Here is a 40,627-nt window from a genome sequence, read left to right as displayed (position 1 = left end):
GTAGCATAAGCCAGCATCCACATAGCACCATAATCAGAGTTTTTCATTGCGTCTTTATCTGAGCCCACAACTCCACCCAGGTAAGACTGTGCACCTATCTTAAGATTCATATAATCTTCCACATTCCACATCGAAGTGATGGGATCAGTGAGATAATGATGCATCTTTTCAATTCGTGCAGTGAGGGATTGCCTGTTTTCGCGCATGTTGACTGATTCCTTAAACTTGTATACATCATAAACAGCATGTGTAAGCGCTTTATACCAATCCCCGCTACTAAGGCTGTAGCGAAAGTTGTAGGAGATTTCTTCACCCGCCTTCAACGAAGAGCGAGGTTCGCCCAGCACCGGGTAATAAATAGTGGGGGTTAATTCCGATCTGCGGTTTTTGTGCGATAATCCAAGATACCAGTTAGCATGGGTGTTGGTATCTTTCGCCCAGGGATCCCGTGCCAGACCCGGCTCTGGTATCACTGAATAAGTGATGCCATTTTTTGAAGTGATGATGGGACATAATGTACTTGCAGATCTTTCCCGATATATAACCGGCAGTGTTGGTATTCCATGCCCATAAGCATAAGCCAGCGCAAAGTTCTTCTGCATTTTATTCCCCTGGAAATAACCAGGCACGGTAGCCCATGATAAATTGTTCTCACTGACCGACGCCAGGGTTGGACTAGCCAATGAAAAATAACCAGGACTTTTAACTGCTAATGTTTGTTTAACGATGATATCAGTTGGAAAGTCAGGATCAATGCTCCACTCAGTAGTCACCATACCGACCTCGGTACTATGCTTAAATTGAATGCTGTTATTGGCCAGCTTTGTTCCTTCAGAAGGGAAAAAATAATAAGCCTTTCCGGCAGTGTTCAACGAAACGGGGTTGGTGCTCTCGGCCCATTGCCTGATCTGATACTTATATAATGGCTCAGGAAAATCAATACCCGTAATGGTTTGAAACGCCGTATCAGGTGTTTTCTTCGGCATCTCCGCAGAATACAGCAAGGTATTTTCTCCGGTTGGATTTGCAGCCTCAATCCATTGTTGTCCTTTGCGAACCGAAAGCTGGTTGATCTCCCATCCTTTTGAAGTTTTCTTCCACCCTATCCGTATATGATCATTGCTCAGGCTTAAACCAGATTTTGATTGTGCATCCAGCGTTGTCCAAAAGAACAAGTTTGCACAAGCAAACATCAATAGAACCGGTAGGTAATTTATTTTTGCCATCAGCACTTTTATTTTTTTCAAAAACAACGTAATCGAGTTATGAGTGATGAGTGATGAGTTAGTGATGAGTGAGTGATGAGTGAGTGATGAATTAGCGAGTGATGAGTGATATCTGACGAGTGCAATAAGATCGATATTACAAAACATCTCTCAGTCTTCATCTAAAACCAAAATCCGTAACTCATCATTCATCACCTATAACTCACCACTAACTCATAACTCATAACTCATAATTCATAACTCTGTTGACCTATTTCCAGTCCGGGTTCTGTTCAAGTAAGTCATTCGCATTAAGCTCATCCTGTGGTATAGGAAAATACCTATGTTTTGCAAGCGGTGTGCGTGTCGGGAAAACATTATTGACTGCTTTCGGAATCTCGGTCAGAAATTTATTGGTGCGGGTAAGATCATACCAGCGATCACCTTCGGCAAACAGTTCCCATGAACGTTCCTGTAATACTGCGTCAATGAAAGCATCTTTACTTAAACCTGTGGTTAAGTTAGCAAGGCCGGCCCGGCTTCTAACCGCATTGATAAATCCATAAGCAGCACTGCTTCCTCCGTTTAACCTTGCTTCTGCTTCGGCAGCAATCAGGTAGATATCGGCGAGTCGCAGCAGGGGAATATTCGTGGAGGTTGCACCACCCACTGAATTTGCATCCTGGTATTTTTTTATCAGCACGCCTTTTGGAGTAATAGGTGTGATGTCTTTCTGTGCAATGATGGCTCCTGTACGGGTTGTATAGTTTGTATCAAGCAACAAACGGCGTTTATCGGCAGGATTAAAAGAATCGAAGAAAGTCTGATAAGCAAACATCGATCCGAAAGTCGTCTTACCATAATCAGGAGCAGTGCTACCGACTGGACCCATCAAACTCATCAGCTGGTGTTGGCGACCGGGAGTATAGCTCTCCGCTTCAAAGGCCCAGATATTTTCTACCCTGGCCAGATCTTCCTTATCATAACGATATACGTCGCGTACATCAGGCATCAAAAGATATTTGCCCGAACTGATTACTTCCTGCGCTTTCGACAATGCCTTTGCCCAATCTTCATTGTATAAGGCAGCCTTTGCATACAAAGCATTAACCGCTTCTTTGGAAGGGCGGCCCCTTTCAACTGCCGGGTATGAAACCAAACCTGCAGCCAGGGCGAGATCCAGGTCAGCATAGATCTGTTTGTACACATCTGCCTTCGGACTTTTAGCTACATAAGCTTCGGCTTCTGTTACGCTGGCTTTTATCTTAACAGGCACATCTCCAAAGTTTTTTGTTAGCGTCCAGTGATAAAATGCACGCAAAAAATATGCTTCTCCAATGATCTGCTTTTTACGTGTTTCATCCATGGTTGCATCAGGCACTTTCTCAATAATCCAGTTGGATTTTTCTATGCCATCGTAACATGATTGCCAGGTTTGCTGGGGAGATTCAAATAAACGTCCGTTAGATTTCTGAACGGTATAGTTTGCATCATAGGTAAATAAAGTCAAAGTATTTCTTCCAACCACCGGGCGGGGATAAGTCTGATCATTACTGAAGTCAGACAATACGGTGAGCGAAGGTCCATTCGCCATATCGCCCAATGGGCCATAAGCTGCAATCAGGCCTTTTTCTGCATCAGAGGCAGTTTTATAAAATGCTTCGGTATAAATTGATGAATAGATGGTTTCGTCGAGTTTTGAACAGGAGTAAAATACCAGAGACGAAGCCGCGATGAGTATGGGGAATTTTAATGATTTCATTGTTTTTGTTTTTGAAGATTACAAAACAGGATTAGAACGTTACCTGGATACCACCGAGGAATGAACGCGCCTGTGGATACACCAGGTTGTCGATACCGATCTGTGTATTTGAACCGGCAAAGGTGTTCACTTCCGGATCGAAGCCACTATAGTTTGTAATCGTAAACAGGTTATTAGCACTCACATATATGCGAATATTATTAACTCCCTTGATTGGTGGAAAACGATAACCAAGCGTGATGTTTTTGCAACGCACATAAGATCCGTCTTCAAGAAATACATCACTCAATGGTAATCGACCACCTTGAGAGGCACTTGCATATTGATTGTTCGGATTTGTTGGAGTCCAACGATTCACCATTCCACCAAATTGATTGCGTAAACCGAGCGGGTTCTCAAAAGCAAGGCGGCTCAGGTTATAAATATCGTTGCCTTGTGAGCCTGAAATGAAGGCAGAGAAATCAAATCTTTTATAAGATAAGGAAGTGGTAAATCCAAAAATGAAATCAGGATTTGGATTACCGGTGATAACCTGGTCATCGGAAGTAATCACCTTATCACCATTTATATCCGCCACGCGATGACCGCCCAGCCTTCCATCATAACCTGGTAAGATGGCCTGGCCGGTTTGGTTTATTCCTTCGAATTTGAAAGTTTTGAACATTCCAAGTGGCTGACCAACTTTCAATATAGTGTAGTTAGTTACGAATCTTTCCTGGGTAACACCGCCATCAAGATCCAATACTTTGTTCCGGTTGATGGTCATGTTGCCGGCTACGTTCCATTTCAAATCGCCGTCGAGCACCAGGGCATTGACTGAAAACTCAATACCCTTGTTTTCAAGTGAGGCGAAGTTGCCCGTGATGCTGGTATAACCAGATGACAGCGGCAGTGTTTTTATATAGAGTAGATCTTCTGTAGTTTTCTTATAAGCATCAACCACGATATTCAACCGGTTTTTAAAGAAGCTGAGATCCAAACCAATATTTACCTGTGGTGATCTTTCCCATCTCAGGTCAGGATTTGCGATACCGGTTGGATTGATACCTGTTGCATAGATATGATTGAACTGGTAGTTGCTACCGGTTGAAGCCACTGTACTTAAAGACTGGTATGGCGAGATGCCACCGGCATTACCAGTGATACCATAGCTGGCGCGCAATTTCAGATCTGAAATAAAGGGCAGGCTTTCCATAAATGATTCATCGATAATTCTCCAGGCTGCAGATATAGCCGGGAAAAATCCACGTTTGTGATTTGCTCCGAATTTGCTGGATCCATCATAACGTGCTGTAACATCAACAAGATATTTGCCTTTGAAACCATAGTTGATACGACCCATGAATGATTCCAGTTCCTGCTTGTTGCGGCCGCTGCTCACGGTACGATTAAGTGCAAGTTGTACCGCTTCGTTTTGAGTTGCATCATTTGGAAAACCGGAAGCAGAGATATTGTTGAATTTGAATTGTTCTTTCTGGAAAGCATAAACACCGGTGAATTTCAGGCTGTGGTCTTCCGAAAAATCACTGGTATAGGTGAGGATAGATTCGTGCAGCAGGTTATTTCCGTAAGAACTGTTTTTTGCACCGGAGCCGGAGTTATCGTTCAGATCTGTTTTGCTGATAATATAGCGTGGTGAATATTGATCGTTCAGGCTGCTTTGTATGTCTGCATTAAATGAAGCGCGATAGGTAAGTCCTTTTACGATAGACCATTCGCCATAAAGGTTGGCGAGGGTTCTGAAAATTGATGTACGGTTCAGGATTTCTGCGAGCCCGAGTGGGTTGGTGACTTCGCGGTATTGTCCGTTGGCCTGTTCGCCGAAAGGAAATAAAGTGCCATCGGCTTTATAAGGTTGAAGTGTTGGTGGGGCACCTATTGCAGCACCAAGCACGCTACCGGTAACTGCAGCACCATCACCCTGGCTTTGTGAACCTGTAAGAATACCTGAGTTTATTGAATTTGATCCAAGTATACTTGTTCCTATCTTGATTTTGTTGCTGAGGCGGTGATCGAGGTTCAAACGAATTGAATAACGTTTGAAATTTGATTTGATGATGATACCATCCTGGTCAAAATAATTTAGTGAAAGTGCAAGCTGGGTTTTTTCGTTGCCACCTGTAATAGAGAGCTGGTGATTCATGATTGGTGCTTCCTGGAAAATCAGGTCCTGCCAGTTAACTCCTTCGCCCAATGATTTTGGATCGGGGTAGAAGTTATTGCGGAAGACTTCATTATCAAGCGTTGCAAAATCAGCGGCGTTTAAAACAGGTAGTGTTTTGTTTACTTTCTGCATACCGAAATAGCTGTCGAATGTGACCCTGGTAGCACCGCTTTTGCCGCGTTTGGTTGTTATCAGCACCACCCCGTTTGCAGCACGTGCGCCGTAGATAGCGGAAGCAGAAGCATCTTTCAACACTTCTACCGATTCGATATCATTTGGATTGATGGTTGAAAGCGGGCTCACATCTGTTATACCACCACCGTTGGAAATCTGGATACCGTCTACAACGTATAATGGTTCAGAAGTACCGGTGATGGAGTTGGTACCGCGGATGCGTACACTCACGTTACCACCCGGGGCGCCGGAGTTCTGGTTGATCTGCACACCTGAAACCCGCGCCTGCAAACCCTGGGCAACGTTGGCTATCGGTGTTTGTGTAAGTTCGGTGGCTTTTATTGATGCGATAGCGCCGGTGGTTTCTCTCCGGCGTTGCGTACCATAACCTACAACCACTACTTCACCCAGCGAGCCATCTACCGGTTTCAGGCTGGCATCTATAAATGTTTCATCTTTTAATTTTATTTCGAAGGGGCTGTGGCCGGTAGCAGTTATCGCCAGTTCATCACCGGGGGAAGCCGAGATACTGAATTCTCCGGCGGCGTTGGTAGCGGTACCTTTCGTGGTAGTTTTGTTGACTACACTGGCAGCTTCGATGGGGCTGCCGTTTGCTGTTGTGACCTTGCCTTTAATAACCGTTGCCTGCACCTGGGCGGAGAGAATAGTTGGGGCGCATAGGGCAAGTACCCAAATTGCGATCAGAAAGACTCGTTTAATCATATAGCAATCGTTTGAGGTTTTACAATCGTTTGAGGTTTTGCAATCATTTGTTATCCTGGAAAGAACCGGGGATAAAACTATCAATTCTTTGCATCCAACGTATACCGGGAAGAATCCGTATCTTGTATTTATCTATCGGTTTCGTTTGCACAAACGTTTGCGATAGCTAATATTTTTTTGTCACAAACCTTCGTTTTTGCCATATGCCAAGAGTAAAATGCAATAAGTGTGATAAAGCCGAAACCGTGCTTAGGTCGGGATTTGTAAGAGGTAAACAGCGGTTTTACTGCAAGGAATGTAACTATCATTTCACCCTCCATCATGAGGGTAGAAAACCGCAAGGCAGACAGATAGTTCATCAAACTACTATTATAGATATAGCAAAAGCAATCGGGGTTTCAAACTCAACTGTTTCACGTGCCCTTCGTAACCATGCTGATATCAGTTTTGAGACCAAGGAAGCCATCAAGGCGCTGGCAGTAAAGATGGATTACCAGCCGAATCTTTTTGCACAGAGCTTTGCAAAAAAGCAGACCAATATCATTGGTGTGATTATACCTAACCTGGAGACTACTTTTTTTTCAATCATGTTATCGGGCATTCAACATGTTGCAAATCGATATGGATATAAGGTGATGATCTGCCAGTCTAATGAATCGCATAAAACGGAGGTCGATAATATCCAGGCCCTTATGCGTAACTGGATCGATGGCTTATTGATTTGTCATTCCCTTGAAACTGCATCATATGAGCATATCAAGGTGCATATGAATAAAGGGATTCCCATCGTACATTTTCACCGGGTTTGTATGGAGACCGAGACTTCCAAGGTGATGGCAGAAGACGTGAAAGGTGCCGAAGAGATGACTGATCATCTGGTGGCTCAGGGATGCAAAAGAATTGCGCTTATCATTGGTCCGCATCACCTGGGGATCACGGTTAAACGTTTATATGGTTATCAGAAAAGTCTGAAAAAACATGGGCTTCGTTTTGACGAGGACTTGATAGCTTATACTGATTTTACGCATCAGTCGGTGATCATGCATGTTGATCGCTGGCTGGCAATGCCGGAACGACCCGACGCAGTATTTTCTATCTCAGATAAATGTGCGATCCACACATTGCGTTATTTGAAGCAGCTGCGGATACCTGTACCTGCCGCGATCTGCGTGGCCGGTTTTGGGAATGATCCCATGGGAGAAGTGATTGAGCCCGGACTTACGACATACAATTCAAATACACTGCAGGTGGGCGAAACTGCAGCTCAATTGTTTTTCGACCAGATTCTGAGCGGCGAAAACTTCAAACCAAAAACCAAGATTATAAAAGGCAATATTATTATAAGAGGATCGACAATAAGACATGGGAATGTCCAGGACCTGTAACATGAAATTGCGCTACTCGTCATAAGCTCTGCAAGTCACCGTGAAAGCCTTGTCAGTCCCCGCGAAAATCTCTGCGAGTCCAAGCGAAAAAGCTCTGCGAGTCCAAGCGAAAAGCTCTGCAGGTCCACGCGATATATGTTTAAATCCGGTTTTTAAAAATGACCGCTATCTCAGTCAAAGTGCGGATGGTTTGACTGAAATAGCGGTCATTTTAAAAAATCAGTAAAAAAGAGTTCCTGCGGCTTAGTGTGCGAGAAAGTCAATTCCATACCTTTTCAATTAGTGGATCCCGGGGAGTTAGTGGATCCCGTAGTGGATTCCGGGGAGTTAGTGGACCCCGGGGAGTCGAACAGCAGATCCCCGGGAATCAGTTCATTGATCCCGCAAGGGAGAACCCTATTTTGTTCCTGTTGTTGAATTTGGAAGCTTGTCTTTTACCCTTATTTCTTGTATTTTGATCGGGCCAGTGTCGGCATTTGTCTGAAACTGGAATATTCAGCAGATACAAATGTAATGACCATCTGTGCCAACGCGCTTAAAAACTATGCATAAGCTTCTCATTCAGACCACTCTTTTAGGCTTCCTTTCGATGTACGCATTAACAGCGTTTGGCCAGGATAGGGTTCTGCTTTGTACCGGCAAGAGTAGCCATAGCTATCATAAAAAGATTTGCACTGGTCTTAAGCAGTGCGGGGCCAAAATAATAGAAGTAACAATCAAAAGTGCAATAGAAATAGGCAAGGATCCTTGCGACTTTTGCTATGGTCATAATAGCAATAGCCGAAATATAACTGTATCTGCTCCCAACAAATTGTTTGACGACCGAAAAAGCTCTTCTTCTGCAGCATCATTGCAATGTCAGGCAACCACGCAGAAAGGATCAAGGTGTTCGCGGAAAGCAGGCACCAGTGGCTACTGTTGGCAACATGACTAATTCCCCGGCCAGTCTTAAAAACAAAACGCTGCCTCAATCTCTGAGACAGCGTCTGCCCGATCTCTGGAACAACGTCTGATTAGATTACATTTTATTATAGGAGATGAGAATCATATTATAACCACTCCTCATCAACGACAAAAATCCTTTATCTAATAATAACTATCGCCGCTCATCAACAATGAAAATCATGGTTCTCCTGTAAAATTCCTCTATAAAATTCTTCTATAAAATTCTTCTATAAAATAACGGTTCCTCAAATGTTGACTATGCCTGCTTGATGATCCATCTCTGCGTATCATTATTTTGTTCCGGTCTTGTTACTACTGTAAAATCCTGGGCTTCTACTTCATGCGCATCCAGGTAACGCCGGGTATTTAACCGTTGAAGGGAATAGGTATTGCCACCTTTCGAAAGTATGATCCATTTTTGCGAACTGTCGTTTTGTGCCGGTCTTGTTACCGCTTTGAAATCATTCGCTGCCTGGTCATGCGCGTCGAGGAATCTGCCATTACTCGTCTGCTGAATTGTATAAACACCACCGATCGCCGTAAGCGCCCAGCGTTGAGAATCATTTGCCTGGCTTGGCCTTGTAACTGCGGCGAAATCCTGGCCTTCAATTTCATGCGCATCCAGGAACCTGTTATTGACCCGCTGTTGAATTCTGAAACCATTTCCATCTGTCGTTAATTTCCATTGCTGTGAACTATTATTTTGCACCGGTCGGGTCACTGCCTTGAAATCATTTGCCGCTTCCTCGTGAGCATCAAGAAATCTAAGATTACTCAACTGCTGGATTGTATAAGTTGAAGCCACTCCTGAAACCGGGATCGCAACCCAACGTTGTGTATCATTGTGCTGGGCAGGACGAGTGACGGCAATATGCCCATTCAACTCATGTGCATCCAGGAATCGATTGTTACTTTTTTGCTGGATCTCGTAGATCGTTCCAACCGGTTTTAGATGCCAGACCTGTGTAGGATTATTCTGCGCGGGACGGGTTACTACTATATGATCACCAATTTCATGCGCATCTACAAACCTGTTGTTGGATTTTTGCTGAATGGTAAAGTTACCCTCGACAAGCGGAAGAATTCCCTGCGGAAATAAACTTTCATCCCAACCAATTTGCTTTTTACTCCAGGCGCAAAGTGTAAGGGTATTGGTGTCCATCAAACATGGAACCTTAGCACCAACACAGTTTGTACAATTATTATTCGGAACACCAAGATGACCGTGACTGCCGCCACATGTGCAAGAGCCATATTCATCTGCAGCACCAAAAATATGGCAGCTTTCATGTGCAAACACTTTATTGATCTGATCTGTACCCCATCCATCATTATCGAAATGCATAACCGTTTTTTCTGTAACCGCGTATGCAAAATGATGAAGCGGATATTTTGTAAAATAACCAACATATGCCCATGCGGTATTCCTGATGGCCCTGAGATCGTTGACATAATCGATGGAACTTTGTCTTACAGGCGGATAACCCATTGCCTGAAGCGCAGCATTTCTCCAGGGCGCCTCGGCAGATTCGTATGAACCAGTTGAACCGGGAGCAGCAGACACGGTGATTATCCTGATGTCATACACAAATGTAATCTTAGCTCTGGGCTCAGCGTTGGCTAAAAACCCCAGACCTTCCTGTACTTCCTGGATCACTTTAATATTATCCGCGTTTGAAAATCCGAGGCCCGCACCTGTACCTCCTACTATTATTATCCCCACGGCAATCGAACCATTCATATGCAGGCTTGTAGGAGTACCTGTAGATCGATCTGTGGCTTCCGGTGCCTGGCTTTCGAGGTCATCGTGACCCTTGTTGGGAGGCTCAAAACCTGGTGTATCCCATTTTATACCCTCTTCCGAATCCGCTGATCTGTCTGTTGCTTTCTTTTGAAGATTTTTCCAGGCCTCTGCCGCGATTTTTGAAATTTCATCAAGATCATTTGGCTGTTTCGTGGATGAGGCCTTCAGCTTAGTTTCCTTTACTTCGTCGGGGAGATTAGCCACAAAAACCTGGTCGGTAAATTGTTGAGTGATCTGCGCGCCAAGATTGTCAAGTTCTTCGCGGGCAGCGTTGATGTCTTTGGTAAACAGAAGAATGTTTTTTTTCATGTTGCAAGATTTATCGTTAAGAAATGTTTGTGTGGTTGTCTTTGATATTATCTGAAGAGCAGTGATTTGATATTATCTAAAGAGCAGTCAAGAATACTGGTCAATATTCAAATGATTTTTATAACCTGGGCATCGTTCGTTAATCTCCATGATATATTCCATTATATACTTTCAATTTTATACTTTCAATTTTATACTTTCAAAAGACATAAATATTATCATAAGACATTGGAGTTTCCGGTCATTGAAATATGTTCAACCCGACCAGGTAATCGAAGTGCAGGTAATCAAGCGAAATGCAGATAGTCAGGCACTAAATCTTTTCAGGATTACGGAAAAATTGTTAAGAATTATTTCGCTTTAAGATCGCGGACATGCTCATTGAAAAATACTTGAATTCAGAAAGGCAGGACCAGATTGTCAATAGCAGATATCAAATTATCAATAGCAGTTATCAGATTATCAATAGCAGTTATCAGATATGATTATTTAAAAAAATGTGCCAATGCCTGACGATTCTCCCCTGACAGTGATGTTATTTAAATAACAAATGATATTAGTTAAACCAAACAGTTAAGTTGGTTACACAACAAATGGTGTTAATTAAACAACAAGTGCCGCTTTGCTTAAGCAACTAACGGTGTTGGTTCAAATAACCATTGCCGCTTGGTTTAAATATCAAAAGGTGTTGATTTAAACAGCCAGTGCCGTTTGGTTTAAACAAAAGTACCGCATAGTTTAAACAACAAATGGTGTTAGTTTAAATAACCAGCGACGTTGACTTAAATAACCAGTCGTAAATGAGTCTTTTCAACCAGGAACCTTAAGAATTTATAGATTTTTATTAAATAGAAATGGACGAAATTAATTCATCTATTGCTATATTTCGATAGCCTGTTAGTGGTATTTTCATTGGATAGATAAATACCCTGTTAGAAGTATTTACATTGACAGATAAATATGCTGTTGGTGGTATTTACATTGATAGATAAATACCTGGTTTAAACATCAACCTTACCAAAAACAATGAAAAACCCGAAGGATTCTGACAAGGAAATTTGTCAGAAATACAATAGAGTCCAAAAACTACAATACAGTTCACGAAACTGCAATACAATCCCGATGCTACGATAAAGTCCAGATACTGCAATACAGTCTTAATTCCTTCTATTAAATTAGTCGTAACGATTGCATTTGAGGTAACATTCTCAGAATAAAATTATTCGGCTGGAAAATCAGCAAATACTCATCGTGAAGCGATAATCAAGCTAGGACTTAATAAGCAATTGAGCTTCAGTTACCAGTCATTCATTGCTTTGCGATTACCTGGTTGTGGAAAATTCAGAACTTCGATCAACTACTTTATTTTTTATTGATAGTCGATCAATTAATTTTATATTTTGATTGATTGATTAATTAACAACCAGGATCAATGTTAAAAAATCATTTTATTTTTTTCAATTCGTGGTCTTTTTCTTCGTGTGAAATAAATTTGACGACCTCTCCTTTTGCGTTTTTTACAAAATCAATTTCGACCCCGGCAACTTTCAAAAAGAAAGTGGTATTTGATTGAGCGTACATTGGAGATTTTGGCAGATTGTTATTGGGTCCGTAAGCATGAAGCCGGCCGTTTTCTAACGTAATGAAGATATGATGCGCAGCATCCAATTCATATTCACCGGTATATTGTTGTAAAATAGCGTTGCTGACCGCCACTTCCGGACGATTTTTCCATTTAACCCATTTAATCGAGTCTATGGCGCTTGACCTGTCTGCACAGTCATCATCGAGAAGAGTGAGATATAAAACATCATTTACGATTCTAATCCGGTATTTGCCTGGCGTACTGTTGTCACAATCGCTGATACCGTCAATTTTATGGAGGGTAAGCACCAAATCCTTAACAGAATATGTCATTGTTTCAACAATGGAACTATCGGATAAAGTATAAACCACGGCCGTATCCTTTTTGAAATCAAAGATCACGTTCTGCGGATTGTCTCCCCGGAGTGTGCCCTTCCACCTTGAATTGCTTATTTGCGCTAAAAGAAAGGCCGATGTCATTACAAAAAGCAACGTAACAATTGTTTTTTTCATATCAAACTGGTTTGCGGTGATAGTGAAGATTTCTGTACGATGATCTGATCACAAACATCCTTTCAAAACGTAGAAAAACACAAAAAATAATTGCTCAAATCAGGTAAATGGGTGCTTAAATCCGAATTTGAGAAGTATCCACTGCAACGGAGCCACAGGCCACGCTGATTTAATACAACAGGCTGCGCTGAGATAATACAGATGATTCTTAAAAATTATGCCTGAATCGCAGCAAGCTACTAATCCAGGCTACTAATCATTGCTTCGCAAGCTATTAATCATTACTTCGCAAGTTGCTAATCATTGCTTCGCAAGCTATTAATCATTGCTTCGTAAGCTACTAATTATTGCCTGGCAAGCTATTTATCATTGCTTTACCTTCTGCTCTTTCCCATCAACCAGTAATTGCCGCATCGCGCTTATCAAAGCATCGGAAGTATTCGAATTGGTGAATATCACATACCCCGATTTCAGATCCTTGTACACTTCAAACTGGCATTTGAAATCGCCGTTATTGCCGCCATGCCCAAATGATTTTCCAAATGGAGTTTCCCTGATCTCAAGACTCATACCCATATAAGTCGGAATAGACGGTTTCTCATCTCCCGGATCGTAAATATATTCCGATTGTTTACTGAACATACTGTCATAGGTTTTTGCACTCAACCCTTTTTGTTCAAGCATGTAAATCATGAATTTCGTAAATATAATTGCCTCCGTATGCATGGAATATGCCATGCCCGGCGATTCAGGCAGATCATCAAAACTGGGCATCATATCAAAATGCCCGTTAGCAACCATTTGCCTTAAAGAATCATTCCTGGAAAAAAAAGTATGATAAAGTCCGATGGGTTCAATCACTTCTTCTTTTAGTACCTGTTCTACCTTTTTGCCCGTAATCTTTTCGACTACCAGCTTCAGGTATTCAAAACCTTCACCAGAATAATTATAGCTTGTTCCGGGAGTGAATCTCAGGTTCAATTTTCCATCGGCATTCATTGAGCGCCAGTTTGGAAAGCCGGTACGATGGGTCAAAACGTGTTTTGCCGTTATCAGTTTATATCTTTCGTCCTGCGCAATATCGGGATAAGGAAGATAGAGATACAATGGTTTGTCGAGTTCAATAATACCACGTTCTGCAAGTTTCTGCACTGCAAAAGAAAACACCGGCTTTGTTACCGAAGCAGCTTCAAAAAGGGTGTTGTCATCAACCTTCTCGCCGGTCATGGTATTTTTAACGCCATAAGTTTTATGGTAAACCAGTTTTCCGTCTTTGATTAGTGCCAGTGAAACCCCGGGGATGCTAAAATACTTTTGATATGTTTCAACAAACTCGTCAACCTGCTTTGCAGCGGCTGAATCAAATTGATGCAAAATGCCCTTCGCTGGTAGCAGGTCAGGAACCGGGTCACCTTTTACGATAAGTTGCTCAACAGCGAGCTTTTGCCCCGCCTTCGCAACAACTGTTACGGGCTTTTGCCCGATGGCAGAAAAAGTTTTATAGTCCCTGTGAAAATAGGCATTGGGGAATGTGATATCGTATTTACCAGGTGGCATTAATACGGAATAATTGCCCAGGCTATCGGTTTCTGTAGTCAGCCAAAACCTATTGTCCTGAACAGATGTAATCCTGATTGTTTCGGGCAATTTTTCTTTCATTACCCTGTCCCATTTTACAATGCCTGAAACGGTTGACATGTTTTGTTTACCGGGCAACAGCACCACATCCCCAAGACTGCCAGGAATACGAATTTTCGATTGGCCTTTACCCCATGAATTAATGGTGAAGCTTCCATCAGCGTCCTTATCGAAGAACTGGAAGTCGAGCCCGACAGATTTTCCAACGATCAGCTGTTCGCCGAGGCTGATTCGCCACTCATAATATCTTTTATTACCCTTACGTTCTACTGCTACTTCCATGATATTCCAGTTTGCGGATTTGGCAAATGGATCGAAATTAGCAAGGTTTAAATTGCGGAGTTTTTTGCTATACATAAATGCCGCCACTCCGGAGCCGAAGGGTAGATGTCTTGCATCAAGGCAAAGCTCGAAACAATCCTGGGTATTAAAGCGCACATTTTCAGAAGTATCTTCTATAAAATCGTCATCAGTAATAGTAAACGCAACATATAGGGAGCGGTTTTCCAGCCGGTAACCAAGCTGGAAAAATCCAGAGAAGTCGGAATCGTTTTTGGGTTTTGTATCTGATATTGTTGTTCCCAGGTAGAATTTTGTGGCATCTTTCGGCCAATCATTTAGATTCCCATCTACCTTGATATCGCCTAACGGATATGCATAAGCGATTTTACCATTATGTGCATTCGAAGGTGTGCAAAACAGGAAACTCAATACAAGGATGCAAACTGTTCTGCCCGAATTTTTGAAGATTTTCATTGCGACAGTTATTTATGGTGGAGTATAAATGACGTTTAAAAGTATAGAAATGTTACACTTTTTCGGATATGAATGCGATGGTGCCCCAAAATCGGTGAATGATCGACCCGTCCGGAAGCTTGTATAAAGCTGATCCTTCCGTTAGATGCCGGTGCTGCCCTCATGCCAAACAGGGAGAATCGTCGTCACGACCGTCGGAAGGCAGGAACAAGCGGCGGCAGGAACAAGCGGAAGGCTGGGACCAAGCAGAATGCAGAGAACAAACGGAAGACTGGGACCAGCGGAAGGCAGAGAACGACCAGAAGACTGAGACCAGGCAGAAGGCCGACAACGACCGGAAGGCTGGGACCAAACGGAATGCAGAGAACAAGCGGAAGGCTGGGAAGTCTCTTAAAATCAGATTTTTTATTTTGACTGATACACCGGTCAAACCTGCCTTTCTTTGACCGATGTACCGGTCATTTTTAAAATTCCTTCAAAAGCGATGTCCCTAAGCGATAGGTTTGGGATAGATAATAAGGGTTGGGATAAATAATTATTATTACGAAGTTCAATATGCGGTAGCTGAGAAGTTCAATATACGGTAGCTGAAATGTTCAATCCTTATCTGATCATTCGCGATATAAAATCCGATCATCCGCGATATAAACAGGTACGATTCTGAGAACGACGATAAAATGATAATACTGCAGACCGAAATGCCTTATGCTAATCAAGCGAAAGGAAAAAAGCAAATAATTAAGCTGGCGCTGATATCCAGAACCTGATATCCATGACCTGATATCCAGAGCCTGATACCAGAGACTGATACCCAGGCCATGGTGCTCATGACCCGGTACCCAGTACCAGATACCGCTGTTCGACGGTTATTTGTACATTTGACTGCAACACTTGACCGCAACGCTTGACTGCAACGCTTGACTGCAACACTTGATTGCAACGTTTGATTGCAACGTTTGATTGCAACATTTGATTGCAACATTTGAAACGGCCTGTGATTTTATGAAACACGATTATCAAAAACCGGCTCCAACATTAACAAATTATATCCAGACTGTTTTGGTGGTGAATGGGACCTCTGCGGGCCTGGGATCTGATCTGCCATTATTTACAAATGGTATGCCCGCATTATTATATCAAACTGATAATGCCGCTTTACATCAATTAACTATATATGGTGAATCTACTCCTGATGATGCATGGAATATTGACGACAATATAATACTGATTGCATTTTTATTCAAGCCATTCTCAGTGGCACCTTTATTTAAAGTTTCAGCAAAAAAATTAAAGGAGAAGCCAATCGGGTTAGAACTTTGGAACGCTCAAAAGTCGATGGCGCTGCATCTGCAACTTATTCATTCGCATACAACTGAGGAAAGAATCGAAATACTCAATCATTTTCTTACCACTCAACTCGAAACAAATAAAAGAGAATGCGAAATCATACAATTTGCAACCGATCAGATGATACAAAATTCAGACCCGGAAGTGTTGGGCGATATTCTGAAAACATTGAACCTGACAGAAAGAACCTTCCAAAGGATTTTTAAACAATATACTGGAATTACTGCCAATCAATACAGGCGCATCTGCCAATTCTATTTTGCATTTTCTCAATTAAAAGGCAGACATTTTGATAAGCAGACTGATGTTGCCTATACCAATAATTACTTTGATCAAAGCCATTATATCCGGTCCTTCAAAGAATTTACTGATACAACTCCAAACGACTATCTTCAATTCGGTCTTGCAAAAAAATAATAAGTCGGTTGTAAATGATGATTTCAATTTGCAGATGATGATTTCAATTATTAACGGCTCCGGCTCACCAAAAAATTAAGGCCATTTTCTGATGGTAAGCTAGCTCTCAAAAAACAATAATGTCGGTTTTATACAATGGGGTATTTTTGTTGATGAGTAGCTTGCATATATAAAACTTAAAAAAATGAAACAACAAATCACTCCATGTCTCTGGTTCAATAACCAGGCAAAAGAAGCAGCAACATTTTATTCGTCCCATTTTAAGAATGCGAGGATTGTATCTCAATCACCGATTGTGAGCGAGATTGAAGTCTCCGGCCAAACTATCACGCTACTCGATGGTGGACCTATGTACCAGCCCAACGCCTCCATTTCATTTTTTTACATCTGCGAAACACCCGAAGAGCTTAATAGCATATGGGAAGCGTTCTCTAAAGAAGGTTCCGTTTTAATGCCATTAGATAAATATGACTGGAGCGAAAAGTATGGTTGGCTGAACGACAAATTTGGCATCTCCTGGCAGTTTTCGCTTGGCAAGATTGAAGACGTGGGACAGATAGTTACCCCCAGCCTGCTTTTCGTCGGCAAACAATACGGTCGCGCCGAGGAAGCAATCAATTTCTATTCTTCCATCTTCAAAAATCCATTGCTGGATGGAATACTTCGTTATGGCAAAAATGAAGCACCAGAAGTTGAAGGGAAAGTAAAACATGCACAGCTTGGATTGAATGGTCAGAAGTTTATGTTTATGGAATCTGCACAGACTCATAAATTCTCCTTTACCGAAGGCGTTTCTTTGACGATTCATTGCAATACACAGGACGAAATAGATTACTACTGGAATAAACTCACCGAGGGCGGAGAAGAAAGTATGTGCGGATGGCTGAAGGATAAATTCGGTGTATCGTGGCAGGTTATTCCAAGCATTCTAAGCAAGGTAATGGCTGATCCCAATAAGGCCGGAAAGGCAGCCAAAGCGTTTATGCAAATGCGGAAGTTTGATATTGAGAAAATTGTGCAGGCAACGATTGCCTGAGGCCTTTTGCAATATTCTTGTGAATTTTTTGTCAGCTTGAGTATGCAACATTTTTTGATTGCTTCTTCGCTCCGTTTGGCACAGGGGGCACCTTTTTTTGGGCTGTGTCCCGTGGTTAATACCTTGCGTTATGCCGCTATCTGCTGTTGTCTCCGGTGGGCTTTTTTGCCCTGATCGGCTTTATTAGGTATGCTTGTAGCGCCGGCTTTCTGTTTAGCCCTGATCGGCTTTGGTAACTCAGACCACGGTACGAAGGCCCAAAAAAAGGTGCCCCCTGTGCCAAACTCACTCATCCACTTTGGGGGGATATGCAACTAGTCATAACAAATCTTACTAATCCTGTATTGCTTAGATAGAAAAGGAACATTTTTTCAGCTAAATTTCAACGACAAACTCCGTACAAGCATTTCCGATAAATGCATTTCAATAATAGCGATGCCAGTAACTGTGATACCAATTATTGCAATACCGATACATGCAATACAATGCTGATTCATGCAATGCTAATAACTCCAATGCTGATACTTGTAATAATTGAATATTGATCTTGATAGTGCTAGTCGCATATCCCCTAAGTGAGTGAGGTTAGAACGTGCAGGATGGGCCTTTCGGATGGTTTGATTGCCACAGTACCTTCGATTCCTGCCCGGAGTTACCCAAGCCGATCAGGGCCTAACAGAACCTGGCGCTACAAGCATAACTAAAAAAGCCGATCAGGGAACAAAAAGCTGATCGGAGACAAGAACCACCAGCTGCATGAACAATGGTATTAACCAGGAATCACAGTGGCAAATCAAACCAACCGAAAGGCCCATCCGGCGGAGTGAAGAACCGAGGGAACGCCATGCACGCGCAAAATCGAAGTTTCACTAAGCAGGAATCGTTCATCAACGTAAACACCGGTAGTTTCAGCAGAAAAGCAATGAGCTTTATAACAAACCATCTTTGAGCCGTTCAACAAAGCAGGCAGAACAGTTGTAGAATAACTTTGCTCTGAACAAAAAAAATAACAATGAAAAAAGTATGGTTCATTACTGGCAGTTCCCGTGGATTGGGAAGAAATCTTACAGCAGCAGTTTTAAAATCCGGCGACTCTGTTGCAGCCACCGCAAGAAACATTTCACAGTTAGATGATCTTGTTGCTCTTTATCCTGGACAGATACTACCACTGGCACTTGATGTCACTGATTATGAAATGGTACACCAGGCAGTTGAGCAATCAATAAAACATTTTGGAAGAATCGACGTGCTTGTGAATAACGCTGGCTTTGGCATCATCGGTGCAGCAGAGGCTTATTCAGACGAACAGGTTCACAGCCAGCTCGACACCAACCTATATGCCCCGATAGTGATAACACGTGCGGTGTTGCCACATATGCGCAGGCAGGGAGCCGGACGTATTATGCAGATCAGTTCTATTGGGGGAAGGGTTGGCAATCCCGGCCTCACCATGTACCAGGCCGCGAAATTTGGTTTATCAGGATTTACCGAAGCTCTTGCAAAGGAAGTAGCTCCCCTGGGTATTTATGTCACCAGCATCGAACCAGGTGGATTTCGTACAGACTGGGCAGGAGCCTCCATGACCTATGCAAAGGAAATTGAAGGATATGAGATGGTGAAGCAGCGCACGGATTTTTTCAAAAGCGGTGATTTCGTGCCGGTTGGCGATCCGGAGAAAGCTGCACAGGTGATGATAGCTCTTGCGGTAAACCCGGCTCCCCCGGTACACCTTGTGCTTGGATCTGAGGCCATTGGCATGTTAAAAGCCGCCAACGAAAGAAGAGACTCAGAAATGCAGGAATGGATGGATGTTAGTTTGTCGACCGACCATAGTGACTCCGGTAATTTTCTCGCTACACCACAGGGCCAATGGTATACCGGTGACGTCACAAGAAAAAACTAATTTGTATCTTATTAACTTATGGCACAGTTATCACCCATAGCATACTCCTGTTATTTTACACGCAATCGTGAAGGTGAGCAGTTTGCACCTGAACATGTTTTCAGCTACCAGGTCGCTGGTACGCTCACAGTGTATAACGGTGAAAAGGAGTATGTATTTAATGAAGGCGATTTTCGTTTTATCAGGCGAAACCAGCTGCTGAAATTTGTAAAGCAACCGCCCGCCGATGGTGCCTTCAAATCTGTGTCCATCTATCTCGACCAGGAGATGTTGAAAAATGCGGGTGTTGAGTTTGGATATGTATCAAATCCTGTCAAGACCAGGGAGGCAGCATCTATTATTCCTCTTAAGGAGAACCTGTTGTTTAAAAGCTTCATGGATTCCCTAATGCCTTATGTTCAAAATGAAGGACTAATCAATGATCAGTTACAGTTACTCAAACAGCGGGAAGCTTTACTCATCCTGTTGCAATCAGCCCCGGACTTAAAAAATATTTTGTTTGATTTTAGTGAACCGGGCAAGATTGATCTCGAATCCTTCATGCAAAAAAACTTTCATTTCAATGTGCAGTTGAATCGCTTTGCTTATCTCACCGGGCGAAGCCTTGCAACATTTAAGCGCGATTTCGAACATATATTTCAGACTTCGCCCAGCAAGTGGTTATTGCAACGCCGCCTGAAAGAAGCGCATTACCTGATTAAGGAAAAAGGGAAAGCTCCCTCCGACATCTATCTTGAGATCGGTTTTGAAGATCTTTCCCATTTTTCGTTTGCATTTAAAAAAATGTTTGGCATGGCGCCCTCGAGACTTGCAGGATAATTTTAAGGTCGCAACAATTGCAACAATCGGAACAGCTATTTATCGATGATTAAACATAGGATGATTAATGTCACACCAGATAACTGCTCACGGAATAATTGCACAAGGAATATTGGACAAGGAATATTGTATAACCGATATTGTACACGAAATATTTGTGTCCGGAATATTGTATACCTAATAATGTAGCCAGAATATTTGCACCCGGAACATTTGTACTCGGAATATTGTATACCCAATATGTAGCCGGAATATTTGTATCCTGAATATTTGTACTCGGAATATTGTGCACGGAATACTGCACACAAAATTTTGCTCACGACCCGGATAGGGTTTTCTAATCGCTTTTTAAAATGACCGATATTTCAGTCAATCAAAGGCGGGAATGACCGGAATAGCGGTCATTTTAAAAAATCGCCAAAACATCATATCCAAGTGCAGTTCAGGAATATTGAAAGATACATCCCAGGCATCACAACAAGGATATTGTCCCGTGTGCAGAAAGAAATAGAAACCAACCACCAGATTATTCGCCGGACGGTTAAACCTACCATCCGGATGACAGTGGAGTCACCTCAACAGAAATTTGGTATTTATTTGGCGACATTATCCTGGAAATGATCAAATGAAATAAATAGTAAAAGAAAAGGGCGACAAATAAAAAACAGAATTGTTCAACCTAATAGAATTGTTCAACCTAATAGCAATATTCAACCCAATAGAAATACTCAACCCTTAGAATGGCTGCTTCAGGGTTTGATTTGACTGGCTTAGGTTAAACAGGTTTGATACTCTACCTTGCTTTGATAGTTTTGTAGCACTAAAGACATCATTCACATAGTTAATAAGATATCAATAGCTCGCATAAAATTCAGGTAATACTAATAGGACATTAATGGATCCAATAAAATATTAGGTAGTATTAATAAGATATCAATAGACCCTATAAAATATCGGGTAATGCTAATAAGACATCAATAGATCCAATAAATTATAAATAGTCCAATAAAATATCGGGTAATATGGAAAATATTCAGAACCTTAATCGTCGCAAATTTCTTGGCCTTTCTACCATGTCTATTGTAGCTGCACAATTCAGCGCCATCGACCTGGCCCATGCACAATCTTCTTCCAATATATTCAATAAAGACACAAAACAAGATTTAGCTCCACATTCATTCAAGCAAATCAAACAAATTAATGCTGGCTTGCTCAATGTCGGCTATGCGGAAGAAGGGCCATCAAATGGTAAGCCTGTCATTCTGTTGCATGGATGGCCATACGACATCCATACTTACGCTGAAGCATCATCCTCCCTTGCAACAAAAGGTTATCGTGTTATCATCCCTTACCTGAGAGGACATGGAACAACCCGTTTTCTTTCCGAAAAAACCATTCGAAATGGCCAGCAGGCTGCCTTAGCTGTTGACATCATTGCGCTGATGGATGCACTTAAAATAGACAAAGCCATCATTGGCGGATGCGATTGGGGTGCAAGAACTGCAAATATCATTGCCGCACTGTGGCCGCAACGCTGTATAGCTCATGTTTCAGTAAGTGGATATCTGATCGGCAGCCAGGAAAAAAACAAAGCCCCGCTCCCACCAAAAGCTGAACAGTCCTGGTGGTACCAATTTTATTTTGCTACTGAACGAGGACGCCTGGGTTATAAAGCCAACCGAAAAGATTTTGCAAAACTGATCTGGGAAACGGCATCACCAAAATGGAAATTCAATGACCAGGTTTTTGAACAATCTGCGGCAGCATTTGACAATCCCGACCATGTTGATATCGTGATTCATAACTACCGCTGGCGCCTCGGACTCGCTGATGGTGAAAAACGATATGATGACCTGGAGAAAAAACTGGCCACAGCTCCCCCAATCTTAATACCAACTGTTACCCTTGAGGGAGATGCCAATGGCGCACCGCATCCCGCACCATCAGATTATGTGAGTAAATTTCAAGGCAGCTATAAACATCATACAATCAGCGGAGGCATTGGTCATAATCTTCCGCAGGAAGCACCTGCAGCTTTCACAGATGCGATTATTGAAGCCGTAGGTTTTGCAGGATAAGGATGTTATTGTTTTGATTAGCACGTTTTGATTGGCATGTTTTGATTGGCAAGTTTTGCTTAGCATGTTTTGCTTAGCATGTTTTGATTAGTATGTTGTGATTAGCAAATTGTGCTTAGCATGTTTTGATTAGTATGTTGTGGTTAGCAAATTGTGATTAGCATGTTTTGATTAGCAGCGTTTTGATTAGTATGTTGTGGTTAGCAAATTGTGATTAGCATGTTTTGATTAGCAACGTTTTGATTAGCAGCGTTTGGTTCGGTTAAGTTATTTTTGTTGGAAATGAACTTATCATATGTATTTCCATCATATAGTTTTCCGTCCCATGCATTTCCGTCCCATGCATTTCCGTCAAATGCATTTCCGCGTCATACCTTTCCGCATCATAAGTTTCCGCGACATGCGTTTCAACCAAAAAATGATTTCGATAATCGCTATTTCAATAACTTTATTTTGTATTGCAAATCCATCTCAAGGCCAGCCTCTCAAACCAAATGACAAGGCTGTCAAACCCAATGATAACGCTATCAAATCCAATGATAACGCTATCAAATCCAATGACAAGGTTACCAAACCGAATGTTATTTTTATTTTATCTGATGACCAGGGCGTTTCAGATCTCAATTGTTATGGATCTAAAGATTTGATCACTCCCAACCTGGATAAGCTCGCTTCAAACGGTGTCCGTTTCTCACAGTTCTATGCCGCCGCACCGGTTTGCTCTCCTTCACGCGCCGCATTGTTAACAGGAAGGTTTCCACAAAGGGCAGGCCTTGCAAGCAATGCATCATCCAACGAAGGGATAGCTGGTATGCCAGGCGAACAGGAAACGCTGGGCGAACTTTTCAAATCAGGTGGATATAAAACTGCGCATATTGGTAAATGGCATGTCGGGTATTCGAAAGAGACTATGCCTAATCAACAGGGATTCGATCATTCTTTTGGATTCATGGGTGGATGCATAGACAACTACTCGCATTTTTTTTATTGGGATGGGCCTAACCGACATGACCTCTGGCGAAATGGCCAGGAGGTTTATGAGCCAGGCAAATATTTTCCTGACCTGATGGTGGAGGAAGCAGGATCTTTTATGGAACAACATAAAAAGGAACCATTCTTTATTTACTTCGCATTAAATACTCCTCACTATCCTTTACAGGGTGATAAGAAATGGCTCGATCATTATAAAGAGATGCCATCGCCGCGAAGACAGTATGCTGCCTTTGTTTCTTCGATGGATGAAAGGGTCGGTATGCTATTGACAAAACTTGACCAGCTTGGACTAACCGAAAACACCATCGTTATTTTTCAATCTGATCATGGTTACTCTGAAGAAGTCCGAACCTTTGGTGGTGGAGGTTCTGCTAAAGGATTGCGAGGTTCAAAATTCAGTGTGTTTGAAGGCGGCATCAAAGTTCCGGCAATCATAAGCTGGCCGAAAAAGTTACCAAAAAACATCGTGAGAACACAGTTTGCCACCAACATCGATTGGTACCCCACACTGGCAAAATACTGCGGCCTGAAATTACCAAACCGGAAAATTGATGGTCGCGATATCAGTAGTATCATCGAATCTCCCAACTCAGCTTCGCCACATCAAAACTTTTATTGGCAAAGCGGGGGCAGTAAAGAAAATCCGCAATGGGCCGTGCGCGAAGGTGACTGGAAACTGATTCATGCACCGTTACAAGCAGATAAAAAAGAGCTTGATGCAAATGGGTTGATGCTTATCAATCTGAAGACTGATACTGCAGAACGGGTTAATCTTTCCGCTAAACATCCGGAGATTGTTTCCAAACTAAATAATCAATTTGAGCAATGGGCGAAGACTGTTTCTGAACAATGAGAGAAGATTAATAAATTGACTCTTGCTACTTTGGGATAGTTTTTTACCCGGTTTCTCAATTTCGTCAAAATTTTTTATCAGATAGTACTGGCTTACTCTTACTTCTCAAGATGAAACAATGGAAAATCCGTATCTGGCAATTCATTTACTATTATGGGTGCCTGGTTCCCAAAGGATAGTGGATAAATATTAATTGACAGGTACCTGTTAAGTTCATTTACCGAAATTACCCCATCTCCATTTGTATCCGCCCGGCCATCCTTAGATGCCAGTCGAACTACATGTGTAAAAACACCATTTTCATAATTCGGGTTTTGCTGCGCATTATCTGCCGATGCAGCTATTATCACATTCCCTGTAGTATTGTTAAACCCAACAAAAGTATTTTGGAGAAGACTGATAATAGCCGCCTTGTTCAGGACACCAATACCGCCCGCTTCAAGACCTTTGATCAATTCAATCTGCGAACTATTGTATCCACTATTACAAGCATCAAGCAGTAAGATTTTTTTGCGTGCTGGAATTCCTTTTAGTAACTCCTCAATATCCTGCAACGAAATTCCGGTGCGCGCCGGGTTTGCGGCGTCAAAATCATAGGTAACAAAATAAAATTTTCCATCGGTACCCAAAGTGCCATGGCCCGAAAAAAACAATACTATCTCATCTTCTATTTTTGTTTGCATAAATAAGTTCCGGCAGGTCTCCAGGTTCTTCTTTACCGCGTCCCTGTTATAGAATGTTTTTTGAATGGTTTCGTTAAAAAATCCCTTGTCTTTTTCAGCCATAAAGACCTTTGCCATATCATTGCCATCTTTTTCCGCATGTTTTAAAAATTCAAATCCCTTTGCCTGGATTTCAGGGGCACAGAAAGCAATAAAATACAGATTATTTCTGACAGGAATTTCCGGCTTATAGTGTATGCTACGGTTAACAACATAGCTCTTAATACCTGAACTGTTTTGGGCAAAAACAGAAATGTTGTTAGCGCCACTACTAAGCTGAATTGTGGTTTTCAGAACGGTGTCCCGGGCCTTGAATTCCTGGACTGAATTCACCGGCTGTCCATTTACTGTAATCTCGACTTTTAATGCGGGTGAAAGCGAATCACTGACAGCCAGTTCCAACTCCAAAAAACCTATTGCAGTGGTGTCAGGAATTTTTTCCGGATGAACAAGTACTATGGTTGGCAGTACGGTTGACTGGAGTGCAGCGGAAGAAAAAGGATTAAAACCTGATGAACGATTAATGTACGCTTGATAAAAGAGTTTTGACAGTGTTGTATCAGCCAATCCGAGCCTTTTCATAATTATGTCGGGTCTATTGAACCATTTATCTACCTGTTCTGGTGAGTAGGAATCAAATCCGGAAGTCATTGCTATCCATTTTCCCATTCCCCTCGAACAGGTGTAGTAACCTTCCTCTGTGATGCTTATCCATTCTTTCTGCTGCAGGTAGTGGCTCATTATACATTTACCATCTGTTCCCCAATATTTTACAGACCCATCTTTCGAAGCGGTGTATAGTCGTTCTGATTGAGACGACCAGAGCAAAGCCGTTATATCACTCGAATGTCCGGCAAAACTTTGGATCAACTTACCTGACCTGAAGTTCCACTGTCTTATTATGAATTCATAATCTACCGTAAAAAGGTACTTCCCGTCGTCACTTATGAAGGCCGCGGAAATACCCTGGTAGCCATCATCTCTAAATTTGAAACGGATCTTTTGTTTATCATTTACTTCAATTATGGAATATTGTTTGTCATTGTCGTGAACCAATATAAATTCCTCATGTTCCTCAGTGGTTCCCCTGGAACGTAAAATCGGTGAAAGCCTGGAACCAGGAGGAAAGATGATTTTTTTCGCAGTCAAAATATTAAACAAGTAAATCTTATTGCTGAGATTGTCATAAAGTTCTAAATGCCCCGCAATGTCACGTGTATATTTGTCTGCAAATTTATAAGAAGTACCATTTACGAGATTATGTATATGCAGGCTATCTTTTATCCGGGCAACAACATAATTGCTACCCGAAAATATATAAGTGCCCACAGGTAATCGTTCAGTAGTAAGTATTGGTTTTGTAAGGTCCCTGACATTGTAAAATACTGTGCCTCCATCATAAATACTCAATCCCAGAATACCACTTACTTCGTCAAAGTAATCAACGTAAAAAAGCTGGGGCACTACTAACCTGGACGTTTTGAAATTACCGGCATTAAAATAAATCAGGGTATCGTCATTGTTCAGGAAGATATGCTCATTTTGCCGTCTACCTGCATAAAGCAAAATATAACCGTGAAATTTATTGTGAATGTTAAAAACTACAGAATCTGTTCTGAAATCATTTTCTTTTTCAAAACTATATTTCATCCAGTGGCTTTTATCATCCTTCTCAAACCTCGAAAAAAAAGTACTGACTGTAGAGGTCAACCTGGCCAATTTCTCACTATAATTATATTGAATAATATTTTCATTATTAGTTCTTATTTCAAGGGTGTCTCCTGATCGATTAACGCTGACAGGATAATCAAAAGCAGGTGGCTCAAAATTTTTGACAAGTTGTATGCCATCGCCATAATAGTAAATCGAAAAGGCGGTATTTTTTTTTGCCCCGGATAGAACTGCAACCAACTTTTGTTGATCATCGTAACCTACATATTTGCCTGGAATATATTGCCTGGCGGCAGGACTTCCTTCATCAAAAATTACAGTCGTATCAATATAAGATCCACCTGCCTTATAGAACCAATTGAAAAATGTTTTTCCGCTTTTTATCATATTCACATAGACTCGGTTTAATGTCGGAAAGGAAATAATAACTGAGTCTTTTCCCTGCGCATTTGTCATCATCCAGTATGACGGTTTTGTCGCCATACCGCCACCCTTAAAAGGGTCATAGCTAAAACTATTAACGTTGATCAATATTGAATCTCCTTTCAAAAACCATTGTTCAACGCCATAGAATTCACGCATTTTTCCAAGATTATCTCGCCGCCAGATAAAAGTTTTAAGATTATTCTTGGTAACAAAATATTTTTGAGAACTCCATTGAGCAGCATAGTACCCTGGAAATTCCGTTGGAGGCGAAGCCTCCGGGTTGCGAATGTTAACGATTTTTGATATTACCCCTTCCCCTGTATCACTCTCAGAGTAAATGTCGACGATGATGAGGCTATCATTCAATGTTGCTATCTGCCTGATAGGTAACGCAAAAAGCTCCTTATTGAAATATAGATGAGGGGAGAGACCTTTATTGAGGCGATAAAGCATAAGAGGCCTTGCACCACTGGCAACCGCAACCACACCCCCTGCCTGAAACTTCGCACTAACAAATCCATATTTATTGTCAAAAGTTATGAATATCGATTTTCTTGTTCTGATCTCGAAAACCTTCAGGCTATCATTGGCAACATATAATATCCTGCCCTCTTGCTCATCAACGTCAAATTGTTCTGCATCCTGATCAAATATTTTTTCCCCGTTCAATACGTTGAAGACTATCAACCTCTCGCCCGCCGTCACCAGCAAGCTATCATGGAAAATAAACTTCAATAGGCCCGGGGCTCTCTTATGTCCCGCCAGGTGCCGCAGTTTCCTACCCGTTAGCCAATGCCATAAAATCACGGAATTGTCTTTTCCAGTTGAAACAACCAAAGGATGTTCGCGCGCAAACACTACACTTAGTACTTCTGCCATATGCCCGGTCTGTACAACCATTTGCTTTTGCTGGCAAAATGTGGTTGCCGGAATACTTAGAAAATAAACAAAGCACATGAAGTGCTTTCTGATCGATCCGACAAATGCTTGCCACTTGCTGGTCATGGTGTTGATAGAATTTGTCAAGGTGAATCTAAATTTATATATTTTTAGTAGTAATATCTTAATCTATTTCGAAATATGATGCTCCTATCCCGTCTGTATTTGCGTCGAAGCATTACTATATTCAAATTCGTGACAGTTTGCCTTTATGTAGAGGGGCAGGATTCCACGGCTCCAAATGTTGTCCGCTTTAACGACACCGTTTTCACCGGAGGTAGTTATATAACCGGTAATGTACAAATTGAGAACAGCCCGGCAGTAGGTGTGAATGTGATGGTGAAAGGGAAAGTTAACGTGTCCCTCACTGACATAAACGGAAATTTCCGTTTAGATGCGGACAGTAACGCCCGTTTGGTTTTTTCTTATGTCGGTTTCAACGACATTGAAACAAATGCCAATGTTCATTTTTTAAAATTAGGCGACATGTCGGTTCGTATAAGTAATATTATCAATAAATCCACTGGGTCAAAGGTGATTACAAAAACAGTCCCGGTATTTCCTATTCCATATCCGCCACCTTCCGCAAGTTATTTGATAGACCTACCTGTCCGTTGGAATATTAACAGCTATGGCAAAGCCGACAGTGTGATGCGGTCGGCACTCAAATCCTGCGGATATTCAGACCGGCGCTATTATCCCATTAAGGATGGTTTCGCCCTGGTTACGCAAATGGAACAGATAAACGGCGAAGGATACTCTCTGAAGGAATCCCTGAGATGGACATATAGCATTGCCCATGAACTGAACTCTCCATGGGAATATCTTAAGTCACTGTTCCTGGCACCTAAAGGCAATTTCCGGGTTATTGTTTTTCTGATTAGCAAAAGTGACCCATCAACTAACCCCGGCATTGTGACTGCGGAAAGTGCAAGAGATTGGATGGCAGGAGGTCAGGGAAGCTTACCCAAAGAGCTTTCTGGCATAAGCGGTCCCGTTAACATTTATATGCTCGTTTATCAATACATAAAGTCGCCAGGAACAGATCCCTTGTTTCTTCGTCCGGGGAACATAACCGGTGAGCAACATTTTATCAGGTCGAAGATTGAAAGGAAAATGAAATAGATTATGGTATTTAATTTGTGGTCGGCTAATAAATTTATTTAATCAAAATTACATGAGACCAAAGAGCGCTTTCGAAAACATAGAACATAAAAACGCGTTTAAAAAATTGCTCTATTGTTACATAAGTGTCTTTGCTTCACTGCTTCTGATCGTTCTTATTCAAATCTTTTATGAACGGTATGGGAATCAATCGCTACAAGCCTGGGGTTGGGTAATACTTCATACAGTTCCGGTTACACTTCTTTTATTGTTTATATTTTTCTATGGCAAAAACCAGTTTGTTTTATTTTCTGTAAACGAACAGATAGTTTTTAAGGTCGTCTCATCTTTGTCCCTTTTTTACCTTGCAGCTCTGGTATCGATATTACTTATCCAGCCATTCGGGAACCTGGAGGTGCCTCCGGCAAAACGGCTTCATCAAACCAATACCGGGCTTTTTATTATACAAGTATTGTTAAGTCTCTTGCTTTTAAAATTTGGCAAAGACAAAATTTATTCCAGATCGCCCGAAAATAATAATCAAATCCCCTCCTATCAAGGCTCATCCGCGTCTACTGTGTTTTTATCATATAATCATCTTGACAGGGAAACAGCTGACAAGCTTGCCGTTCTTTTGAAAAAGTCTGGGGTAGATGTCGTTATTGATCGGGAAGAAATGCGGGCAGGCGAATCCATTAAAACATTTATTGAAAACTCAGTCCTGAATACTTCAGTGACACTTTCGCTTGTATCAAGAAACAGTCTTTTGTCAGGATGGGTTTGTTTTGAAACTGTAAATACATTTTTTCTTGAAAGATTTTTTCCGGGTAAACGGTTTATAGCAGTCTATCTTGATTTATCTTTTCTTGATATTGATTTTGCTGTAGAGGCTGTTCGCAGCATAGATGCCAGATTGGAAGCAATAAAAAAACAAATTTATGAGCACGATAGATTGGGTATAGACAGTCGCAATCTTAACTCTGACAAAACCAGGTTAATTGCATTGCGAAATAACATGGATGTAATACTCGACCGCCTTCGCAATTCTCTTTGCCTGGATGTAAGTGATGACAAAATTAATGAGACTTTCCCAATTTTACTTCAAAGTATCTGCAATCCGAAAATACCCTTAGACAGATACAAATCATAACTTATATTCCCCGACGAAATCTATCGTCATAAACGGCATCGGCAAAGCGGGGGTAGCAAGTCAGGAAACACCTTTTGTGATTACCATATTTTCATTCTAACTTCATTTTTACCCTTAATGATTTGATTATGAAAAATATTCTCATAAAAAATGTATTACCCGGCATCATGATGACTTTAATCTTTGCCTGTAATTCCAGTAAGGAAGAACCCGCATCGGTGCCAGTGATTGACAAAGAACAGATCAAAAAAGAAATCCAGGCAAAGGAGGATGAATTTGCTGCAACATATAATGCAGGAACATTAAAAGATATTGGCTATTATGCCGATGATGCAACCAGCTTTTACCAGAACAGGGCACCATTAATTGGCAAAAAAGCAATTTCAGAATACTTGGCCTCTGGCCTGGTTGCCAATTCTAATAAGATTAGTTTCAAAACCAATGAAGTATTTGTTTCCAATGATGGAAACCAGGTAGTTGAACTTGGCTCTTTCAAAGTTGTTGACTCTACAAATAGGCCCATCAATACGGGAAATTATATGAGCCTGTTCGAAAAAAGAAATGGTAAATATGTATCCGTAAGAGATATGAGTGCTTCAGATATACCCGTTCAATAACAAAGCACAGGCAAACAAAGCAAGGGCTGATTATCTTCTCCTGCCTCCGCCACCACTGCCTCTCATTCCACCGCCACCGCCACCCCCGCTATTCCGTGTTCTTCCTGATCCCATTGAAGAAGCAGACCTGTTTGATGTGGATGGACCTTGAGAGTATGATCTTCCGCCACCGGAAGCACGGTTTGAGGCCCCCGCTGATTGTCTTGTGGATGCGGATGGTCCACCTGTTGATGGACGATTCGCAGAACCAGTTGATGGACGAGTTGTTGCACCTGTTGAAGGACGTGTTGATGCAGATGGTCCGCCAACAGACGGACGATTCGATGCACCAGCTGAAGGACGGGTTGACGCAGATGGCCCGCCAACAGACGGACGATTCGATGCGCCATTAGCTGGTCTCGTTGATGCAGAAGGCCTGGTCCCGGCCCTATCTGTTGATCCATTGCCATAACTGCCCCTGGCCCTGTTATCTGAAACCGTATTGGATCTCATTTTATTGTTATTGTAATTATTATAATAGTTCCTGTTATTAATAATTACTGTATTACCACCTCCATAATGACCACCATGATAACCTCCATGGTAATGATAATTATTATGCCGGTAAATTCCCACCGCCACCACGGTGAAAGCTGCAAAATAAGGCGGATAAAATCCGTAATGATATGGTGGCACATAGGGCACATAAACCGGCGAATACACATACTGCACAATGGGAACTGTTTCGACAACTACAATTGTTTTGGCCGGAACATTTACAACAACGGGCTCGGGACCAACATAAGCCGGGTTACTGGTAACGGCAGGAGTGGTGGTCTTTGGTTCAATTACATAATCCTTACCGTACAATTCTTCGTCACCAACAATCTGTAATGAAACCTTGCCTTTGTTTTTATCTATTAAAATCACGGCAACATCCTGGGTTTCTGTTTTACTTACCGCAACCTGGAGAACAAAAGAAAAAGAAGAATCGGCTTTGTTTTCTTTGGTAACTACTTTAATAAAATCAACTTTTTTATCAAGATCTAAATCCAGGTTATTAATGGCTGTTTTTTGATCGTTCAGTGACTTTTCAAAATCTTCAATGGTTTTTGATTTTTGAAAAAGTTCCAGTACAGCATAAAGGTCGAGATTATCACCTGCCAGGCCCAATATGGCCGTATCATTACCAGTTTGATTATCTGTTTGAGAAAAAACAGGTTGGCTTAGCAAAGCGAACAGCGCTGCTAAATATGGTAATATAAATTTCCTCATTTTTTCATGATTTATCAGGTGAGATGCATAAGGGGAGAGGAATATGCATGATTAAGTAAAAAGCTGCATATGTAAGGTAATTAATTGGCTGCAAATAAATATTACAAATAAAAGCACTCCCTGTCCAAATACCCTGTGCACCTGGTCTCACACCGATAAACCATAAATAAGCAAAAGGGGCTTAGATACTATTCGTTTCGCCTTAAATCCTTCAGACTATCCATTTTAATCTCTCAACCTCGATACTATTCCAATTCGCCATACAGCTTATTGGGTTCACTTTGCTTTGCAAATTTCGAACTATTCAGGTTGACTTAATCCTTCTATAGGCTTTATTTCGTTTTCATTCAAGTAATTGAGGAATGCCTTAAAGTTATTTTTGGATTCCTGATACGTTCTTGAGGTATCACTGAGATATTATTGAGGTATACCCGAAAATGCTTTTGGGTTTGTATTGTATGATAAATTTGTTGTGCTTTTAATCTTTCTCAATTTCTCATAAGACAGGTAAGAAGCGATAAGGATTCCGAAGATGACAAGCGGAAAGAAAGTCAGACCATTAACTCCATCAACCATCGCATTGCTGATAAATGCAAAAATGAAGTTGAAGGCAAAACCAGCATAAGCCCACTGTTTAATGCGGTCAGGAATTTGAGGAATAATTAATGCCAACACACCAAGAATTTTAAAGATAACCAACACAGGACCAAAATACTCCGGGTAGCCCAGGTGCCTGATACCTTCTTTCGCGAGTTCAGTCTGAGAGGTCAATGCAGGCATCACACCTTCAAACAAAAAGATAATAACGGTCGCGATCCAAAAAATGATTTTTGTCTTTTTCATCGTAGTAATTTTTAAATTGAATAATGATTTGAAATGATTTCGTTGATTAACACCTCAAAGCTAATATTGACAAATTCCATTTCGCGGGTGTGATCATGACTTGTTAGCGGGCCGATTGCGACTGGATGTTTGTAAAACTTAATATTTTTAAACGCACAGCTATGTCAAGTTCTTTAAATAGCGAGTCCGTACTCGAAACGCTGAAAGCTAAGCCTGCTAACACCCAAACGGGTTCAGGTGTTAACATTCCGTATCCTTTTCCCTCCCCCGCCGATTGGCGCGATCATTGGATTTATTTTCTGTTGGTCGATCGGTTTAACAATCCTTCGGGACCGCCGGTTCCCAATATTTATCCCTGCCTGCCTTACCAGGGTGGAAATTTTTCTGGCATCCGGCAACAACTGCCCTATTTAAAAAGCCTGGGTGTCGGGGCGATTTGGATTTCGCCAGTCTTGATGAATCCGCAATGGTTCAACGACTATTGGGGCGGTTATGGAACACTCGATTTTATACGTATAGAACCAAGGTTTTGTGATAATCCTGCCGCGGCATTAGCAGATTCCTCTATTGGTGATAACGAATTTCGGGCGCTCGTCGATGAGATACATGCGCAGGGGATGTATGTGATTCTTGACATCGTACTCAATCATGCGGCCAATGTTTTCAATTACGAAGGTGCCCGTGATATTAAACCCTGGAAAGAAAATGGAGAGTACGATATTTTCTGGCGTGACGAAACCGGACAGGCCCTTGGAAACTGGACTGATGTTGAGAACATTCCTAATCCTCCATCTAACGGTGTGGTATGGCCGAAAGAATTTCAGCGCAATGATTATTTCCGACGTAAGGGAGAAGATGGATCACGCGGTGATTTTACCGGGATGAAAGAACTCGTGACCGAATACCTTATCCCTGGCACTTCTGTTTACCCGGTGCGGAATCTTTTGATAACTGCCTATCAATATCTGATCGCGAAATTCGATCTCGATGGATACAGGATAGATACCCTTCAATATGTTGAAGCAGCATTTGCCCGTGTGTTCGGAAATGCCATGCGTGAGTATGCGCTTTCCATTGGCAAGAAAAACTTTTTCACTTTCGGGGAAGTCTGGCAGGACGATGATGAATCCAAAATCGCGGAATTTGTTGGACGCAATACAGAGAACAAAGATCATTTTGTTGGAGTGGATGCCGCGATAGACTTCCCTATGAAAAAACGCCTGGAAGCGGTGTGCAAAGGTTTTGCTCCCCCGAGGTCACTCTCTGACCATTTCGACTATCGTTTGGAAACGCTGCGGAAAATTGTCAGCTCACACGGTGACGCCGGCAGACATTATGTGACTTTTTTGGATAATCATGACCAGGACTATCGGTTTCATGATCCCGGGTTTCCCGAACAGACAAAAATGGCTTTAACCTGCATGATGTGTATGCAGGGTATACCTTCTGTTTATTATGGTACTGAACAGGCATTGTCCGGTGCCGGTGGCAATCGCGAATTTGCCAGGGAAGCATTGTGGGGCAGACCTAATGCATTCAACCGGGGGGCCAACCTGTATAAATTTCTTCAGGATTTAAGCATCTTCAGGGCTTCGGAACCGGCTTTGCGTTATGGGCGTCAATATTTTCGTCCCTGCAGTGAAAATGGAGGAGCGTTTACACATTCATCATCCGCTGGCGGTGTAATAGCTTTTTCGCGGGTGTTAAATAATAAGGAAGTTGTTGTGGTGGTGAATACCAGTGTTTCGCAACCGGTAGTTGCAGATATCCTGGTTGATAAAAATCTGCATGATGCCGGCAAGCAATGGGAATTTCTTTTTCCATTTTTATCAAGAGGAGTTCTGCCCGATTTAAGCAGGTCGCAGGAGGATTTGAGGACGATCAGGGTGAGATTGGAGAAGATGGAATTTGTGGTTATTGCGGAGATTTAGAGAAAGATATTTTTACGATATAACGGTTCATGCTAATTTGGAATATTTAGAAATGACCGCTATTTCAGTCAACAAAGATCTTTTTGGCCGAAATAGCGGTCATTTTCACCTTTCTGCCCGGATCACATGGTCGCTATTTGGCAAATCGCAATTATCCTTTTATTCAGTTACACTCTGATTACTACGTTATTCAATCCCCAAAGAAGTTACTGATTTTTTATTGATTATCAAGTATTTACAATCTAATTTCTAGCATTATTAATTTATCAATATCTCCAAAAAAAATAAAAATTAGGAGATATTTCCATAAATCTCCTAATTTTGGAGAAATTAGGAGATAGCATGAAGATCCCCGAGAGACCTCCACTCTTAACAACTAACTACGATTATAGCGAGGTAATTAATGAGTTGGTTCGCCTGGGTAAATTAGAGGAATTCACACGACTGAATGATGTTGAGTATTTTTTTTGGGACAAATGGAAATACATCTCGAATGAATGGGGGATTGATCCGTTGCAACTATGGTCGGCTGTTAAAACAAACAGGTTATCTCACAGGCCGATAGAATCCCTTGGACTCCCGGAACTGAAATTTAAAATCGGGGCACCATCAATCGTTCAAAAATATCTCCATGAATTTGATCTGAACATTGGGGGATCGATACAGGCAGACAGCATTATTCCTTCAGCTGACCGCGACCGCTATTTAATCGGTTCGCTAATGGAGGAAGCCATTGCGTCCAGTCAGCTCGAAGGAGCTGCAACATCAAGAAAAGTGGCGAAAGATATGCTTGAAAACAATCGTAAACCAAGGAACGCCTCAGAACAAATGATATTGAATAACTATGAGGCAATGAAATGGATCGTAGAGAACAAACATCAGCCCCTCAACGCAAAGAGAATAAAATATATTCACGAGGTCTTGACGCGTGGTACACTAAGCGATGCTGAAGTCGGCTCCTTCCGCCATGACGATGAAACAAAAGTATTGGATACACAAACCGGAAAGATTCTTCACAGTCCCCCGACTTACACGCATCTAAATGAATTGATAGAAGGCTTTTGTAATTTTGCTAATGATAAAAACGACGGAACAGTATTCCTGCACCCTATAACGAAAGGGATAATTCTTCATTTCCTGATTGGATATATTCACCCTTTTGCCGACGGAAATGGAAGAACCGCGAGAACGATATTCTATTGGTACCTGCTTAAAAAGAATTATTGGCTTATTGAGTATATGTCTGTTTCGAAGGCAATTCTAAACTCCAAAACAAAATACGCTAAAGCATACCTACACACTGAGTTCGACAGTAACGACCTCACGTATTTTCTGGTTTATAATCTTAAAGCGATGGCGAATGCTCTAAAAGACCTTGAAGAGTATATTAAGAAGAAAACTGCAGAGAAAAAAAATATCTCTGCTATACTTCGTAACACTATGTTTAACGAAAGACAGGTGGCTATCATCCAGGAAGCGCTGAATGATGGTGCAGTATGGTTCACTGTAACGGGAATAGAAAATAAATTTGGCGTCAGCAATCAAACAGCGCGGAACGATCTGAACGTATTGGTAGCAGGTGGTGTATTCGAAGAACGCAAGGCGGGCAAACGCTCGCAGTTTTTTCCGGTTCATGAATACATGAAAAAACTACGAAGTTCGCAGAGAGGGTATTAAGTCCGTTTAATACAAAAAAAACATTGTCAGAAGAAAACATGGTAAATAAAATCCTGATCTTCCGTTCTCTTTTCAAGGGCCGTGAAGACGTCTTTGCGGTATATTGGGAAAAGGGGGCAAAAAGAGGCTATATACCTGCCTACTCTTACGACCCATATTTCTATAGAGCTCTTAAAATGAAGGGAGGCACATTTCAAACCTTCGCTGATAAAACCTACCTGCCGTTTACAGATGAACAACTCACAAAACATTTAAATGGCGAACAACTTATTGGGATATACCCATTACTACAGGATAATACATCATGGTTTATTACGGCGGATTTTGATGAAAAAAACTGGGTAGTGGACTGTCAGAAATTCCTTGACCTTTGTAAAGTCAAAAATATACCTGCTTACCTGGAGCGTTCGCGCTCAGGAAAGGGTGGACATGTATGGATATTTTTCAGTCGACCTTATGCAGCGGTCAAAAGCAGAAAGATCATCTTATCATTGTTAACCGAGTCCGGGGCTGTCTCAGCCTTTGATAAAAATTTAAGCTTCGACAGGCTTTTTCCGAACCAGGACTCCCATTCTGGAAAAGGGCTGGGAAATTTGATAGCATTGCCGTTTTACAAACCAGCTTTAGACCAGGGAAATAGTTGCTATGTTGATCCATATACTTTGCTGCCTTTTCCGGACCAGTGGGATTTTCTCACACGTATTCAAAAAGTATCCGTTGAGCAATTAGATCGGCTTTATCATTCATTGTCTCTCATCAATTCCGACCAGGAAGGAGTCGTCGGGCCGAGGGATAATAACAATCTAACAATATTACTAAGCAACCATGTGAGGCTTAGCAGATCTGCAATATCGCTCTCTCTCATCACATTTCTTAGAGAGGAATTAAATTTTATTAATTCAGAATTTATCGTCAAAAAGCAAACCGGGAGAAATCTATTCGGAACCCAACGTTATTTCCGGTTTATAGAAGAAACTGATAACGAGGTTATTTTTCCCAAAGGTTTTACAGGAAAATTAATCCGGTTTTGCAGGGATATGGGAATCGCTTTTGAATTCAAGGATCAAAGACAAAAAAAAGAATCTGTTGCTTTTAACTTTCATGCAGAGTTAAGAATCTATCAGATTCCTGCGGTGGAAGCCACCAACAAAAAAGACATGGGAGTGATAGTTGCTCCACCTGGTTCAGGTAAAACTATTATAGGTTTAAAGATCATTGCAGACAAACAACAACCTGCTTTAATAGTGGTCCACCGAAAACAACTGATGGATCAATGGATCGAAAGAATTGAAGCCTTTTTAGGAATTCCTAACCACGAGATAGGAAAGATCGGCCAGGGAAAATCAAAAATCGGAAAACATATTACCGTTGCTACTATTCAAAGCCTGGCTAAAAATAAAGAAGGCGGTACCATGTTAAATCATGCATTTGGAACAATACTAATTGATGAATGCCATCACATCCCGGCTGAAAGTTATAGAAACGCGATCCAACGGTTACACAGTTTTTATTTGTACGGCCTAACAGCAACACCTTTCAGGAAGTACAATGACGGAAAACTGATCTTTATTCATTTGGGAGAAATAATTGCAGAGATTTCTACACAACAAACAGGCAAGCAAAAGCAAGCCTCGATAATCATCAGAAATACTGATCTGGATGTTCCTTTTGATTCAAAAACAGATCGGTTTGAAACCCTTTCCAAAATCCTGGTACATGATTCCGCCCGGAACAAATTGATTTTGCAGGATGTCACCAACGAATTGAACAATGGTAAAAGGGTAGTTATTCTTACAGAACGAAAAGAACATTTAGATGTTTTACAACAATATCTCAAGCAATCTTACGAAGTAATTACATTGAGTGGGGAAGATTCGGAAAGTAATCGTGAATCCAAATGGAAGATATTGAAAACAGGTAATTATCAGGCCTTGATTACAACCGGGCAGTTCTTCGGTGAGGGAACTGATCTTAACAATGCAACCTGTTTGTTTCTTGTATACCCCTTTTCCTTTGAAGGAAAATTGATACAATATATGGGAAGGGTGCAGCGCACGGAAATTGCTCCCGTAATTTATGATTACAGGGACATTAAAATTGATTATCTAAACAAAATGTTTCTTAAACGCAACGTTTATTATAGAAAACTGGCGCGCCAGGCGAGTTTGTTTGACGATCCCATTGAAGAGGATATAATTGTAGAGAATATTATTGCAGAGAAAATTATTGCAGAGAAAAAAGATAGGATCCTGACAATTGACAAGGAAATTAGCATCGCTATCGAATTGCTTGAGTTCAGATATGGAAGCGTTTCCTTTACATACAGTTCTTTAGAGGCGAATTTGAAAATAGACTTCGAGATTCAGCATGATGATATCCGGCCCGAATTTGAAGTTCTAAAGCCTTATTTCGCGAAGTTTCTGAAGTCTAAAAATGTTAAGGCGCATATTTATGCAGAGATTGAAAATGGACAATTGGTTTCTCAACTGGCTTCTTCAGAAGACATAAATAAATTAGACAGGCAAATTATTGAAGGAGTTCGTTTCCAGTTCGTAACTAAACCCATTTTTAATCGAACGAATCCAACTATTAAAGATGAATCAGGTGAAGTGCTTCATGTGAATCATCCCTTATATGAATCAGGGCAAGAACTTTTGGAGGACATATTGAAACATTCTCAGTTCAGGCATCACCGGCATCTTCGTTACCTGGCTGATAAACATGCTGGTCATTTATTGAAAATCCGGTTTGTGTTACAGCCATTTTCTTTTGTTTTTCTGCTGGAAGGAACTGATCAATATCACATTATACTGGAAACCCTGGATACTGAAGAGGCGAGCTATCTGTGGCATTTTCCCAGGATAGTCTCCAATCTGCCGTTAAAGTTGAAGGAGATTGATGCACATCTGGACATTATCCGGAAACAAGGCAGGCAGGGATTTCTGACATCACCACCAGAGAACTTCAGTCGTATTCTTCACGATTATTCCGATGACAATAAAGGATTTATCGTCTGGAAAGATATGTTGGAAGAACGGTTGGTTTAAGGGTTACAGATTCTACTATTTACTTCAAAGCAGTTCATCTAGCTTAACCGCCTGGAACACGAGATCTGCCTGGCTGCTTTCATATATTACCCCGATGGTGTTTTCATCGATAGATGTAAGACAAGAATATCCCCTCGCCTTTTTTTCATCCATCAACAATTTCCGATGCCAGGTTTTGCCGTCGTCATAGCTCACCTTCAGCGTTATGTTATGGCGCGCGACTTTTGAATCCGGGTTACAAAAAATGAGTAGCGATTTCTTTTGGCCGTTCTGTTTGTAATCATGCCGGATGATACTGGCCATACATACAGGTTCCTGTAACGCTTTGTGCGAAGCCGGATGAATGTTCCAGCTCTGACCGAGATCTTTTGTGACAGCTATCGCCCTGCCGTTTCCCGCGCTTGTGTCGTTCTTATTTTCGTTCGCACGCATATTCAACATGATGCTTCCATCCTTAAGTTCAACAGCCATGTTTTCGGTTGTAGCCTCATCCATCGCGGGTTTGCTGGTTGCCCAGGTTTTACCGCCGTCTTTACTATAGGTTATATTTGAAAATGGTTTGCCTTTTGCATCGCGCCCTTGTGTTGGAAATACGAGCGTACCATCGGCAAGGGTTATGCCGGCACCGGGTGCAGGGGCCCAGAGCCACCATTCTTCTTTTTTGCACATACGGGTGAGATTGACCGGCTCGCTCCAGGTTTTACCGTTGTCTATGCTCTTAGTTATAAGAAACTGTGATGTTTGTTTTACATCGAAACCCGGTTGTGAGCCTTTAGAGCGCCACTGATGATTCCAGGTAGTGCTGGTGTCGGTAAGATTCTCCACCCACTTACCATCA

26 protein-coding genes and 1 pseudogene are annotated in these 40,627 nt (G+C 41.6%); 16 read left to right on the top strand and 11 right to left on the bottom strand.

Annotated elements, in window-relative coordinates; translation table 11 throughout:
* The 3 genes and pseudogenes from VK664_RS19225 to VK664_RS19215 form a co-directional block, all read right to left on the bottom strand.
* Nucleotides 1-1,226, bottom strand: a pseudogene (locus VK664_RS19225) (glycerophosphoryl diester phosphodiesterase); the annotation flags it as partial.
* A 250-nt stretch (nucleotides 1,227-1,476) separates the two neighbouring features.
* Nucleotides 1,477-2,967 carry a RagB/SusD family nutrient uptake outer membrane protein gene (locus VK664_RS19220; RefSeq protein WP_461400319.1) on the bottom strand — a complete coding sequence of 497 codons (1,491 nt, stop codon included), beginning with the start codon at nucleotides 2,965-2,967 and terminating at the stop codon, nucleotides 1,477-1,479.
* A gap of 31 nt (nucleotides 2,968-2,998) precedes the next feature.
* Nucleotides 2,999-6,028, bottom strand: a complete 3,030-nt coding sequence (locus VK664_RS19215; RefSeq protein ID WP_461400318.1) for a SusC/RagA family TonB-linked outer membrane protein — start codon at nucleotides 6,026-6,028, stop codon at nucleotides 2,999-3,001.
* 203 nt (nucleotides 6,029-6,231) lie between these two features.
* Between VK664_RS19215 and VK664_RS19210 the strand changes: the two genes are divergently transcribed.
* Complete coding sequence (locus VK664_RS19210; protein WP_461400317.1) at nucleotides 6,232-7,413, top strand: substrate-binding domain-containing protein; 1,182 nt, start codon at nucleotides 6,232-6,234, stop codon at nucleotides 7,411-7,413.
* Between the two features lie 598 nt (nucleotides 7,414-8,011).
* On the opposite strand, the gene VK664_RS19205 is transcribed toward VK664_RS19210, so the two are convergent.
* Complete coding sequence (locus VK664_RS19205; protein ID WP_461400321.1) at nucleotides 8,012-8,182, bottom strand: hypothetical protein; 171 nt, start codon at nucleotides 8,180-8,182, stop codon at nucleotides 8,012-8,014.
* A 42-nt stretch (nucleotides 8,183-8,224) separates the two neighbouring features.
* Between VK664_RS19205 and VK664_RS19200 the strand changes: the two genes are divergently transcribed.
* A complete protein-coding gene (locus VK664_RS19200; protein ID WP_461400320.1) occupies nucleotides 8,225-8,347 on the top strand; it encodes a DUF5763 domain-containing protein in 123 nt (40 codons plus the stop codon).
* A gap of 267 nt (nucleotides 8,348-8,614) precedes the next feature.
* Here the strand turns inward: VK664_RS19200 and VK664_RS19195 are convergent, their stop codons facing one another.
* Nucleotides 8,615-10,471 carry an RICIN domain-containing protein gene (locus VK664_RS19195; RefSeq protein WP_461400316.1) on the bottom strand — a complete coding sequence of 619 codons (1,857 nt, stop codon included), beginning with the start codon at nucleotides 10,469-10,471 and terminating at the stop codon, nucleotides 8,615-8,617.
* A 148-nt stretch (nucleotides 10,472-10,619) separates the two neighbouring features.
* Here VK664_RS19195 and VK664_RS19190 point away from each other — a divergent pair, with 148 nt between their 5' ends.
* The gene (locus VK664_RS19190; protein ID WP_461400315.1) at nucleotides 10,620-10,835 is read left to right on the top strand and encodes a hypothetical protein; all 216 of its coding nucleotides are present in this window, start codon (nucleotides 10,620-10,622) and stop codon (nucleotides 10,833-10,835) included.
* Between the two features lie 1,079 nt (nucleotides 10,836-11,914).
* On the opposite strand, the gene VK664_RS19185 is transcribed toward VK664_RS19190, so the two are convergent.
* Both VK664_RS19185 and VK664_RS19180 read right to left on the bottom strand, forming a co-directional pair.
* Nucleotides 11,915-12,568 carry a DUF3471 domain-containing protein gene (locus VK664_RS19185; RefSeq protein ID WP_461400314.1) on the bottom strand — a complete coding sequence of 218 codons (654 nt, stop codon included), beginning with the start codon at nucleotides 12,566-12,568 and terminating at the stop codon, nucleotides 11,915-11,917.
* 366 nt (nucleotides 12,569-12,934) lie between these two features.
* Nucleotides 12,935-14,962, bottom strand: coding sequence for a serine hydrolase (locus VK664_RS19180; protein ID WP_461400313.1), 2,028 nt, complete (start codon nucleotides 14,960-14,962; stop codon nucleotides 12,935-12,937).
* Between the two features lie 1,002 nt (nucleotides 14,963-15,964).
* On the opposite strand from VK664_RS19180, the gene VK664_RS19175 reads away from it, so the two are divergent.
* From VK664_RS19175 to VK664_RS19145, 7 genes are all read left to right on the top strand, one after another.
* Nucleotides 15,965-16,726: a helix-turn-helix transcriptional regulator gene (locus tag VK664_RS19175; RefSeq protein ID WP_461400312.1), complete on the top strand. Its 762-nt coding sequence runs from the start codon at nucleotides 15,965-15,967 to the stop codon at nucleotides 16,724-16,726.
* Between the two features lie 184 nt (nucleotides 16,727-16,910).
* Nucleotides 16,911-17,762, top strand: a complete 852-nt coding sequence (locus VK664_RS19170) for a VOC family protein (RefSeq protein WP_461400311.1) — start codon at nucleotides 16,911-16,913, stop codon at nucleotides 17,760-17,762.
* Nucleotides 17,763-18,774: 1,012 nt separating this feature from the next.
* Nucleotides 18,775-19,665, top strand: coding sequence for an SDR family NAD(P)-dependent oxidoreductase (locus VK664_RS19165; protein WP_461400310.1), 891 nt, complete (start codon nucleotides 18,775-18,777; stop codon nucleotides 19,663-19,665).
* An 18-nt stretch (nucleotides 19,666-19,683) separates the two neighbouring features.
* Nucleotides 19,684-20,484, top strand: coding sequence for a helix-turn-helix domain-containing protein (locus VK664_RS19160; protein ID WP_461400309.1), 801 nt, complete (start codon nucleotides 19,684-19,686; stop codon nucleotides 20,482-20,484).
* A 435-nt stretch (nucleotides 20,485-20,919) separates the two neighbouring features.
* Entirely contained in the window at nucleotides 20,920-21,105 is a 186-nt protein-coding gene (locus VK664_RS19155; RefSeq protein WP_461400308.1) for a winged helix-turn-helix transcriptional regulator, read from the top strand.
* Between the two features lie 401 nt (nucleotides 21,106-21,506).
* Nucleotides 21,507-22,562, top strand: coding sequence for an alpha/beta fold hydrolase (locus VK664_RS19150; protein WP_461400307.1), 1,056 nt, complete (start codon nucleotides 21,507-21,509; stop codon nucleotides 22,560-22,562).
* A 418-nt stretch (nucleotides 22,563-22,980) separates the two neighbouring features.
* Nucleotides 22,981-24,408, top strand: coding sequence for a sulfatase-like hydrolase/transferase (locus VK664_RS19145; protein ID WP_461400306.1), 1,428 nt, complete (start codon nucleotides 22,981-22,983; stop codon nucleotides 24,406-24,408).
* A gap of 98 nt (nucleotides 24,409-24,506) precedes the next feature.
* Here the strand turns inward: VK664_RS19145 and VK664_RS19140 are convergent, their stop codons facing one another.
* Nucleotides 24,507-28,253 (bottom strand): caspase family protein, encoded by a 3,747-nt coding sequence (locus VK664_RS19140; protein WP_461400305.1) that lies wholly within the window; start codon nucleotides 28,251-28,253, stop codon nucleotides 24,507-24,509.
* A 54-nt stretch (nucleotides 28,254-28,307) separates the two neighbouring features.
* Here VK664_RS19140 and VK664_RS19135 point away from each other — a divergent pair, with 54 nt between their 5' ends.
* From VK664_RS19135 to VK664_RS19125, 3 genes are all read left to right on the top strand, one after another.
* Nucleotides 28,308-29,291 carry a carboxypeptidase-like regulatory domain-containing protein gene (locus VK664_RS19135; RefSeq protein WP_461400304.1) on the top strand — a complete coding sequence of 328 codons (984 nt, stop codon included), beginning with the start codon at nucleotides 28,308-28,310 and terminating at the stop codon, nucleotides 29,289-29,291.
* A gap of 52 nt (nucleotides 29,292-29,343) precedes the next feature.
* A complete protein-coding gene (locus tag VK664_RS19130; RefSeq protein ID WP_461400303.1) occupies nucleotides 29,344-30,420 on the top strand; it encodes a toll/interleukin-1 receptor domain-containing protein in 1,077 nt (358 codons plus the stop codon).
* Nucleotides 30,421-30,548: 128 nt separating this feature from the next.
* Nucleotides 30,549-31,037 carry a YybH family protein gene (locus VK664_RS19125; protein ID WP_461400302.1) on the top strand — a complete coding sequence of 163 codons (489 nt, stop codon included), beginning with the start codon at nucleotides 30,549-30,551 and terminating at the stop codon, nucleotides 31,035-31,037.
* Between the two features lie 30 nt (nucleotides 31,038-31,067).
* Here the strand turns inward: VK664_RS19125 and VK664_RS19120 are convergent, their stop codons facing one another.
* Together VK664_RS19120 and VK664_RS19115 are read right to left on the bottom strand one after the other, a co-directional pair.
* On the bottom strand, nucleotides 31,068-32,291 hold the full coding sequence (locus tag VK664_RS19120; protein ID WP_461400301.1) for a hypothetical protein: 1,224 nt from the start codon (nucleotides 32,289-32,291) through the stop codon (nucleotides 31,068-31,070).
* Between the two features lie 417 nt (nucleotides 32,292-32,708).
* A complete protein-coding gene (locus VK664_RS19115; protein ID WP_461400300.1) occupies nucleotides 32,709-33,134 on the bottom strand; it encodes a DoxX family protein in 426 nt (141 codons plus the stop codon).
* 161 nt (nucleotides 33,135-33,295) lie between these two features.
* Here VK664_RS19115 and VK664_RS19110 point away from each other — a divergent pair, with 161 nt between their 5' ends.
* The 3 genes from VK664_RS19110 (at nucleotide 33,296) to VK664_RS19100 (ending at nucleotide 39,789) form a co-directional block, all read left to right on the top strand.
* Nucleotides 33,296-35,065 carry an alpha-amylase family glycosyl hydrolase gene (locus VK664_RS19110; RefSeq protein ID WP_461400299.1) on the top strand — a complete coding sequence of 590 codons (1,770 nt, stop codon included), beginning with the start codon at nucleotides 33,296-33,298 and terminating at the stop codon, nucleotides 35,063-35,065.
* A 321-nt stretch (nucleotides 35,066-35,386) separates the two neighbouring features.
* Nucleotides 35,387-36,742, top strand: a complete 1,356-nt coding sequence (locus VK664_RS19105) for a Fic family protein (RefSeq protein WP_461400298.1) — start codon at nucleotides 35,387-35,389, stop codon at nucleotides 36,740-36,742.
* 38 nt (nucleotides 36,743-36,780) lie between these two features.
* Nucleotides 36,781-39,789, top strand: coding sequence for a TOTE conflict system archaeo-eukaryotic primase domain-containing protein (locus tag VK664_RS19100; RefSeq protein WP_461400297.1), 3,009 nt, complete (start codon nucleotides 36,781-36,783; stop codon nucleotides 39,787-39,789).
* A gap of 24 nt (nucleotides 39,790-39,813) precedes the next feature.
* Here the strand turns inward: VK664_RS19100 and VK664_RS19095 are convergent.
* Nucleotides 39,814-40,627: sialidase family protein (locus tag VK664_RS19095; RefSeq protein ID WP_461400296.1), on the bottom strand; the 814-nt coding region annotated here is incomplete at its 5' end.

The sequence above is a fragment of the Flavitalea sp. genome (assembly GCF_035489435.1).
Lineage (GTDB): Bacteria > Bacteroidota > Bacteroidia > Chitinophagales > Chitinophagaceae > DATHKG01.
The sequence above is the reverse complement of the archived record's forward strand: the minus strand, read 5'-3'. Positions and strand labels throughout refer to the sequence as shown.

What these genes read in the sequence shown, in the direction of transcription:
- VK664_RS19220 (WP_461400319.1), bottom strand. Translation starts at nt 2,967, where the DNA reads ATGAAATCATTAAAATTCCCCATACTCATCGCGGCTTCGTCTCTGGTA.
- VK664_RS19215 (WP_461400318.1), bottom strand. Translation starts at nt 6,028, where the DNA reads ATGATTAAACGAGTCTTTCTGATCGCAATTTGGGTACTTGCCCTATGC.
- VK664_RS19210 (WP_461400317.1), top strand. Translation starts at nt 6,232, where the DNA reads ATGCCAAGAGTAAAATGCAATAAGTGTGATAAAGCCGAAACCGTGCTT.
- VK664_RS19205 (WP_461400321.1), bottom strand. Translation starts at nt 8,182, where the DNA reads ATGACCATAGCAAAAGTCGCAAGGATCCTTGCCTATTTCTATTGCACT.
- VK664_RS19195 (WP_461400316.1), bottom strand. Translation starts at nt 10,471, where the DNA reads ATGAAAAAAAACATTCTTCTGTTTACCAAAGACATCAACGCTGCCCGC.
- VK664_RS19190 (WP_461400315.1), top strand. Translation starts at nt 10,620, where the DNA reads ATGATATATTCCATTATATACTTTCAATTTTATACTTTCAATTTTATA.
- VK664_RS19185 (WP_461400314.1), bottom strand. Translation starts at nt 12,568, where the DNA reads ATGAAAAAAACAATTGTTACGTTGCTTTTTGTAATGACATCGGCCTTT.
- VK664_RS19180 (WP_461400313.1), bottom strand. Translation starts at nt 14,962, where the DNA reads ATGAAAATCTTCAAAAATTCGGGCAGAACAGTTTGCATCCTTGTATTG.
- VK664_RS19175 (WP_461400312.1), top strand. Translation starts at nt 15,965, where the DNA reads ATGAAACACGATTATCAAAAACCGGCTCCAACATTAACAAATTATATC.
- VK664_RS19170 (WP_461400311.1), top strand. Translation starts at nt 16,911, where the DNA reads ATGAAACAACAAATCACTCCATGTCTCTGGTTCAATAACCAGGCAAAA.
- VK664_RS19165 (WP_461400310.1), top strand. Translation starts at nt 18,775, where the DNA reads ATGAAAAAAGTATGGTTCATTACTGGCAGTTCCCGTGGATTGGGAAGA.
- VK664_RS19160 (WP_461400309.1), top strand. Translation starts at nt 19,684, where the DNA reads ATGGCACAGTTATCACCCATAGCATACTCCTGTTATTTTACACGCAAT.
- VK664_RS19150 (WP_461400307.1), top strand. Translation starts at nt 21,507, where the DNA reads ATGGAAAATATTCAGAACCTTAATCGTCGCAAATTTCTTGGCCTTTCT.
- VK664_RS19145 (WP_461400306.1), top strand. Translation starts at nt 22,981, where the DNA reads ATGATTTCGATAATCGCTATTTCAATAACTTTATTTTGTATTGCAAAT.
- VK664_RS19135 (WP_461400304.1), top strand. Translation starts at nt 28,308, where the DNA reads ATGATGCTCCTATCCCGTCTGTATTTGCGTCGAAGCATTACTATATTC.
- VK664_RS19130 (WP_461400303.1), top strand. Translation starts at nt 29,344, where the DNA reads ATGAGACCAAAGAGCGCTTTCGAAAACATAGAACATAAAAACGCGTTT.
- VK664_RS19125 (WP_461400302.1), top strand. Translation starts at nt 30,549, where the DNA reads ATGAAAAATATTCTCATAAAAAATGTATTACCCGGCATCATGATGACT.
- VK664_RS19120 (WP_461400301.1), bottom strand. Translation starts at nt 32,291, where the DNA reads ATGAGGAAATTTATATTACCATATTTAGCAGCGCTGTTCGCTTTGCTA.
- VK664_RS19115 (WP_461400300.1), bottom strand. Translation starts at nt 33,134, where the DNA reads ATGAAAAAGACAAAAATCATTTTTTGGATCGCGACCGTTATTATCTTT.
- VK664_RS19110 (WP_461400299.1), top strand. Translation starts at nt 33,296, where the DNA reads ATGTCAAGTTCTTTAAATAGCGAGTCCGTACTCGAAACGCTGAAAGCT.
- VK664_RS19100 (WP_461400297.1), top strand. Translation starts at nt 36,781, where the DNA reads ATGGTAAATAAAATCCTGATCTTCCGTTCTCTTTTCAAGGGCCGTGAA.